The 42,063-nt window shown below is 65.2% G+C and carries 41 protein-coding genes and 1 riboswitch; of the genes, 33 read left to right on the top strand and 8 right to left on the bottom strand.

Annotated features, from left to right (window positions below; genetic code table 11):
* Positions 1 to 1,611 (bottom strand): NACHT domain-containing NTPase (locus EGK63_RS15440; protein WP_207896404.1); only part of this gene is annotated, 1,611 nt, incomplete at its 3' end.
* A gap of 208 nt (positions 1,612 to 1,819) precedes the next feature.
* Here EGK63_RS15440 and EGK63_RS15435 point away from each other — a divergent pair.
* From EGK63_RS15435 to EGK63_RS15415, 5 genes are read left to right on the top strand one after another with little or no spacing between them, the layout of a single operon-like run.
* Positions 1,820 to 2,080, top strand: a complete 261-nt coding sequence (locus EGK63_RS15435; RefSeq protein WP_125902209.1) for a MoaD/ThiS family protein — start codon at positions 1,820 to 1,822, stop codon at positions 2,078 to 2,080.
* 2 nt (positions 2,081 to 2,082) lie between these two features.
* Positions 2,083 to 2,541 (top strand): molybdenum cofactor biosynthesis protein MoaE, encoded by a 459-nt coding sequence (locus EGK63_RS15430; RefSeq protein WP_088409839.1) that lies wholly within the window; start codon positions 2,083 to 2,085, stop codon positions 2,539 to 2,541.
* Position 2,542: 1 nt separating this feature from the next.
* Complete coding sequence (gene moaB / locus EGK63_RS15425; protein WP_125902208.1) at positions 2,543 to 3,079, top strand: molybdenum cofactor biosynthesis protein B; 537 nt, start codon at positions 2,543 to 2,545, stop codon at positions 3,077 to 3,079.
* A complete protein-coding gene (gene moaC, locus EGK63_RS15420; protein ID WP_125902207.1) occupies positions 3,076 to 3,558 on the top strand; it encodes a cyclic pyranopterin monophosphate synthase MoaC in 483 nt (160 codons plus the stop codon). Before moaB ends, moaC begins: the two co-directional genes overlap by 4 nt.
* Positions 3,555 to 4,721: a molybdopterin molybdotransferase MoeA gene (locus EGK63_RS15415; RefSeq protein ID WP_125902206.1), complete on the top strand. Its 1,167-nt coding sequence runs from the start codon at positions 3,555 to 3,557 to the stop codon at positions 4,719 to 4,721. The genes moaC and EGK63_RS15415 overlap by 4 nt, the downstream gene beginning before the upstream one ends.
* An 18-nt stretch (positions 4,722 to 4,739) precedes the next feature.
* Here EGK63_RS15415 and EGK63_RS15410 read toward each other — a convergent pair whose 3' ends face one another.
* Together EGK63_RS15410 and EGK63_RS15405 are read right to left on the bottom strand one after the other, a co-directional pair.
* Positions 4,740 to 5,180, bottom strand: a complete 441-nt coding sequence (locus EGK63_RS15410; RefSeq protein WP_207896403.1) for a hemerythrin domain-containing protein — start codon at positions 5,178 to 5,180, stop codon at positions 4,740 to 4,742.
* A gap of 65 nt (positions 5,181 to 5,245) precedes the next feature.
* Entirely contained in the window at positions 5,246 to 6,073 is an 828-nt protein-coding gene (locus EGK63_RS15405; RefSeq protein ID WP_371413037.1) for a ThiF family adenylyltransferase, read from the bottom strand.
* 39 nt (positions 6,074 to 6,112) lie between these two features.
* Here EGK63_RS15405 and EGK63_RS15400 point away from each other — a divergent pair, with 39 nt between their 5' ends.
* Together EGK63_RS15400 and moaA are read left to right on the top strand one after the other, a co-directional pair.
* The gene (locus tag EGK63_RS15400) at positions 6,113 to 7,288 is read left to right on the top strand and encodes an NnrS family protein (protein ID WP_125902204.1); all 1,176 of its coding nucleotides are present in this window, start codon (positions 6,113 to 6,115) and stop codon (positions 7,286 to 7,288) included.
* A 48-nt stretch (positions 7,289 to 7,336) separates the two neighbouring features.
* Positions 7,337 to 7,471: riboswitch (molybdenum cofactor riboswitch) on the top strand.
* Positions 7,464 to 8,456, top strand: a complete 993-nt coding sequence (moaA, locus tag EGK63_RS15395; RefSeq protein WP_125902203.1) for a GTP 3',8-cyclase MoaA — start codon at positions 7,464 to 7,466, stop codon at positions 8,454 to 8,456. Its footprint overlaps the riboswitch before it by 8 nt.
* On the opposite strand, the gene EGK63_RS15390 is transcribed toward moaA, so the two are convergent.
* Entirely contained in the window at positions 8,408 to 9,280 is an 873-nt protein-coding gene (locus EGK63_RS15390) for a cyclic nucleotide-binding domain-containing protein (RefSeq protein ID WP_243637726.1), read from the bottom strand. The genes moaA and EGK63_RS15390 overlap by 49 nt on opposite strands.
* Positions 9,281 to 9,487: 207 nt before the next feature.
* Here EGK63_RS15390 and EGK63_RS16645 point away from each other — a divergent pair, with 207 nt between their 5' ends.
* From EGK63_RS16645 to EGK63_RS15340, 11 genes are all read left to right on the top strand, one after another.
* The gene (locus EGK63_RS16645; RefSeq protein WP_207896402.1) at positions 9,488 to 10,807 is read left to right on the top strand and encodes a nitrate/nitrite transporter; all 1,320 of its coding nucleotides are present in this window, start codon (positions 9,488 to 9,490) and stop codon (positions 10,805 to 10,807) included.
* 12 nt (positions 10,808 to 10,819) lie between these two features.
* The gene (locus EGK63_RS16640) at positions 10,820 to 12,217 is read left to right on the top strand and encodes an MFS transporter (RefSeq protein WP_167493305.1); all 1,398 of its coding nucleotides are present in this window, start codon (positions 10,820 to 10,822) and stop codon (positions 12,215 to 12,217) included.
* A gap of 2 nt (positions 12,218 to 12,219) precedes the next feature.
* Positions 12,220 to 15,948 carry a nitrate reductase subunit alpha gene (locus tag EGK63_RS15380; RefSeq protein ID WP_125902201.1) on the top strand — a complete coding sequence of 1,243 codons (3,729 nt, stop codon included), beginning with the start codon at positions 12,220 to 12,222 and terminating at the stop codon, positions 15,946 to 15,948.
* Positions 15,948 to 17,471, top strand: a complete 1,524-nt coding sequence (narH, locus tag EGK63_RS15375) for a nitrate reductase subunit beta (protein WP_088409831.1) — start codon at positions 15,948 to 15,950, stop codon at positions 17,469 to 17,471. Before EGK63_RS15380 ends, narH begins: the two co-directional genes overlap by 1 nt.
* Entirely contained in the window at positions 17,471 to 18,163 is a 693-nt protein-coding gene (narJ, locus tag EGK63_RS15370) for a nitrate reductase molybdenum cofactor assembly chaperone (protein WP_125902200.1), read from the top strand. The genes narH and narJ overlap by 1 nt, the downstream gene beginning before the upstream one ends.
* A 22-nt stretch (positions 18,164 to 18,185) precedes the next feature.
* Complete coding sequence (gene narI, locus EGK63_RS15365) at positions 18,186 to 18,926, top strand: respiratory nitrate reductase subunit gamma (RefSeq protein WP_232464000.1); 741 nt, start codon at positions 18,186 to 18,188, stop codon at positions 18,924 to 18,926.
* Positions 18,923 to 20,035 carry a peptidylprolyl isomerase gene (locus EGK63_RS15360; protein WP_125902199.1) on the top strand — a complete coding sequence of 371 codons (1,113 nt, stop codon included), beginning with the start codon at positions 18,923 to 18,925 and terminating at the stop codon, positions 20,033 to 20,035. The genes narI and EGK63_RS15360 overlap by 4 nt, the downstream gene beginning before the upstream one ends.
* A 13-nt stretch (positions 20,036 to 20,048) precedes the next feature.
* On the top strand, positions 20,049 to 20,606 hold the full coding sequence (locus EGK63_RS15355) for a hemerythrin domain-containing protein (protein WP_232463999.1): 558 nt from the start codon (positions 20,049 to 20,051) through the stop codon (positions 20,604 to 20,606).
* 15 nt (positions 20,607 to 20,621) lie between these two features.
* Complete coding sequence (locus EGK63_RS15350) at positions 20,622 to 21,239, top strand: carbonic anhydrase (RefSeq protein ID WP_088409827.1); 618 nt, start codon at positions 20,622 to 20,624, stop codon at positions 21,237 to 21,239.
* The gene (locus EGK63_RS15345) at positions 21,239 to 21,838 is read left to right on the top strand and encodes a molybdenum cofactor guanylyltransferase (protein WP_125902198.1); all 600 of its coding nucleotides are present in this window, start codon (positions 21,239 to 21,241) and stop codon (positions 21,836 to 21,838) included. The genes EGK63_RS15350 and EGK63_RS15345 overlap by 1 nt, the downstream gene beginning before the upstream one ends.
* A 111-nt stretch (positions 21,839 to 21,949) precedes the next feature.
* The gene (locus EGK63_RS15340; protein ID WP_157677947.1) at positions 21,950 to 22,333 is read left to right on the top strand and encodes a hemerythrin domain-containing protein; all 384 of its coding nucleotides are present in this window, start codon (positions 21,950 to 21,952) and stop codon (positions 22,331 to 22,333) included.
* A 38-nt stretch (positions 22,334 to 22,371) separates the two neighbouring features.
* On the opposite strand, the gene fixJ is transcribed toward EGK63_RS15340, so the two are convergent.
* Both fixJ and EGK63_RS15330 read right to left on the bottom strand, forming a co-directional pair.
* Complete coding sequence (gene fixJ, locus EGK63_RS15335; RefSeq protein ID WP_088409824.1) at positions 22,372 to 22,983, bottom strand: response regulator FixJ; 612 nt, start codon at positions 22,981 to 22,983, stop codon at positions 22,372 to 22,374.
* On the bottom strand, positions 22,967 to 24,412 hold the full coding sequence (locus EGK63_RS15330; protein WP_198398672.1) for a PAS domain-containing sensor histidine kinase: 1,446 nt from the start codon (positions 24,410 to 24,412) through the stop codon (positions 22,967 to 22,969). Before EGK63_RS15330 ends, fixJ begins: the two co-directional genes overlap by 17 nt.
* 232 nt (positions 24,413 to 24,644) lie before the next feature.
* Here EGK63_RS15330 and EGK63_RS15325 point away from each other — a divergent pair, with 232 nt between their 5' ends.
* From EGK63_RS15325 to EGK63_RS15255, 15 genes are all read left to right on the top strand, one after another.
* Positions 24,645 to 26,720 carry a TonB-dependent siderophore receptor gene (locus EGK63_RS15325; protein ID WP_125902197.1) on the top strand — a complete coding sequence of 692 codons (2,076 nt, stop codon included), beginning with the start codon at positions 24,645 to 24,647 and terminating at the stop codon, positions 26,718 to 26,720.
* A complete protein-coding gene (locus tag EGK63_RS15320) occupies positions 26,720 to 27,520 on the top strand; it encodes a TOBE domain-containing protein (protein WP_125902196.1) in 801 nt (266 codons plus the stop codon). The genes EGK63_RS15325 and EGK63_RS15320 overlap by 1 nt, the downstream gene beginning before the upstream one ends.
* Position 27,521: 1 nt before the next feature.
* On the top strand, positions 27,522 to 28,025 hold the full coding sequence (locus EGK63_RS15315; RefSeq protein WP_125902195.1) for a hypothetical protein: 504 nt from the start codon (positions 27,522 to 27,524) through the stop codon (positions 28,023 to 28,025).
* Positions 28,022 to 28,828, top strand: a complete 807-nt coding sequence (gene modA, locus EGK63_RS15310) for a molybdate ABC transporter substrate-binding protein (protein WP_207896401.1) — start codon at positions 28,022 to 28,024, stop codon at positions 28,826 to 28,828. The genes EGK63_RS15315 and modA overlap by 4 nt, the downstream gene beginning before the upstream one ends.
* The gene (gene modB / locus EGK63_RS15305) at positions 28,825 to 29,508 is read left to right on the top strand and encodes a molybdate ABC transporter permease subunit (RefSeq protein WP_243637725.1); all 684 of its coding nucleotides are present in this window, start codon (positions 28,825 to 28,827) and stop codon (positions 29,506 to 29,508) included. Before modA ends, modB begins: the two co-directional genes overlap by 4 nt.
* Positions 29,498 to 30,211: an ATP-binding cassette domain-containing protein gene (locus EGK63_RS15300; protein WP_125902193.1), complete on the top strand. Its 714-nt coding sequence runs from the start codon at positions 29,498 to 29,500 to the stop codon at positions 30,209 to 30,211. The genes modB and EGK63_RS15300 overlap by 11 nt, the downstream gene beginning before the upstream one ends.
* Positions 30,212 to 30,226: 15 nt before the next feature.
* Entirely contained in the window at positions 30,227 to 30,670 is a 444-nt protein-coding gene (locus tag EGK63_RS15295) for a pseudoazurin (protein WP_125902192.1), read from the top strand.
* 96 nt (positions 30,671 to 30,766) lie between these two features.
* Positions 30,767 to 31,453, top strand: coding sequence for a helix-turn-helix domain-containing protein (locus tag EGK63_RS15290; RefSeq protein ID WP_125902191.1), 687 nt, complete (start codon positions 30,767 to 30,769; stop codon positions 31,451 to 31,453).
* Positions 31,450 to 32,133 carry an alternative oxidase gene (locus tag EGK63_RS15285; protein ID WP_125902190.1) on the top strand — a complete coding sequence of 228 codons (684 nt, stop codon included), beginning with the start codon at positions 31,450 to 31,452 and terminating at the stop codon, positions 32,131 to 32,133. Before EGK63_RS15290 ends, EGK63_RS15285 begins: the two co-directional genes overlap by 4 nt.
* Positions 32,134 to 32,174: 41 nt before the next feature.
* Entirely contained in the window at positions 32,175 to 33,530 is a 1,356-nt protein-coding gene (gene hemN, locus EGK63_RS15280) for an oxygen-independent coproporphyrinogen III oxidase (RefSeq protein WP_125902189.1), read from the top strand.
* A gap of 122 nt (positions 33,531 to 33,652) precedes the next feature.
* Entirely contained in the window at positions 33,653 to 34,165 is a 513-nt protein-coding gene (locus EGK63_RS15275; RefSeq protein ID WP_125902188.1) for a 6-carboxytetrahydropterin synthase, read from the top strand.
* Between the two features lie 93 nt (positions 34,166 to 34,258).
* The gene (locus EGK63_RS15270; RefSeq protein WP_125902187.1) at positions 34,259 to 34,876 is read left to right on the top strand and encodes an SCP2 domain-containing protein; all 618 of its coding nucleotides are present in this window, start codon (positions 34,259 to 34,261) and stop codon (positions 34,874 to 34,876) included.
* Between the two features lie 41 nt (positions 34,877 to 34,917).
* The gene (locus EGK63_RS15265; protein WP_243637724.1) at positions 34,918 to 35,868 is read left to right on the top strand and encodes a peptidase U32 family protein; all 951 of its coding nucleotides are present in this window, start codon (positions 34,918 to 34,920) and stop codon (positions 35,866 to 35,868) included.
* 11 nt (positions 35,869 to 35,879) lie between these two features.
* Complete coding sequence (locus EGK63_RS15260; RefSeq protein WP_243637723.1) at positions 35,880 to 36,767, top strand: U32 family peptidase; 888 nt, start codon at positions 35,880 to 35,882, stop codon at positions 36,765 to 36,767.
* The gene (locus tag EGK63_RS15255) at positions 36,767 to 37,048 is read left to right on the top strand and encodes a chorismate mutase (RefSeq protein WP_125902184.1); all 282 of its coding nucleotides are present in this window, start codon (positions 36,767 to 36,769) and stop codon (positions 37,046 to 37,048) included. Before EGK63_RS15260 ends, EGK63_RS15255 begins: the two co-directional genes overlap by 1 nt.
* Before the next feature lie 31 nt (positions 37,049 to 37,079).
* On the opposite strand, the gene EGK63_RS15250 is transcribed toward EGK63_RS15255, so the two are convergent.
* Both EGK63_RS15250 and EGK63_RS15245 read right to left on the bottom strand, forming a co-directional pair.
* Positions 37,080 to 38,810: a pyridoxal-dependent decarboxylase gene (locus tag EGK63_RS15250; RefSeq protein ID WP_165906632.1), complete on the bottom strand. Its 1,731-nt coding sequence runs from the start codon at positions 38,808 to 38,810 to the stop codon at positions 37,080 to 37,082.
* Between the two features lie 83 nt (positions 38,811 to 38,893).
* Positions 38,894 to 41,128: an adenosylcobalamin-dependent ribonucleoside-diphosphate reductase gene (locus tag EGK63_RS15245; protein WP_125902182.1), complete on the bottom strand. Its 2,235-nt coding sequence runs from the start codon at positions 41,126 to 41,128 to the stop codon at positions 38,894 to 38,896.
* Between the last annotated feature and the right edge of the window lie 935 nt (positions 41,129 to 42,063).

The following is a 42,063-nucleotide window of genomic DNA, read 5'->3' as shown; positions in this document are numbered from 1 at the left end:
CCAACGCGCGAGATCGGACACTGCGGAAAGATTGTAAAGGGATCGTCCCGGACGAGCTCTGTCGCTGGGCTCGAGGGCAAGGCTAGGCGACGCCAGCGATGACTGAGCGGCGCCGAGATCGTAGTGAACTCGTCCGGCTTCCACGACCAGGGTCCACCCGGCCAGTCGCGACCATGGATGCCCAGCATTCAGCAGGTCCGTTGCGAGCGGCACGACACGGTCAGCTAGGACGTCCGCCAGAGGCAGCATTCTGACAGCAACACTGCAGGCAAGGTCGACATCGTCCGACGCCATATCTGACCGCGCGGCGTGGAACAGCCGCTCGACGAGCTCGTCGGCCAGAGGCACCCGGGCCGTCGCGACGATGTCCAGAGCGCGCAAAAGGGTGTCTTCACCGTTTCGGCCGTCGACGCCGGCCGCGATGAGACCTCTAACGACCTTGTCTCCGGCCCCTTCCGCAGCCGCGAACCAGAGACCCTCGGTCCATCGGTCGTTCGCAGCGCGAACGGCGACCGCGGCGTCGAGATCCGTCGGAGGCAAACCTGCGATGAAGCGTCCTGCCGCGAATTCCGCGAAGCTCTGATGGACCATGGTGAGAAGAACGGTCGTACCGTGGCTAACCGTCTCCACCAGGCCTATCGCCTCCCAGTAGTGGAGACAGGCGCGCGCCGTGCTTCGTCCCTGAAGAGGAGGAACGGCCAAGGCCGGCGCCAGCTGTTCGCCGATCAGCTTGACCAGGGCGTCCTTGGGCTGAATCGGATCGTCGAGGATCAGCGCACAGAGATGGTCGATCACCTGGTCGAGAACGTCGGTTGTGGCGGGAGCCGGGCCCGCGCGCTCGGGCGGCTCCGCCTGGATCATGGCGAAGATGGCCCGGAAGAGATCGACACGCGAATGGCCGATTGAATGCCCACGACTGATAAGAGCCGCCGCGATACCCAGCATCAACGGGCTGTGCCCGAGCGCCTCACGAATGTGACGGTCCCTGATCAGCTGATCGGGGTCGTCTAGATTGTGAATGACGGTTTCGCCCCCGATCTGGCGAAGGAGGCGTTGAAGGTCGCGACCGCTGTCGCCGCCGGGTGCGCGAACGATTTCATAGTGACGCCAGTTCTCGAGCGGGGCCGGGTCATAGCCGATCGGGCGGCTGCTGGTGATGATGCGCGCACCGGGTCGCCCATGTTGAAACTTGCGCAGCGCCCGCAGGACAGAAGGCTGTGACGAGCCAGCCTCGTCCAGGCCGTCGCATATCAGCACCCAGTCGTCGATTGGTGCGGTCCTCAGGAATTCGGCCGACAAGTGCGACCCGTCCAGCGCCAGCTCGAAGGCGGCCGTCTCGAATGATGATCCGTTCTTCATCGCCGCCGCGATGCGTTTGGCGTCCACGAGAAGTACGGGATAGCCGTCGAGCGCGTAGTTGCGGGCCAGGCGACGAAGAAGCGTGCTCTTTCCCATGCCGGGGCCGGCGATGATGACCGCCTGTCGAAAGAAGCGTCCAACGGAGTCCGCATCGCAGGTCTCACCCTTGGCTCCGGGCCGGGCCGACCAGCCATGGTAGGCGTCGAGGGCAGTCTGAGTGTCTGTGGTGGCAGGAATGGTCTCCGTGGTCATGCGTCATCAAATCTCGAACCAACGCCGCTCTCCTCAAAGAACAGCCTTGAATCACTCAGCACGCGATTTGGGAATCCACTTTGTCCACACCGGCTAGGATGCCCTTCCGACGGGCTTCGCTTTGTCCTGCTGTTGGATCCTGTCGATTGATTACGATCAAACGGCTTGATCCCATGACGGGCTAAGGCCGGGGCATGAGGATTTTCCCATGACACAGGCTGCTACCATCAAAATCGTCTTCTTCGGGCGGCCGGCGGATCGGTTCGGCGGCGAGCGGATGATCGACGGCCCCCAGGGCGGGCTGAGGATGAGCGATCTTCGTCGGCGCATCGCCATAACTGCGGACGGAGGCGATATTCTGCTTGACCCCGCAATCCGGGGCGCGGTCGACGGCGTCGAATGCGATGACGACGCCTGGGTGAGCCCGGGTCAGGAGGCCGCCTTCTTTTCTATCTTTTCTGGAGGCTGAAGGTGCCGCTCGACGTCGAACTGGCGCTCGCTCCCTTCAGTCCAGCCGAGCTTCTGGAGGTCTTTGTCAGAGATCGCCCAGCGGACGGCGCCGTGGTCTCCTTCATCGGTTTGGCGCGAGGGCAGGGGAGGGACGGCGATACCGTGTCTCGACTACAATTGGACTGGTATCCAGGCATGACTGAAAGATCGATGCTCGTGATCGCCCGAGCGGCGCAGGAACGTTTTGAGGTGAGCGATATCCTGGTGCGCCATCGTTGCGGCGAACTGTCGCCTGAGGAACCCATCGTCCTGGTGGCGGTCGCTTCGCCGCATCGTCGGCAAGCCTTTCTCGCTGCGGACTACCTCATGGACCGGCTCAAAACCGAGGCGGCCTTCTGGAAACGAGAACACAAGGCTGGGGGGGCGGCCTGGGTCGAGCCTTCCGCCGCAGACCGGGCCGATCTGGCCCGTTGGAGCTGACATGGCCGGACTAGATCACAATCTTCCCTTCTACGGGCTCAATATCGCCGTGCTGACGGTTTCCGATACGCGAACGCTTGATACCGACACCTCAGGCGGCACTCTGGTGCAGAGATTGACGTCAGCAGGGCATAGACTGGCGGCACGGGCGATCGTCCGGGATGAGGTGACCGACATCCAAGCGGTGATGCGGGCTTGGATCGCCGATCCCGACGTCGACGTTATCCTCAGCACGGGCGGAACCGGGTTCGCTCCTCGCGATGTGACGCCGGAAGCGGTTCGGCCTCTGCTCGATCGCGTGATGGACGGGTTTTCCGTCGTGTTTCACCAGGCCAGTCAGACCACGGTCGGGGTCTCGACCCTACAGTCGCGCGCCTTGGCGGGGCAGGCTGGCGAGACCTTTGTCTTCTGCGTGCCCGGATCAACCGGCGCCTGCAAGGATGCTTGGGATCTCGTTCTCGCCGAGGAGTTGGACAGCCGGTTCCGACCTTGTTCTCTGGTAGGGCAGATACCCCGCTACCGGGGAATATGCCCATGAGCCTCCTGACCCATCTTGATGCGGAAGGGCGCGCGCGCATGGTCGATGTGTCCCACAAGGCGCTGACGCGCCGGAGGGCCGTCGCCACGGGTCTTCTGAGATGCGCTCCCGAAACGCTGACCCTGGTGCGCGAAGGACGCGCGCCCAAGGGGGCGGTGGTGTCCACGGCGGAGATCGCGGGGGTTATGGGGGCGAAGCGGACCGCCGATCTCCTGCCTCTTTGTCATCCCCTTTCGCTTGCTCGGGTCGCCGTGACCATCACGCTCGACGACTCCCTGCCGGGTTTCCGCATTGAGGCCGAAACAGTCACGGTCGGTCAGACAGGCGTGGAGATGGAAGCCCTGACCGCCGTGTCGGTCTCAGCCCTGACCCTCTACGACATGCTCAAGGCGGTTGATCGCGCGATGCTGATCGAGGGGGTGGGGCTTGTGGCCAAGACCGGCGGTGCAAGCGGCGACTGGATCAGGAACGAAGAATGATGCTGGAGTTCGAGACCGCGCTGAAACTGCTCTTGAGCCAGGCCCAGCCGCTGGAAGCGGAAAGGGTTCCGCTTGAGGAGGCTTGCGAGCGAATCCTTGCGTCCGACCTGAAAGCTCTGCGAGCTTCTCCTGCCGCCTCTGTCTCCGCCATGGATGGTTACGCCATTCTGGATCAAGATCTCGGGGCGACCTTGTCTGTGGCGGGCGAGAGCTTCGCAGGGTCGTCGATCCCACCGATGTTAACGGCCGGCACGTGCATGCGAGTGTTCACGGGCGCGCCAGTGCCTCCCAATGCTGACCGCGTGGTGGTTCAGGAGATGGTCGTAAAACGCCCCGAAGGGGCAGCCATGCCGCTGGCCCGCCCGCGGGGCGATCATATCAGGCGAGCGGGCTCGGACTTCACGCCAGGAGAGATTTTGCTGGCTCGAGGCGCTGCGCTCACCCCCCAAGCCATGGTTGCGGCTGCAGCGGCGGATCATGATCGCGTGGAGGTGGTCCGTCGACCTCGAGTGGCCATTCTAGGAACCGGAGACGAGCTGCGTCCGCCCGGCGCGCCGGGCGGCGCTTTATCGGTGCCGGACAGCGTGACCTATGGCGTGATGGGGCTGGTCCAGCGCTACGGCGGCGATGTCTGCATGCGATCGCGCCTTCCGGATCGCCCCGACATCCTGCGTCAGGCCGCCATGGAGGCCGCGGCGATGAGCGACGTCATCGTGGTGACCGGCGGGGCCTCGGTCGGGGAGCGGGATTTCGCGAAGTCGATGTTTGATGACCTCGGCATGGAAATCCTCTTCTCCAAGGTGGCGATCAAGCCGGGCAAGCCGGTGTGGCTGGGTCGAGTTCGCAACGCTCTTGTGGTGGGGCTGCCTGGCAATCCCACCTCCGCCATGGTCACTGCTCGCCTCTTCCTGGCCCCCCTCATTGCGGGCCTGGCCGGGCGTGATCCGCGGTACGCTCTCGACTGGCAGGCGGCGGTGCTGGATGGCGAGACGCCGGAAAGGGGCGAGCGGGATCTGTTTCTGCGAGCTACACGGCGTAACGGTCGGCTGCAGCTGGCGGGAAACCAGGATTCGGGCGCGCAGAAGACCCTGGGACAGTCGGAGGTTCTGGTCTGGCTGCCGCGCGAGGGGACGCGGCACGGTTGCCGGAGCCTGAGGCTGTAACCTTAGAGGGGGCGCCGATCAGGGCGAAGGCAGGAAACGAGGAAACAGGATCTCATTCTCGATGCGCATGTGATCGAGGAGATCCTGATGAAAGACCAGAGCTTCCTCATACAGGCGACGCCAGGTTCCGCAGGCAGAGGCGGGAGGCGTGAACCCTCCCGTCAGCAGTCGTAACGACGCCAACTGTTCTTCCACCTCGGCATGTTCCGCCAACATCCGGGTGATGGGGCCGCCGATCATCGGTGCTCCTCCCGCCAGCATCATCGGAAAGAGAATGCGCTCTTCCTTCTGTTGATGGGTTTCCAGATCCTCGGCGATGACCATGAGCAGTTCGGATAGACCGGTCGGCGCATCTGTCTGTCCTGCGTGCGTCCGTTCCACTCTTTCGGCTAGGGCGATGAGCACTGGCAGTTGGCGGCGATGGGTCTGATGAAAGCGCTCGAGAATATGCTCGATCAATCGGGAGCTCTCCAGAACCCGGAGGCTTTCGTCTGACGGATCATGAGTGACGAAGGGCGAAACGCTCACGAGGGGCTTCCTTTTGCTTTTCGAGAAGGGCCGCAGGCAGGGCAGTCGGGGCGGGCGCTCACCGTGACAGGGACGGTCCGCCAGGACAGGAGGTCGAGCATAAGAAGACATCCCGCTCGGTTTTCGCCAGCTTCGGCCAGGGCTTTGACCGCCGCCGCCGCCGCCAGGGCGCCTGCCACGCCGGTCAGGGCGCCCAGAACGCCTTGGGAGGCGCAGGCGAAGGCTTCGGGGTCGGGTTCAGGATTGAGGCATCTCCAGCACGGGCGCGACCTGAAAAGTCCGACCTGTAAGACCCAAGGGCCTACGGCGGCCGATACGAGGCTCTTGTCCTGGGTCACGCATGCGTCGGAAACCGCCAGGCGCGTGGCGAGATTGTCGGAACCGTCGATCACCATGTCCCAGGCGCCGAGAATGTCTGCGGCGTTGTTCTCGTCGATACGACGATGGATCGGCATGAGCTCAATGTCGCTGTTCAGCCGGCCGAGCCGTTCGGCGGCGGCTGGCGCCTTGTCGTGTCCGATATCGTCCTCCGTGAAGAGGACTTGCCGTTGGAGGTTGGAAAGGCTCACCTGGTCGAAGTCCAGCAGGCCGAGACGGCCGACGCCGGCCGCGGCGAGATAGAGGGCGGCGGGCGCGCCGACCCCGCCGACACCGACGATCAGCACACGCGCCTTCTTGAGCGCCTGTTGGCCGGCGCCTCCTACGTCACGCAGCATGAGGTGGCGGGCGTAACGTTCGACTTCCTGGTCTGAGAATGAGGGCGCCATGTCGGCACCATAGTCGTGCAGCGGTTCGGCGAGATTGATCGAAGACAAACGACGCATGGGCGCGGCGGGATAGGGAAGGCTCAGGAGAATTGCCTTATGTCCACCGCCAGCGCCATGCGCGCCTACAAGGGTCCGGCCCTTTTCAGCTTCGGTTTTCGTCCCTTCTTCCTGTTCGGGTCTTTGTGGGGCGCCCTGGCCGCGCCTCTCTGGGTCTATGTGCTGGCCCACGGCGGCGATCTCTCCGACCGCATTGGTCTGGATTGGCATATTCACGAAATGCTGTTCGGCTATGTGGCCGCGATCGTCGGCGGCTTCCTGTTGACGGCCGTGCCGAACTGGACCGGGCGCTATCCGGTGATCGGCGCCCGACTTGCTGGACTGTTCGCGCTGTGGGCGGCGGGACGGGCGGCCATGCTGCTGCCTGGATTGGATCGCTTGTTGGTTGCGACCATCGACGGCGCCTATCTCCTCGCGCTTTCGGCTGTGATCTGGCGCGAGGTCGTCGCAGGCCGGAACTGGCGGAACCTAGTGGTCGCCCTTGCGATCACCGGATTGGCTGCGAGCAACATCGCCTTCCACCTGCGTCCGGAAGCAATAGGGCTGGACGTCGCCGTCAGAACGGGCTTCGCCGCTGTTGTTTTGTTGCTCGTTCTCATCGGGGGACGGGTGACGCCGAGTTTCACCCGCAACTGGCTTGCCCGGCAAAAACCAGGACGTCTGCCCGCCGCCGCCTCCAGATTCGACGCACTGGTGATCGGCGTCACTAGCCTCGCCCTCGCAGGATGGATCGTGAAGCCTGATCTGGCAGGCGTCGGCCTCGCCCTGGCGGCCGCCGGAGCGCTGAATCTCCTGCGTCTGGCGCGATGGGCGGGATGGAGAACCGCGACCCAGCCGTTGGTTTGGATTCTTCATCTCGGTTATGCGTGGCTGGGCGTGGGACTTGTCTTGCTGGGCCTTGCGGTGATGGGGGCGCCCTTCGCCCCGTCCGCCGGTCTGCATGCGCTGACGGTCGGCGCCATGGGGGTGATGATCCTGGCGGTGACGACCCGCGCGGCTCGCGGCCATACAGGACACGAATTGTCGGCGGGCGCGGGAACCCTGCTTCTCTATGTTCTTATTAACGCTGCGGCGCTCGTGCGTGTCGCGGGCGGATTGTGGTCCGATACCTATGGGCTGGCTCTCATCCTCTCAAGCGGGCTCTGGGCGGCCGCACTGCTCGGTTTCGTGGCTCTATACGGCCCCATGCTTTCGCAGCCACGCCTCAGGAATTGAGCGTCGCTTGCTTTTGATCAAGGCGGCCGGCGCGTTTTGCTTTTAGCCTGCCGACTACCGCTCCGAGCCGCGTGACCTAAAGCCCTTCCATGGTTGCGCGGCCGGGCTCCGAAAGGGGCCGAGGGCGGCCGGGGAAACCCGCCCGCCTCCCATGTTCTGGAAAGGAGCTTCTCCAATGGCCGCTTCCGGGCCTCAAGCTATCGACGGTTTCGGCCGCCGCTTCCGATATCTTCGTCTGTCGGTCACCGAGGTCTGCAACTTCCGGTGCGACTACTGCCTGCCCAACGGTTATCGGAAAACCCCCGGGGCTTCCTTCCTGACGCTTATGGAGGTGAGGCGGCTGACCCAGGCTTTCGCGCGTCTGGGCCTGACCAAGATCCGCCTGACGGGCGGTGAGCCGACGGTGCGACGGGATTTTACCGAAATCGTCGCCGCCATCGCCGCCCAGGAGGAAATCCGCAAGGTTGCGGTCACGACCAACGGCTGGAATCTCGAGAAGTGCGTGCAGGACTGGCGCGACGCAGGCTTAACCCACGTGAATGTCAGCGTGGATTCGCTGGATCGGGATGTCTTTCAGCGCATCACCGGACATGACCGGCTCCCCGCCGTGCTTCGGGGCCTGGACCTGGCCATGGAGGCGGGGTTCCAGTCGGTGAAGGTAAATGCTGTTCTACTGCGGGGGTCCATCGAGCAGGAGCTCGAGCGGTGGGCGGACCACGTCGCTGATCGTGCCCTTTCAGTGCGTTTCATCGAACTCATGCGTACGGGAGACAACGCCGACTATTTCGCCCGCAATCACATCGGCGGCCAGGTGGTGCGGGACTGGCTGGCGCAGCACGGATGGACGCCGCGCATCCGGGAGGCCGACGCCGGTCCCGCCACCGAATACGTCAGTCCGGATCATCGCGGCTTGATCGGCCTGATCGCGCCCTACGACGCCGGCTTCTGCGACGGATGCAACCGACTGCGGGTGACAGCCCGGGGAAAGCTGCGTCTGTGTCTCTTCGGAGAGGGGGGAGTGGATCTGCGGCCCTATCTTTCGGAGGAGGTCGAAATGGACGCGCTTGTCGAGCAGGTCGCTTCAGCCCTCGGCGCCAAACCGCGCGCTCACGCGCTGCATCAGGGAAATTTCGGCGATACGCCGAACCTGGCCGCCTTCGGCGGCTGAGCGCCGCCTCCTTCTTCTTCAGTGTCGGTCGACCAGGTTTCGGACGCCGCCTTGCCAGCAGGATGCAAGGCGGCAGGCGCATGATTGTCGATAAGGGCTGACGGGCGCGCAAGGCGTTTCAGCGCCCGCGGACGTTCAAAGGAGATCTGGGCGCCCCGGACGTGCACGCCGTAATCGGACAGTTGTGCGAAGGCGCGTGAGAGATTTTCGGGCGTCATCCCCAATAGAGAGGCGAGCACGCGCTTTTCGTGAGGAAGGATGATCCGCGCCTCATTCTGCTGGCGCGCGCACTGAGCCAGAAGATAGTTGGCGAGCCGTTCAACCCCGCCGCGCAGCTTCTGGGCCTTCACCGTGCGGACCACGCCGCGATAGCAGCCGGCAAGTTCCTGAATGACTGCGAAACCGAAATCGGCGTCTTGGCGCGCGGTGCGCCTCAAAGCTTCTCCCGACAGCATCAGGATCTGGGAAGGTTCCAGAGTCCGCGCCGACATCAGGGCCTGGGCCTCAAGCATGACGGCCGCGAGGATGAAGGTCGAAACAGGCCGCAGCACGGCCAGGGTTGATTCCTTCTCCTTCCAACTGCCCTGCAGTTCTACTGAACCGCTGAGCAGGACATAGAGAAAGTCGACGGGGTCGCCTTCCATGAGGAGTGTGGTTCCGGCCGGGAAGCGCTGCAGAAAGGCGCCCGCCGTGGCGTCTCTAAAGACGGCGGGCGACGCTCCCATAAACAGGGGCAGTGCGCGAATACGGTCTAGGTCGGCCGGACGGATAGGCATGGCGCAAGAAGACCATGACGCACGCCGGGTCGGATTGATCAGAATCAAACGCGGCGTCGCCTAGGCGCGTGCATTGCGCGTAATGATTGTCAGTCGCGATTGCCCACGACGCCGATGTGGTTTTTTGCGCTGAATCGACACGCGTCTAGGTCCGACTTGATCAAAAGCAAGTCGAGGCCGCCGCTCCTGGCGCACATCACCTGCACGGAGTCCTGCTCCGGTTTCGCAGAGGGCGTGATGGCTCGACCAGTGCAAATGACGAAGTCGGCCGGGGGCGAGGCGCCCGGAGCATGGCGCACTCTGTGGCTTAGCACCCTGGGATTCACTACCTGTTTCGCTGTCTGGACGATCTTTTCCATCATCGGCATCCAGATAAAGGCGGACCTGGGCCTGTCCGAGACCCAGTTCGGCCTGCTGGTCGGCGCGCCGATCCTGACCGGATCCCTGAGCCGGGTTCTGCTGGGGGTTTGGGCCGAGCAGTTCGGCGGGCGCAAGGTCAATCTGATCGTCGGCGTCCTGGCGGCGGGGGCGACCTTTCTCCTGGCTCAGGCGAGCACCTATCCGCAGTTCCTGGCTGCGGCCTTGGCGCTGGGCCTCGCGGGGGGCGCCTTCTCGGTCGGCGTGACCTATGTCTCGAAATTCTTCGGACCGTCGCGCCAGGGCATGGCCCTGGGCGTGTTCGGGGCGGGCAATGTAGGCTCGGCCGTCACCAAGTTCGCCGCGCCCTTCGTCATGGTGGCTTTCGGTTGGCAGGCCGTGGCCCAGATTTGGGCTGCTGCCCTGCTGATCATCAGCCTGATCGTATTTCTTCTGACTCGCGACGACCCTGTTACGGTTGCCCGTCGCGCTTCGGGAGAGAAGGCGCCAGCGACCTGGCTGCAGCTTTCGCCGCTCAAGAGCCCGAGAGTCTGGCGCTTCTCACTCTATTACTTCTTCGTTTTTGGCGGCTTCGTCGCCCTGGCCTTGTGGCTGCCGCGCTATCTGACCGGCGCCTACGGTCTGGATATCAAGACCGCCGGCATGGTCGCGGCGGCCTATTCGATCCCAGGATCGCTATTCCGAATCTTCGGCGGATGGCTGTCGGATCGCGTGGGCGCCCGCAAGGTCATGTATCTGACCTTCGTCATCAGCGTGGTCTGCACCTTCATCCTGTCCTACCCGCCGACCCAGTATGAGGTGGCTGGCCTGAACGGGCCGATCCGTTTCAGCCTGGCGCTGAGCCTTCCAGGCTTCATCGCCCTGGTCTTCCTGTTGGGCTTCGCCATGAGCCTCGGCAAGGCTGCGGTCTACAAGCACATCCCCGTCTACTATCCAGACCACATCGGTTCGGTCGGCGGCCTGGTGGGGATGATCGGCGGCCTGGGCGGCTTCGTCCTGCCGATCGCCTTCGGCGCCCTGAACGATTGGACCGCCATCGGCTCAAGCTGCTTCATGCTGCTCTTCCTGCTCGTCGCCGTAGCCCTGGCCTGGATGCATCTGGCGGTGCGGCGAATGGAACACGCCCACAATCCTCAGCTGGCCGGCTTGCCGGCTTTCCCCGAGCTGGACGGCCTCGATGGCCGCTCGGCGCGATAGGAGCATTCCCTCATGTCCCGACGACATGTTCTGACCGACTGGCGCCCGGAAGATCCGGCTTTCTGGGCCGAAAAGGGCAAGCGCATCGCCCGGCGCAACCTCTGGATCTCGATTCCCAACCTCCTGATCGGCTTCGCCGTCTGGATGCTCTGGTCCACTGCCGTGACAAGGCTGCCCCAGGCCGGGTTCGAGTTCTCGACCGAGCAACGTTTCTGGCTGACCGCCTTGCCAGCCCTGTCGGGAGCTACCCTGCGCATCTTCTACAGCTTCATGGTGCCGATTTTCGGCGGGCGGCTGTGGACCACTCTGACGACCTTGAGCTTGCTCGTCCCCGTGGTGGGAATGGGCGTGGCGGTGCAGCACGTCGAAACGCCTTATTGGGTCTTCGTGGCTCTGTCGTTGTCGTGCGGCCTGGGCGGGGCGGTTTTCGCCTCGTCCATGTCCAACATCGCCTTCTTCTTCCCCAAGGCGGAAAAGGGCAACGCCCTGGCGCTGAACGCGGGGCTCGGAAACCTCGGGGTCAGCGCTCTGCAGTTGCTGGCGCCTATCGTGGTCGGCGTGGCCTTTTTCGGTCCGCTCGGCGGCCCGCCCCAGGTCTTCGTCGAGAATGGCGTGGAGCACCGGATCTGGCTGCAGCACGCGCCGCTGATGTGGGCGCCCCTGATCGTGATCGGCGCGGCCCTGGCCTGGTTCGGCATGAACGACGTGGCCTCTGCGCGCGCCTCCTTTCGCGAACAGTCGGTGGTGTTCAAGCGCAAGCACAACTGGTTGATGTGCTACCTCTACATCGGCACCTTCGGCTCCTTCATCGGCTTTTCGGCGGCCTTCCCTCTGCTGGGCAAGACCCTGTTTCCCGATGTGAACATCCTGCAGATCGCCTTCCTGGGGCCGCTGGTCGGCGCCGCGTCCCGCGCCCTGACCGGCTGGATCTCGGATCGCTGGGGCGGCCAGCACGTGACGCAGTGGGTTTTCCTGTCGCTGATCTTGGGGGTCATCGGCTTACTGCACAGCCTTGGAACCTGGGGCGGCGCGCCTAGCTTCCCCGCCTTCTTCGCCAGCTTCCTGTGGCTCTTCTTCTGGACGGGGGTGGGCAACGCCTCGACCTTCCAGATGATCCCAGGCCTCATGCGGCTTGAGATGGCGCGTCTGATGCCGACCGCCGCCGCCAGTGAGCGTTTGAAGGCCGCTGAGCTGGAATCCGCCGCCATCATCGGCTTCGCCTCGGCCATCGGCGCCTATGGCGGATTCTTCATTCCGCTGGGTTTCGCCACCTCCATGGGCGTCTTCGGCGGGCCCACGGTGGCGCTCTATATCTTCATGACCTTCTACGCGACCTGCCTGGTCGTGAACTGGGCCTTCTATGCGAGGCCGAGGTCGATCCTGAACAATCTTGAAAAGAAGGTGGCCTGAGCATGAGCCATACCCTCGATCGTCTCGCTTTCTTCAAGAGAAAGACTGAGCTCTTCTCAGGTCGGCACGGCGTCATGACCGATGACGACCGCAAGTGGGAGGAATCCTATCGGAACCGCTGGCGTCACGACAAGATCGTGCGGTCGACCCATGGCGTGAACTGTACGGGCTCCTGTTCGTGGAAGATTCACGTCAAGAGCGGCATCGTCACATGGGAGACTCAACAAACCGATTATCCCCGCACCCGCGCCGGCCTGCCCAACCATGAGCCGCGGGGCTGCGCGCGGGGCGCTAGCTACAGCTGGTATCTGTATTCAGCCAACCGCGTGAAATATCCGCTGGTCCGTGGTCGCCTGCTGCGCCAATGGCGTGAGGCGCGCCGCACCCTGGCGCCGGTGGCCGCCTGGGCCTCGATCCAAAACGATCCGGCCAAGCGCGCCGACTATGTGAAGATGCGCGGCGCCGGCGGCTTCGTCCGCGCGACCTGGGACGAGGTCAACGAGCTGATCGCGGCGGCCAACGCCCACACCGTCAAGGCCTGGGGCCCTGACCGCGTGTTCGGCTTCTCGCCCATCCCGGCCATGTCCATGCTCTCCTACGCCGCCGGCGCGCGCTATCTGCAGCTTCTGGGCGGAGTCTGCGGCTCCTTCTACGACTGGTATTGCGACCTGCCGCCAGCCTCGCCCCAGACCTGGGGCGAGCAGACTGACGTGCCGGAATCGGCGGACTGGTACAACTCCAGCTTCATGCTGCTGTGGGGCTCCAACGTTCCGCAGACCCGCACGCCCGACGCCCACTTCTACACCGAGGCCCGCTATCGCGGCGCCAAGTCGGTGGTCATCTGCCCCGATTATTCCGAGGCGTCCAAATTCGCCGACCTGTGGCTGGCGGTGAAGCAGGGGACGGACGCGGCCCTGGGCATGGCGTTCGGCCATGTCATCCTCAAGGAGTTCTATGTCGAGCGCGAGACCTCCTACTTCAAGGATTATGTCCGTCAGTATTCGGACCTGCCCATGCTGGTGCGGCTGGTCCCGCAGGACGGCGGCTATGTGGCCGAGCGCATGCTGCGAGCCTCCGACTTCGTCGACGATCTGGGCCAGGCCAACAACCCCGACTGGAAGACGGTGGCTCTCGACGAGATCAGCGGAGACGTGGTCGCGCCGAACGGCTCCATCGGCTTCCGTTGGGGAGAGGATGGGCGCTGGAATCTGGAGGAGCGCGAGGCCGAGGGGCGTGAGACGCGCCTGCGCCTGGGGCTGAAAGGGGTTCATGATGAGGTGGTGGGCGTACGCTTCCCCTATTTCGCCAACACCGCCTCCAACGGCTTCGCCTCGAGCGATCACCCCGACGTCCTGACCCGCAACGTCCCGGTGCGGAAGATGGCGCTGAAGGAGGGGGAGACGCTGGTGGCCAGCGTCTATGACCTGTTCCTCGCCAACTACGGCGTCGATCAGGGCTTCGGCGGCGAGCACATGCCGCGCGACCATGATGATCCGGAACCGTATTCCCCAGCCTGGGCGGAACAGATGACCTCTGTGCCGCGCGACCAGATCCTGGCCGTGGCGAGAGGCTTCGCCGGCAACGCCGAAAAGACCAACGGCAAGTCCATGGTGATCATCGGCGCGGCCATGAACCACTGGTTCCACATGGACATGAACTATCGCGCCGTCATCAACATGCTGGTGATGTGCGGCTGCGTCGGTCAGTCGGGCGGGGGCTGGGCCCACTACGTCGGCCAGGAGAAGCTGCGTCCGCAGAGCGGCTGGGCGCCGGTCGCCTTCGCCCTCGACTGGATCCGGCCGCCGCGCCAGCAGAACGCGACCTCCTTCTTCTACGCCCACACCGGCCAGTACCGCTATGAGACGGTGTCGCCGCAGGAGATTCTGTCGCCCACCGCGCCGGCCGGCGACTGGTCCGGTTCGTTGATCGACTTCAACGTGCGCGCTGAGCGCATGGGCTGGCTGCCATCTACGCCGGCCTTGAAGACCAATTCTCTGGATGTGGTCCGCGCAGCCGAAAGCGAGGGCGTCGATCCGGTCGCCTATGCGGTTCGGACGCTCAAGGACCGCTCGCTTGAGATGTCCTGCATGGACCCTGAGGATCCGGCCAACTGGCCGCGCAACATGTTCATCTGGCGCTCCAACCTGCTGGGATCGTCAGGCAAGGGCCACGAGTACTTCCTCAAGCACCTGCTGGGCGCCGACCACGGGGTCCAGGGCAAGGACCTGGGCGAGGACGGCAAGGTCAAGCCGCAGGATGTGCGCTGGCGCGACGCCACGACGGAAGGCAAGCTGGATCTGCTGGTGACGCTGGACTTCCGCATGTCCACCACCGCCGTCTATTCCGACATCGTCCTGCCGACCGCTACCTGGTACGAGAAGCACGATCTCAACACCTCGGACATGCACCCCTTCATCCACCCCCTGACGGCGGCGGTGGACCCGGCCTGGGAGGCGCGGTCCGACTGGGACATTTTCCGAGGCCTGGCCAAGACCTTCTCCGAGGTCTGCCCTGAGGTGCTCGGCGTCGAGAAGGATCTGGTCCTCACCCCGATCCAGCACGACAGCCCCGGCGAGCTGGCCCAGGCCTTCGAGGTCAAGGACTGGTGGAAGGGCGAATGTGAGCCCGTGCCCGGCCGGACCATGCCCGTCATGACCGTGGTCGAGAGGGACTACCCCAACCTCTACAAGCAGTTCACCTCGGTCGGGCCGCTGATGAATACGGTCGGCAACGGCGGCAAGGGGCTGAAGTGGAACACCGATCATGAGGTGGCGGCGCTCAAGGCCCTGAACGGCGAGGTGCGGGAAGAGGGGGTGTCGCATGGCCTGGCCCGCATGGAGACCGCTATCGAGGCGGCCGAGGCGGTGCTGATGATGGCGCCCGAAACCAACGGCGAGGTGGCGGTGAAGTCGTGGGCGGCGCTCTCGCGCTTCACGGGCCGCGACCACACCCACCTGGCTCTGCCCAAGGAAGATGAGAAGATCCGCTTCCACGACATCGTGGCCCAGCCGCGCAAGATCATCTCTTCGCCCATCTGGTCAGGGCTGGAGTCCGAACACGTCTGCTACACCGCCAACTACACCAATGTGCACGAGCGCGTGCCGTGGCGAACTCTGTCGGGGCGTCAGCAGCTGTATCAGGACCACCCCTGGATGCGCGCCTTTGGCGAGGCCCTGTGCGTCTATCGTCCGCCGCTGGACCTGAAGACCACTTGGGTCAAGGGCATGAAGCCCAACGGCGAGAATGAGGTCGTGCTGAACTTCATTACGCCGCACCAGAAATGGGGCATCCACTCGACCTATTCCGACAACCTGCTGATGCTGACGCTGAACCGCGGCGGGCCGGTGATCTGGATCTCGGAGATCGACGCTCAAAAGGCGGGAATCGTCGACAATGACTGGGTCGAGCTGTTCAACGCCAACGGCGCCATCTCGGCGCGGGCGGTGGTGTCTCAGCGCATCCGTGAAGGCACGACCTTCATGTATCACGCTCAGGAAAAGATCGTGAACACGCCGGGGTCTGAGATCACGGGCCGGCGCGGGGGCATCCACAATTCTGTGACGCGGATCGTGCCCAAGCCGACGCACATGATCGGCGGATACGCCCAGCTTGCCTATGGCTTCAACTATTACGGCACGGTCGGTTCGAACCGCGATGAGTTCGTCGTCCTGCGCAAGATGAGAACGGTGGACTGGCTCGAAGAGCCCCGTTCGGACAAGGAGAACGTCTGATGAAGGTCCGCGCCCAGATCGGCATGGTGCTGAACCTCGACAAATGTATCGGGTGTCACACCTGTTCGGTGACCTGCAAGAACGTCTGGACCAGCCGCGACGGTGTCGAATACGCCTGGTTCAATAACGTCGAGACCAAGCCCGGCGTCGGCTATCCTAAGGACTGGGAGAACCAGGGCCGCTGGAACGGGGGATGGGAGCGCGCCCGCAACGGTCGCATCCGCCCCCGCATGGGCCCCAAGTGGCGGATCCTGGCCAACATCTTCGCCAACCCAGACCTGCCCGAGATCGACGACTACTACGAACCGTTCGACATGGACTACGCCCATCTTCAGGAAGCTCCTGAGATGAAGCACTTCCCCACGGCGCGCCCGCGTTCGAAGATTTCCGGCGAGCGGATGGAGAAGATCGAGTGGGGACCGAACTGGGAAGAAATACTGGGCGGCGAGTTCTCCAAGCGGTCCAAGGACTACAACTTCGCGGGCGTTGAGAAGGAGATCTACGGAGCCTTCGAAAACACCTTCATGATGTATCTGCCCCGGCTGTGCGAGCACTGTCTGAACCCCACCTGCGTGGCCGCCTGTCCCTCGGGCGCCATCTACAAGCGTGAGGAGGACGGGGTCGTCCTGATCGATCAGGAGAAGTGCCGCGGCTGGCGCATGTGCGTCTCGGCCTGCCCCTACAAGAAGATCTATTACAACTGGGAATCCGGAAAGTCGGAGAAGTGCACCTTCTGCTACCCCCGGATCGAGGCGGGCATGCCCACGGTCTGTTCCGAGACCTGCGTGGGGCGCATCCGCTATCTGGGCGTGATGCTGTATGACGCCGACCGTATCGAGGCGGCGGCCAGCGTCGATGAGAAGGACCTCTACCAGGCTCAGCTCGATGTCTTCCTGGACCCGAACGACCCGGCGGTGATCGCCCAAGCACGGGCCGACGGCGTTCCTGACGCCTGGCTGGCGGCGGCGCAGCGCAGTCCGGTCTGGAAGATGGCGATGGACTGGAAGGTCGCCTTCCCGCTGCACCCCGAATACCGGACGCTGCCCATGGTCTGGTACGTGCCGCCGCTGTCCCCGATCCAGTCAGCGGCTTCAGCCGGCGCGCTGGAAATCGACCAGGAGATGCCTGACGTCAGATCCTTGAGGATTCCGGTGCGGTATTTGGCGAACATGCTGACCGCCGGCGTCGAGGAACCCGTCGTAACCGCTCTGGAGCGCATGCTGGCGATGCGCGCCTTCATGCGCGGCAAGACCGTCGACGGCCGGATCGACCACGCCCTGGCCGAACGGGTGGGGCTGAGCGCCGCCCAGATCGACGACATGTACCGCATCATGGCCATCGCCGATTACGAGGATCGCTTCGTCATCCCGACCAATCATCGCGAGACGGGCGAGGACGCTTTCGACCTGCGCGGCTCCTGCGGCTTCACCTTCGGCAACGGCTGTTCCGGCGGGACGACGGAATACGGCCTGTTCGGCCGGGTCAAGAAAACACGTCCCCGCAATCCGATGGAGGTGGAATGATGTCCGCGACCTATAGCGCGCTGGGGCGGCTGCTGACCTATCCCGGCGCGGAACTGCAGGCGTCCGCCGATGAGCTGGCGGCCGTGATCCGCGCCGAGGGCCGGGTTCCGGTCCGCATCCAGAAGGCCCTGAACCGTCTCGTCGAGGATCTGAAAGGCGGGGACATCTACAGTCTGCAGGAGCAGTACGTTGATCTGTTCGATCGGTCTCGCTCCCTGTCCCTGAACCTCTATGAGCATGTTCACGGCGAGAGCCGGGACCGGGGCGAGGCGATGGCGGGATTGCTGGAGCTCTATCGCAGCGAAGGGCTGGAACTGGCGACGTCGGAACTGCCGGATCACCTGCCGGTCTTCCTGGAGTTTCTCTCGCTTCTGCCTGCGGATCGTGCGGCTTCCCTCCTGGGTGAAGCGGCCCATGTGCTGGAGGCGATCGGCGAGAGGCTGCACAGGCGCGGCAGCTCCTATCGCTCGGTGTTCGGCGCCCTGGCCGCGCTGGCCGGCGCGGCGGATGCGGCGGCCGTCGCCGCCCTGCTCAGCGAGCCCGATCCCGATCCCGATGATCTCACGGCTCTCGATGAGGCCTGGGAGGACACGCCTGTCACCTTCGGCCCGGACGATGTCGGCTGCCCCAAGGCCGACGCCTTGGTTGCGGCGATGAACACGCCATCCGCCCAACGGCCCAGCGCGGCTTGAAGGAGGCCACGTCATGAATGTGATGAACCAGTTTTTCTTCGGCGTTTATCCCTATATCGCTCTCGCGGTCCTTGCGATCGGGTCGGTCATTCGCTTTGACCGCGAACCCTACACCTGGCGCACCGGCTCCTCGCAGTTGCTGCGCCGCCGGCAACTGGTCGCGGGATCCATCCTGTTCCACCTCGGCGTCCTGATGATCTTCGGCGGGCACCTGGTCGGCCTCCTGACGCCGGTGGCCGTCTGGGACGCCCTCGGCGTGGCCCATTCCGCGAAGCAGTTGCTCGCCATGGTTGCGGGCGGCGTCGCTGGCGTCATGATGCTGATCGGGGGTCTGCTGCTGCTTCACCGACGGCTGTTCGACCCTCGCATCCGCCGGACCTCCAGCTTTGGAGACACGGCGATCCTGATCATCCTCCTGATCCAGCTGTGTCTGGGCCTGTCGACCATCTTCATCTCGGCCCGCCACATGGACGGCGAGGAGATGGTGAAGTTCATGAACTGGGCCCAGGGCGTCTTCACCTTCCGGGCAGGGACGGCCGACTACATCGCGGACGTTCACTGGTTGTTCAAGGCGCATATCGTCTTAGGATTGACCATCTTCCTGGTCTTCCCCTTCACCCGCCTGGTCCACATGTTGTCTGCGCCGGTGTGGTATCTCAATCGCCGGGGCTGGCAACTGGTCCGTAGTCGTCGCCAGATGCCGGTCAGCCGCATCGCTTCGGCGCCCGCTTCGATTCGCGGTCGCAAGGGAGATGGACGATGAGCCGCGAAGCCGCAATCGTCATCGGCGGCGTGGAGGTGCCCGAGGCTCTGATCGCCCAGGAAATTTCGAACCATCCGGCGCCCAGCATCGAACAGGCTCGCAAGCTGGCGGCCCACGCCCTGGCCATTCGGGCGCTGTTGCTGAACCGCGCCTCGGAGCTTGAGATAGAGGCGACGCCCCTCTTTGACGACGAAGGACGTGAAGAGACGGTCGATGAGGCCAGGATTCGCGTCCTTCTCGAGCAGGAGGTGAGGGCGGATCCGCCCTCGGAGGCCGAATGCCGAAGGGTTTATGATGCGCGGCCGGATGACTTTCGCTCCTCCGCTATGACCGAGGCCTCTCATATTCTTGTGGCGGTGACAGGCGAGGACGAGGCGCTCTGGGAAGCGGCGCGTCTGACCGCCGAGGCGCATCTGACGCTGGCGCGCGCGCGGCCCCAGGCCTTCGCTGAACTGTCCGGTCGCGTTTCGGACTGTCCGTCCAGCAAATCGGGCGGCGCTCTGGGGCAGTTGGTCGAGGGCGATCTTGCGCCCGAGGTGGAGCAGGCGCTCGACAGGCTGGAGCCGGGCGAGATCAGCGAGGCGCCGGTGAGGTCGCGGTTCGGTTGGCATGTGCTGAAGGTTGATCGCCGGGTCGAAGGCGCGCGTCTTCCTTTCGAACATGTGCGACCTTGGATCGAACGCGCCTTGCAGGAAAGAGCTTGGCGCGCCGGGGCTGCGCGCTATGTGGCGGCCTTGGGGGAAGCGGCGCGGGAAGAAGGGGTAGCGATCAGCCTGACGACGACAGGCCAGGTGAGCGAAGGGCCGCTGTCGCTTGGCGTCTTGCTTGGCGTGGACAGTGAACGTTTCCGCACTTGGCTTGCGGCGTCGGACCCGGACTTGGCCGACCTCGCCTACGCCGCCTGCGAGGCCTCGGGCGAGGATCCGGGAGCCTGGGTCCAGAGCCTGCTGCGCGATCACCTCTCGGCGGCCGACGACGAGGAGTGGACGCGGTTGCTGTCGGCGGCGAAGGACGCCGATGATCCCGCGCTCGCCTGCGCCTGCGCCGTGCTGCGGCAAAAACTGCAACCGGCGGCCCGCACCTTCACCCTGCTGAAGCGGCGACGCTAGGACGGCCTGCGTCATGACGCCGAAAGCCAGTTCGCCGGGTATGACGCAGGGCGTGCCGATCGAGCCCATGCCCATGGAACTGATCGCCTCGCCGCTCGACTGGCTGTTCGCCGAACACTATCGGCAGCGCCAGCTTTGCCGAACGATCGACGCGGCGGCCGTCATGCCCGAACGGCCGTCGAGGCTGCTGGCTGTGATCATTGACTATCTCAGACATGATCTGCCCTTGCATGTGCTGGACGAGGAGGAAGACCTCTTTCCCCTATTGCGGCGACGTTGCCCGCCCGAGGATGACATCCATGGAGTCCTCGGCATGCTTTCCAGCGATCACCATGCTGAAGCTGCGAGCGCGGCCCGACTCGCCGATCGTCTGGAGGAAGTGCTCAGGGCGTCCGAGGACCGACCGATGACGCCTGATTTGGTGCGGTCCATGGGCAACTTCACCCAGAGGGAAAGGCGACACATCGCCCTAGAGAATGCGGTCGTGCTGCCGATCGCCCGTCTGAGGCTGACGCCGCGCGACCTGTCCGGTCTGTCGCGACGTCTGGCCGCGCGGCGCGGGCGTGGCTGAAATGGAAAAAACCTCATGATCGACAACCTTCTGGACGCGAATCTACGGTGGGCGGCGACGAAGACCCGCATGGACGCCGACTACTTCCGTCGACTGGCACGCCAGCAGGAGCCTGAGTATCTCTGGGTCGGCTGTTCGGACAGCCGTGTGCCCGCGAACGAGATTGTGGGACTGGATCCCGGCGAACTGTTCGTGCATCGCAACATCGCCAATCTGGCCTCGCCGCAGGACATCAACTTCCTGTCGGTGCTGCAGTACGCCGTCGAAGTGCTGAAGGTTCGCCATATCATCGTTTGCGGCCATTACGGCTGCGGCGGAGTGCGCGCGGCCCTGACGCGGCGCCGCCAGGGCTTGATCGACCATTGGCTTCAACCTGTGCGGCGGCTGGCCCACGAACGGGCGGGCGAGTTGCGCCTGATTGAAGATCCGGAGATGAGGGCCAACCGTCTTTGCGAGTGCAATGTCGTGGCCCAGGTCGAGGCGGTCGCGGCCAATCCTTTCGTGCGCGACGCCTGGCGCAAGGGTCAGTCGCTGACGGTTCACGGCTGGGTCTATTCCATTCAGGACGGGCTTCTGCGCGATCTTGAGGTCAGCGTCTCGGCGCCGTCTCGCGCGCCCCGCCGAACGCCGTGATGACGCCGGTCGTCATCCTGGCGGGAGGGGAGGGCCGACGCATGGGCGGGCGAAAGCCGGAGCGGCTTCTGGCGGGACGTCCCTTGATCGCCCACGCGGTGGATCAGGCGCGGAAATGGGGCGATCCCGTCGCCGTCGCGTTGCGCAGCGAGGGCCAATGGCCGAACCCTGAACCGGACGTGCGCCTGATCCAAGACGACCCAGCCCTGGAGGGGCCGTTGGCCGGATTGGCGGCGGCGCTGGAGTGGGCCCTGTCGCTGGGGCGGGATCGCGTTCTGGTCGCAGCCTGCGACACGCCTTTCCTGCCGAACGACCTGGCGCGACGCCTGGAGGAAGAACTGCGGCCGGATGCGGGCGCGGCCCTGGCCGCGACTCCGGGGCGGCTGCATCCCGCCTGCGCCCTCTGGCGTGTGGAAAGCCTGGCCGCGGTCCGGTCCGAGGCTGCGGCGGGGAGGGGTTCTCTTCGCGGCGTCGCCGCGCGAGCAGCGGCCACGATTGTCGAATGGCCGGCTCAGGCGGCGGACGCATTCGCCAATATCAATACGCCGCAAGACCTGTTGCTGGCGCAGGCGCGGCTGAAGGAAATTTCTTCCTGCTGATTTGCCAGAGCGCAAAAGAGACGCACCGACCGAAGCGCATGGTTGCGGGGCAGGAGGTAGAGCGTCATGCCGACCCTTGGGAAGCCAAGCATCCACGTCCGCCGAGAGGCGATGACGGGCGAGATGCGACGTGTGCTGACCGACGCGGTGGGGCTGGCCGACCGGCTCGAACCTAGCCTGGCTTGCCACGAAGCCTGGCCACATGGCCTCGGCGACATACTGGCGGATCTTCTCGACCTGTTTGAGGATCACATGGGCCGTGAAGCGAGATGGTTCGCCGCTCAGGAAGGGAGTGTCGTGCCGGTGCTGACGGCGGATCATCAGGCGCTTGGCGAGGGCTTGCAGGCGGTTCAGAAGGCGACTCGACGTCTCACCGCGCCGCAAGGAGCCTGTGCGGAATGGGAACGGCTCTATGTCCTATGCGGCCGTCTTCACCAATCGCTTCTGACCAGGATTCAGCAAGAAGACGAAGTCCTGGAAAGCCTGCGCGCCTGAAGAAACTGCTTTCCGGGCCTGAGGCGAAAGGCGTCGTTTCAGATTCCGTGGCTCAGGACCGTCACGCGAACGAGCTCTGAAAGGCTTCTGACCTGCATCTTGGTCATGACATTGGCGCGATAGACCTCGACCGTTCGCGGACTGATGCCCAGATCATACGCAATGACCTTGTTCGCATGGCCGGCGACCAGGCCGTCCAGCACCTGTTTCTCACGCGCTGACAGGGTCTCCAGTCTTTCGAGAACGAGCCGGTCCGCCGCTGAGGCGGGCGTGGAGCCGTCGAGGGCTCGGCCCAGGGCGTCCAGCAGCAATTCGTCCGTGAAGGGCTTCTCGATAAAATCCTGCACGCCGGCGCGGATAGCCTCGATGGCGAGCGGCACGTCGGCGTGCCCGGTCATGACCACGACCGGCAGCGTCACGCCCTGAGCACGAAGCTGACGGACTAGTTCTATACCGTTCATGTCCGGCATGCGGACATCGGTCAGTACGCATCCCTCCAGCGTCGTCTTCGATGCTGCGTCCAGCAAATCTCCGCCGCCGGCGTAGAGACGGGTGGCGATGTCGTTCGTCTCCAGCATGAACGCGAGAGAGTCTCGCAGTGCGGAGTCGTCATCGACCACATGCACCATGGCGTCAGGCGTCGTCGTCATTCAACCTCTCCTGGTCGGCCGCTTTCAGGGTAAAGGCGAACCGGGTGCCGCCGCGCGGGTTGGGTTCTGCCCAGATTCGCCCGCCGTGCGCCTCGATGATGGTGCGGCAGATCGAAAGGCCGATGCCCATTCCGCTACGCTTGGTCGTCATGAAGGGCTGGAACAGCACTCCCGACATGAAGGGGTCCAGGCCTGAGCCGGTGTCCGAAACCGTCACGCGCGCCTCTCCCTGCTCCCTTTGAAGCGAGATGGTCAGATGCCGAACCGGCTGGTCCTCCATCGCCTCCATGGCGTTCCGGATCAGGTTGAGAATTACCTGCTGGATCTGGACACGGTCGGCCAGGACGAGGTCCACCCCCGGATCGAAGACGAAGTCCACGTGGACACCGTGTTCCTTGGCGCCGACGAGAGCGAGGGCTCCGGCCTCCTCGATCAGCTTGGGGAGGCTTTCGACCTGTCGCTCGACCTCGCCGCGCGCCACGAAATCACGTAGGCGGCGAATGATCTCTCCAGCGCGGAGCGCCTGATCTCGCGCCTTGCCGAGCGCATCATCCAAGCGGTCGCGCGGCAGGTCCGGCTTGTCTAGCAGGCGGATTGAGCCGTTCAGATAGTTGGTCAGGGCGCTCAAGGGCTGATTGAGTTCGTGGGCCAGGGCCGAGGCCATCTCCCCCATGGCGGTCAGCCGCCCGATATGTATCAGCTCGGTCTGAAGATCTTGAAGTCGCGCTTCTGTTGCTTGGCGCTCCGTCAAGTCGCGGATGAACCCTGTGAAGAAGCGCTGATCTCCCGAACGCATTTCGCCGACTGCGAGCTCCATCGGAAAGGTCGATCCGTCCTTGCGTTGTCCCACCACGACGCGGCCCAAGCCTATGATGCGCTTCTCGCCCGTTCGCATGTAGCGTTCGAGATAGCTGTCGTGGGCCGCCTTGTAGGGTTCGGGCATGAGTCGCTTGACGTTTTCGCCCACGACCTCCTCGAGAGACCAACCGAACATGCGTTCCGCTGTGGGGCTGAAGGATCTTATGATCCCGTTCTCGGTAATGACCACCATAGCGTCGGGGACCGTGTCGAGAATGGACTGCAGATGAGCCTCGCGCGCCCGCAGGTGGGCGTTCACCGCCGTAGCCTGCGCGCGCATGCGATGCAGTAGCTCGCCGCCGAAACTGATGAGCCCGCCCAGGACAAGAAAGACCACGGCGGCCAGGAAGTCGCCTTCGGTCTGTTCCCCTCCCTGCCAGGTGACAAGCAGACCGCCGCCCACGCCTAGAAGCGTAGCCAGCAGGCCGGGACCGACCCCGCCGACGGCCGCCGCGGCCGCCACCACAGGCACGAAGAACAGGAAGGCGATGCGATCGCCCAGTTCCGGTTCCATCGCCGTTCGGGCGGCGTAGGCCGCCGCGACGCCCGCCACGGACACGAGGAAGCCCATGACGTATCGTCGCGAAGCTCTGCCTGACGACGGAGCGGCAGAGGGTGCGAGGGGGTGCTTCATCATGTCGACCGTCGCGCCGTCGGCGCCGAGGGACGATCAGTCTGGCGGATTCCGCACCGCAAGACCATGCGATGGAACGGACAATCATCAATGCGCCGTTTGATCAGCGTCAAACAGGGAGCCTTGGGCGGCGATTATATGAAGCGGGACTTCATAACGGATCGTCTTCATGAAACGTCTCCTGCTCGCCACCACCGCTGTCGCCCTTCTATCCGGCGGCGTGGCTCACGCCAGGGTCCAGTCACAAGGCGAGGAGTTTGGCGGTTGTCCGGGTGAAAATCTGGGCGAGGCCTATAGACTGGGAGAAGTGGTCGTCACAGCTCGGGATCGGATGGGGCGTCCGGCCGGCGGCGCCGTGATCCGAGCCGACGACATCGAGCGTTTCGGCCGGACCAGCGTGGATCAGGCGCTTGACCTCCTGCCTGGGATCAGCGCCGTTTCGACGGGCGGATCACGCAATGAGCGCTACGCCTCGATCCGGGGCTTTGATCGGTTTCAGACGACCCTCTCGATCGACGGGGTCAGGGTATTCCTGCCGGCCGACAATCGTGTCGACCTGGCCCGTTTCCTGACCGCGGACCTGTCGCAGGTGCAGGTCGCCAAGGGCTATGTCTCGGTGCTGGACGGACCGGGCGCGATGGGCGGGGCGATCAATCTGGTGACGCGCCGACCGACCCAGGCCTTCGAGGGAGAGGTCGGCGTCGGCGTGGAATTCGACAATCGGCTGCAGGCCGCCCGACATGCCGTGACCGCCCGGGTCGGAGGCGCCTCGCAGCGCGGCTACGCCCAGATCAGCGGCGTCTACGCCGAGCGCGGCCACTGGTCCCTTCCGCGCGGCTTCGAGGCCACGACGCTGGAGGACGGCGGGCGGCGCGATTTTTCGGATACGGTGGACTGGCGCATCAATCTGAAGGCGGGACTGACGCCGAACCAGACCGACGAATACTCCTTGACCTATACGCGTCAGGAAGGATCGAAGAACGCGCCCTATCATGTCGGCGACGGCGCCAATACCCGCTACTGGAACTGGCCCGAATGGAACGTGGACAGCCTTGCCCTGATCACGCGGACTCAGGTGACGGAGCGGGCGACGCTGGAGGGGCGTCTCTATCGCAACACCTTCTACAACGCCCTGTTCGCCTATGACGACGCCAGCCAGACCAGTCAGACCCAGCGTCGCGCCTTCCAGTCCTATTATGAGGATGAGGCGATCGGCGGTGATCTAAGGCTCGCCCTCGCCCTGACGCCCGTCGACACCCTTCGCGTCGCGATGTTCCTGCGCGAGGACGAGCACGTCGAATGGCAGACCAGTTTCGCGCCCTCGCTTTCGGTCGAGCCGCGTCAGACGACCCTTGAGCGGACGGCTTCGATCGCGCTGGAGCACACCCGCAGCTTCGGTCCCGCCCTGGATCTGGTTCTAGGCGTCTCGCGTGACAGCCGCGATTTGCGCAAGGCGCAGGACTACAACGCGGGGGTCATGCTGGATCACCCCCTGACCGACGACGCAGCGACCAACGCCCAGGCCATGGTGATCTATCGCGCCGGGCCGGGCTTGAAGCTTCACGCCGGTGTGTCGTCACGGAGCCGGTTCCCGACCCTGTTCGAGCGATTCAGCTCGCGGTTCGGCGCATCGGTGCTCAATCCGTCCGTTCGAAGCGAACGCGCGATCAACTATGAGCTCGGCGTCCGCCGCGAAATCGAGGAACGGGTTCAGATCGAGGGCGCCGTCTTCTACAGCGACCTGAAGGACATGCTGGTCCAGGTTCCTGTGGATCTGGGGCCGCCCTTCGGCGTCACCAAGCAGACGCGTAACGCTGGGGATGGACGTCTCTACGGCGTCGAGGCTTCGGTTCGCGTCGCGGTATCGCCCAGGGTCAGCGCAGGCGGAAACTACACCTACGTCAGGCGGGAATTGGAAACGCCGAGCGAGCCTGACTTTCGTCCAACCGGAACGCCGTCCCACAAGGGGTTCGCCTGGCTGCGATGGACGCCTGCGGAGCGACTGGCCGTCACGCCGAGCCTGGAGGCCTGGAGCGGCCTTTGGACCTACGCCGTGGTTCCGCCGCAAGGCTATTACGAAACCGATTCCGTCATCCTGACCCATCTCACGGCCGAGGTCGCGCTCACGCCCGCCGTGGATCTGGTCTTCGGCGCCAGAAATCTCTTCGACGCGACCTACATGCTGACGGATGGTTATCCGGAGGCTGGCCGAAGCGTCCGTCTCGACCTGAAGGCGCGGTTCTGATGCGCGAGGTCGCGGCGGGACTGGAGGCGAGCGTCTCTCTTTTCAGAGAGGGCCGCTCTCCGGTCAGTACGGACCGGACGGCGCTGCTGCGCGCGGTCGAGGAGACCGGATCGATCAGCGGCGCCGCACGGCGTCTGGGGCTCAGCTATCGGGGCGCCTGGGATCAGGTGCAGGCGCTGAACAACCTGTTCGAAAGCCCCCTGATCGTCGCGGAGCGTGGCCGATTGGGTAAGGGCAATGCGGTCCTCACGCCGCGCGGTCGGGCCATGATTGACGTGCTGGAGCGGGTGCGGGCGGAACTGACTGCGGCCGTGGCCCGGGTCGGCGACCTCTTCGACGGCGATATCGCCGCGGACCTTTTCTGGAGTTTGGGCATGAAGACCAGCGTGCGCAACGCCCTGCGGGGGCGGGTGACGGAAATCACGCGCGGGGCGGTGAACGGCGAGGTCGTCGTCGCCCTGAGCGACGAGGCGCAAATCGTCTCCATCCTGGCTCATCGCGATATCGACGGACTGGGCCTGACGCCCGGCGCCGCCGTCGTCGTCCTGATCCAGGCCGGCGACATCGTCCTCGTTCAGGGCGACGGGCTGCGAACCTCGGCGCGCAACCGGATTCCGGGGCGCGTGAGCGGCCGCGAGGACGGCGCGGTCAACAGCGAAATCAGCCTAAACATCGGCGGCGCGAAGACCCTGGTCGCCACCGTGACTCTGGAGAGCGCGCGGGCGCTCGACCTGACCCCCGGCGCCGCCGTGACCGCCCTGGTCAAGGCGCCCCACGTAATCCTCGCGACGGAGACTTGAGATGCGCATCGCCCTTATCCTGACAGCAGTGCTGGCCCTCGCGCCCGGCCCGGCCCTGGCGCAATCGCTGGTCCTGCAGGGCGCCGGCGGCGAGACGGTCGCGCTTGAGGCGGTCGATCTTCTTGCCTTCCCCCAGGAGACGGTCGACTTAAACAGCCACGGAGCCGTCGTGACCTATGCCGGTCCCCTCCTGTTCGAGCTTTTGGGTCTGGCAGGCGCGCCGGAGAGCGCGGAGATGCACGGCGCCGCGCTGGCCCAAGCGGTCCGGATCACCGCCTCCGACGGCTATCAGGTCGTTCTGAGTCTTGGCGAGACCGATCCCGGCCTGCGCGCGGCTCGGACGATCATCGCCGCGCCGTCGGCGACGGTCGATGCGGACCGTCCGGCCGGGTTCCGGGTGATCGTCGAGGATGAGATTCGACCTGCCCGGTCGGTCTATGGCGTGACGCGGATCGAGATCCTGAATATAAGTCTGGGTTTGCCGCACTCGGGATCGCACCATTGACCTGGGCGGATAGGCCCTTTGCGATCGGCCGTCGCGGATTCGTCGGCCTGTTTCTGGCGGCCTCGCTGCTGGCGGGCTGCGGTTCGTCTACTGGCGAGGCTGAAACGGCGCCCGTGGTCTTCGCCGCGGCGAGCTTGCAGGAGGCCATCGGTGACGTGTCGGAGGCCTGGGTGCGACGTGGTCATCGCGCTCCGGTGGTCTCCTTCGCAGGGTCTTCGGCCCTGGCTCGCCAGATCGGCGCGGGGGCGCGCGCCGATCTTTTCATCTCGGCGGACGAGGCCTGGATGGACGCGCTGCAGGATCAGGGGCGCGTGGTCGTCGCCTCGCGCGCCGTCCTGACCCGGAATCGCCTGGTGCTGGTGGCGCCCGCGCCGGCGGCGCCGCTGGACCTGCGCGATCAGGGGGCCTTCGATGCGGCCCTGGGCGAGGGAAGGCTGGCCATCGCCCATCCCGAGGCGGTCCCGGCCGGACGCTACGGCAAGGCCGCCCTCACGGCCTTGGAGCTCTGGCCGCGGGTCGAGGGGCGCTTGGCTCCTGCAGAGAACGTGCGCGCCGCTCTGGCCCTGGTCGAGCGCGGCGCTGCGCCTCTGGGCGTGGTCTATGCGACCGACGCCCGTGCGTCGGAAAAAGCGACCGTGGTCACGGTCTTCCCCGCTACGACGCATCCGCCGATCGTTTATCCCATCGCCCGGTTGACGAGGTCCGACAACCGGGAGGCCGAGGCCTTCCGGCGCTTCCTGCTCTCGGACGAGGCCGCCGCCATCTTCCGGGCGCGCGGCTTCGCGGCGGGAGCGGAATCATGATCCAGGCCGCCGACTGGAGCATCGTGGCCCTGTCGCTCAAGGTCGCCGTGGTCGCTGTCCTGGGCGCCTTGCCCCCGGCGTGCGCCCTGGCCTGGCTGCTGTCGCGCGTCCGGTTTCCGGGCAAGGTGTTGCTGGACGGCCTGGTTCACCTGCCATTGGTGACGCCGCCCGTGGTGGTCGGCTGGCTCCTGCTCAGCCTGTTCGGGCCCGCCGCGCCGATCGGGCGATGGCTGGAAGAGGTCTTGGGGCTGGAGCTGATGTTCCGCTGGACCGGCGCGGCCCTGGCCGCAGGCGTCATGGCTCTTCCGCTCATGGTGCGGTCTATGCGGCTTTCGTTCGACGGCGTGGACCGGCGGCTGGAGTACGCGGCGCGAAGCCTGGGCGCCGGTCCGGTTCGCGTCTTTTGGAGCGTAAGCGCGCCGCTCGCCGCGCCTGGCGTCCTCGCCGCCCTGGTCCTGGGCTTCGCTCGCGCGCTGGGCGAGTTCGGGGCCACGATCGCCTTCGTCTCCAATATTCCCGGCGAGACCCGGACTCTTTCTTTGGCCATCTACAGCGCCCTGCAGACGCCGGGCGGAGAAGGAACGGCGACCCGCCTGGCGGTTCTGTCCATCCTCGTCTCCCTCGCTGCCCTGGTCGCGTCCGAAGCCATGATCCGAAAGGGGCGGCGACATGCGGCTTGAGGCAGACGTCAGCCTGAGAAACGGGGAGGGCGCCCTGACCGCCCGGTTCCGGATCGACGAGCCCCTGTGCGTCGTGACCGGCGCCTCCGGCGCGGGCAAGACGACGCTGCTGCACGTGATCGCCGGTCTGCGGCGGCCGGACAGGGGGATCATCCGTCTGAACGGGCAGACGCTGTTCGACTCGGCCGCAGGGGTGGACCTGGCGCCCGAACGTCGGGCGATCGCCTGCGTCTTTCAGGACGATCGGCTGCTGCCCCACATGGACGTAAGGGCCAATCTCCTGTTCGGCCGCGCGGATCACAGGCGCGAGCGCGGAATGGAGGAGTTCGATCAGGTCGTGGATGCGTTGGGGCTGCGCGGCCTGCTGCGTCGCAAGCCGGCGAGCCTGTCGGGCGGCGAGAAGCGGCGGACGGCCCTGGCGCGAGCCCTACTGCAGCGTCCGGCTCGACTTCTGTTGCTGGACGAGCCCTTGACGGGACTGGACCTAGCTCGCCGCGAGGCGGCCCTGGAATTGATCGAACGCCGACGGGACCGGACCGGAACGGGCGTCCTCTATGTGACGCATCAGGCGACCGAGGCGCGGCGGCTGGGCGGGACGCATCTTGGGGTCTGCGTGAACGATCTCGGCGTTGCGCGAGCGCAAGTCCGGCTGACCCCGGGCGTCGTAGAGGCATTCCCGTCGCCGTTTTTCGCGACGTCCTGATCCGAAGGAAGGCAGATGATCACCAGACGCATGGCCATGGGGGGGGCGGGCTTGGTCATGCTGGGCGCAGCGGCCAAGCCGGTCGTCCACGAGGTTCGTATGCTTAATCGCGGGGCGGCCGGCTCCATGGTTTTCGAGCCCGGCCTGATACGGGCCCGCGTCGGCGACGTCGTTCGTTTTCTTCCTACGGATCCTGGTCACAACGCTGAACTGATCCGCGGAATGACGCCGGACGGTGTTCCTCTAGCCCGGGGGGTGATGAACCGAACCCTTGATCTGCCGATCCGACGCCCCGGTCTCTACGGCGTGAAATGCGCGCCGCACCTGGGAATGGGAATGGTGGCCCTGATCGCCGTCGGAAATGTGAGGGCGGAGGTCGCGGCGTTCCAGACGGCCGCGGCGCGCCTGCCGACCCTGTCCCGTCGCAGGATGACGGCCATGCTGCAACAGGTGGTCTGACGGGACGCAACTCCGGTGTTTCCCCTAGGCGGGATACCCGAATACCTGCGGGTGAAGACCCCGACTAGCTTCGCGGCATCGAATGATGAGGTTGTCATGAACGCCACCTTCACCCTACCGCCAGCGGCCGCAACGGCTGGATCGGCTGTCGCGGCGTCCGACGCCTCTTGCCGCCTTTGCAAGGCTTTCGCTGAAACCCAGACGGCGGCGACGCGGGTCGGCGCAGGCGAGGAAGTCTTCCTCGAGGGCGAGGAAGCCGATTTCGTCTATCGTGTGGAGGAGGGCGTGCTGATGAGTTATCGCATGCTTGGCGACGGCCGACGTCAGGTCGTCGACTTTCACCTTCCGGGCGAGTTCCTGGGCTTGGAGGCTGGGGTGGAGTATTCCCTCACCGCCCAGGCCGTCACGCCGGCCAAGGTGGTCGCCCTGGGACGGCGTCGGCTGGCGACGCTCGCTGCCGACGATGTCCGTCTGACCCGTGACCTGTGGTTGGCGACGGTGGGCGCCTATCAGCGCAGCCAGGATCACGCCGCCATCCTGGCGCGACAGAGCGCCACGGAGCGCGTGGCCGCCTTCCTTCTCAGCTACGCCCGGCGCATCGGCGCAGTCAGGGACATGACCTTGCCCATGAGCCGTCAGGATATGGCGGATTTTCTCGGCCTCGCCATCCACACTGTCTCGCGAACGCTTACTCACCTGGAGGCGGACGGTCTGATCGCGGCGCGTTCCAGCCGTCAGGTCCGACTGATGCGCAGAGACCGGCTGATGGCGCTGTGCCCATGACGCCTCTCGAAGAAAAACGAGCGCAGGGGGATCTGGCCGGCCGTCATGTTCCGCGTACCTTTTCCGACCGGTTGGCGCGGGTTGCGGTCAGGGGGTTGCGCACCTGTGCGGGCGGCGTCTTCGCCAGACGATACGGGCATCGCGCTGTAGTGTTGGAAACCATAGCGGCCGTGCCGGCCATGGTCGCGGCGACTCTGACTCATCTCCGTGCGCTGCGGACCACGACGGATGATCGGGGTCGGGTGCGGATGCTGATGAATGAGGCGGAGAACGAACGGATGCATCTGATGACCTTTGTCGAGCTTCATCGTCCGGGTCTGATCGAACGCCTCGCGATCATGATGGCGCAAGGAGGAGCCTATCTGATCTTCTGCGTATTGTATCTCTGCTCCGCGCCCACTGCGCACCGGTTGGCCGCCTATCTCGAGGAGGAGGCGGTGGCCAGCTACACCCATTATCTGGCCGAGATCGACGAAGGACGCAGCCCGAACCCGGAAGCGCCGCAGATGGCCCGCGACTATTGGGGGTTGCCGGAAGATGCGACCCTCTGGGACGTGATCTTTATGGTGCGGGCCGACGAGATGGGGCATCGCGACGTCAACCACGCCATCGCAGACGAATTGGCTCGGGCGCGTGAGCGCAAGCCAGTCCCGATCAAGCCACACTGGACGGCTTCCTGATCGCGCGTCCGGCGCTCGTCCCCTATGTCCCGAGCCGTTTCATGATCGATCCGCTTCCTTCAGCCTGGCTTCCCTTCGCGTCCAGATCGCTGCCCCGTTACACCAGCTATCCCACGGCGATCGCTTTCCGGCCGGTGAGAACGGGCGATGTCCCTTGGTCGGAAGACGGATCAGACAACAATCTTTCGCTCTATGTCCATGTGCCCTTCTGCGAGCGGCTGTGCTGGTATTGCGGATGCAACACCACCATCGTCTCCTCCTATGAACGCATCGCCGCTTTCCATGAGGTGCTCCTGAAGGAGATCAATCTCTGGCGGACGCGGGCCGCGTCCTGGAAGGGGCAAGTCCGTCATCTTCACTTCGGAGGCGGCAGCCCGAACGCCTTGCGGCCGGAGGATTTTGGGGCGGTGGTGCGGGCGCTGCAGGATGTCTTCATCTTTGCGCCCGACGCCGAGATCGCCGTCGAACTGGACCCAGCCTTGCTCAATCCCGCCTTTGTGGACGGTTTGGGACAGGCCGGCGTTACGCGCGCCAGCCTGGGAGTCCAGACATTCGACGCCGGCGTGCAGGCTCTGATCAACAGGCCGCAGCCCTTTGCACAGGTGGCGGAGGCGGTGAGGCGGCTTCGGCAGGCCGGGATCAGGGGCGTCAACTTCGACCTGATGTACGGTCTGCCGGCCCAGACGCCCGACAATGTGGCCGCTACGGCTCGCTTGGCGGCCTCGTTGGAGCCGGATCGCCTGGCGGTCTTCGGCTACGCCCATGTGCCGTGGATGAAGAAACACCAGAAGTTGATCGAGGAGGGTGCCCTGGCGGACGTCGCGGGTCGATGGGAGCAGGCCGGCGCGGCAGACGCCGTCCTGACGGAGGAAGGGTATCGCAGGATCGGTCTCGATCACTACGCTCGTCCCTGTGATCCCTTGTCTCGAGCTTTGGACGACCGGCGTCTGCGGCGGAACTTTCAAGGCTATACCGACGACCCTGCCTCAATCCTCATCCCCTTCGGCCCCTCGGCGATCGGTCAGCAGCCTTCGGCAATGGTCCAGAACGCTGTCGATGCGCGAACATGGCGCGAGGCTGTGGGCGCCGGGCGCCTGCCGGTCGCTCGCTTTCTCGTCGTGACGGACGAGGATCGGTTGCGTAGCGAGGTGATCGAAAGGCTGATGACCTATCTGGACGTAGATCTGGAAGAGGTATGCCTACGTCACGGCGTCGAGGCGGGGCGGCTGGACGCCTGTCTCGAGACGCTCCGTCCGCTTGAAGAAGCCGGCCTGTGCGAGGTGATGGGGCGTCGCGTGCGCATTCCCGAAGCCGCTCGTCGGCTGGCGCGGGTGACGGCGGCGGCCTTCGACGCCCGCTTGCCGGAGGCTGAGGGACGCCACGCTCGGGCGATCTGAATCGGCGCCTTGAAAACCGTCAAGCCCGTGCTTGACGGTTTTGGCGTGTGCATTTGACGGCGGGGTCGGGCCGCGCCCCTTCGCGCGGATTAGGCCGGGAGCGTGCTCAAGGAGAAGCGGGTATGCCCTTTCATTCGATCAAGACCTATGGCGCCGAGCGGGGCCTGTCGTGCGTGTTTCGTCAGTGGGATGCCCGCACAGACTGTCAGCTCATGCACGGCTATTCTCTCGGATTTCGCTTCACCTTCGCGGCAGAAACCCTGGATCGCCGCGGCTGGGTGCTCGATTTCGGCGAGGGCGGCTTCGGCGCCGTCCGACGCTGGCTCCACGCGACCTTCGATCACACCCTTCTGGTCGCTGCGGACGACCCGGCGCGCGAGAAGTTTGAGGAGCTGGCGCGATGCGGATTGGCCGACATCCGCATGGTGCCGGGAACAAGCTGCGAACGGCTGGCCCAACATGTGTTCGCGATGGTTCAGCCCATGGTCCATGACGCAACACAGGGTCGATGCCGACTGCGTGCGGTCGAGTGCTTCGAGCACGGAGCCAATAGCGCCGTCTATGAGCAACCGGACGCCCAGCTTCAGCAGACCGTCGACGACGTCATGCGGGCGGTGCTCGAGAGGCTTGAATAGGAGGCTCTCTCTTGATGCCGGTCAATCGTGTCGTCCGGCGGCCTTTTGCCGGTCGGCAAGGCGAGCGCCGAGCCGGACGCTAGGGTGACGGTCATGCCGACGCTCCGTTCTTATCCCGATCCCGTCCTGAAGCCTGCTGTGGGGGGCCTTGAGGAGGCGCTTGCGTCACCAGATTCGTCTTCGACGCATCGGCGAAGTCGGCGGCGCGAACGCCTCCGCGACGTAGCCATTGAAAAGACGCTGATCGCGTTTCGCGGCGTGCCGGAGCGACTGTTGGCCAAGGGAGTTCGAGATTTACGCCGTCGCCGCCCGGAAGTGTTTGAACGTCTGGGCCCTGTCGCGGATACCTCCATTCACATCGTCCCATCCAACCTGCCGATCAGGTTTCGATTGCGGCTGACCGACACTTGCCGTCCGGTCGCGGTGGTCGGCCGCGATGTCGAGGGGCCGTGTGCAGCCAGCATCGCCGGACCCTTGCCGCTCCTGTTGGAGGTGCTCGACGGTCGGTCTGACGCCGACGCCGCCTTCTTTTCTCGCCGTCTGGTCGTGACCGGAGACACCCAGACTGTCGTCGGTCTGCACAATACGCTCGAAGCCGCCGAACTCGCTCCTGCGGATCTCGTCGGCGCGCCCCCCGCCTTGCGCGGCGCGGCTAACGCCTTGGCGCGGCGCGGACTGGACTGGCTCAACAGGCGAGGCGCGGGCGCATGAGAGGGTCGATCGAACTGGTTTGTCCAGCCGGGTCGCCGGCCATGCTTCGGGCCGCCGTCGAGGCTGGCGCGGACAGTGTCTACTGCGGCCTCAGGGATGAAACGAACGCCCGGAACTTCCCTGGGCTGAACTTTTCTCCGGACGAACTGGCCCAGGCGTGCGTGTGGGCGCACGTGCGAGGTCGGCGGGTGCTGGTCGCGGTCAACACCTTCGCCCGGCCGGGCGAAACTGCGCGGTGGCAGGCCTCGATCGACGCCGCCGCCGTTTCCGGGGCGGATGCGGTGATTGTGGCCGATCTCGGCCTGCTGGCCTATGCCCGGGAGCGATGGCCCGAACTGAGGCTGCACCTTTCCGTCCAGGCGGCGGCCGGCTCGCCGGACGCCATACGCTTTTACGCCAGCGCCTATAATGTCCGGCGCGTCGTCCTGCCGCGCGTGCTCAGCGTGCAAGAGATCGCGTCGCTCATGCGGGAGGTGGAGGTCGAGACTGAAGCCTTTGTTTTCGGCGGACTCTGCGTCATGGCCGAAGGGCGATGCGCCCTATCTTCCTACGCTGCGAAGCGATCTCCCAATCTCTGCGGCGTATGCTCGCCCCCTGAAGCCGTGACCTATACGGAGGAGGATGAAGCGCTTGTCTCGCGCCTCGCCGGGTTTGCGCTTGATCGCTATCCGCTGGGCGAGAAAGCAGGCTATCCGACCCTCTGCAAAGGGCGCTTCGAAACACGGGGCCGGCTGTCTTATCTTTTTGAGGATCCTGTCAGTCTGAACGCCATGGGCCTTCTGTCCGGATTGCGGGCTGCGGGCGTCACGGCGGTGAAGGTCGAGGGACGCCAGCGCGGCAAGGCCTATGTGGCGCGCGTCGCCGGCGCCTTTCGTCAGGCCATAGACGCCCTAGACGCTGGCCGTGATCCGCAGCCGTTCGAAGGCCTGCTCAGCGACCTTGCCGAGGGGGGACGCGAGACGGCCGGCGCCTACAGAAAGACCTGGCGATGAAAGAGACGTCCATGGAGATCGCCCTCGGCCCCGTGTTCTACCACTGGTCATCGGAACGGCTCGCCGCCTTCTATGAGTCGATCGCCGCAGAGCCGGCGATCGACCGCGTCTATCTGGGAGAGGTGGTGTGCGGAAAGCGTTCGCCGCTGACAGAACATGCGCTGGCGGCGGCGGCCGAGCGGCTCATTGAGGCTGGAAAGACCGTGGTCTGGTCAGGTCTGGCGCTTCCTGCGACCGTCCGGGACCGCAAGGCGATAGCGGCCTTGAGCCAGGTTCCGGATCTGATCGAGGTCAACGACGTATCGGCCTTGCTGGTGCGCGAGGGGCCGTTTGTCGCCGGGCCGCTGCTGAACGTTTATAATGAAGGGGCGGTCGAGGAGTTGGCTCGTCTGGGCTGTGTCCGGCTCTGTCCGAACGTCGAGTTGTCTCTCGAGGCGATAGGCGAGATCGCGGCGCGCCGGCCGGGCATGGAGATCGAGTTATTCGCCTTCGGCCGTCTGCCGCTCGCCCTGTCGGGCCGCTGCTATCACGCGCGCAGCCATAGTCTTCACAAGGACGCCTGTCAGTTCGTCTGCGATCAAGACCCCGACGGCATGACGTTGCGGACCCTTGAGGGCGAGCCGTTTCTTGCGGTGAACGGCGTCCAGACCCAGTCCTATGGAATCCAGATGCCGGATTTCTCCGTGACCGAATTGCGGGCAGCCGGGGTGAACGCCCTTCGCCTATCGCCTCACACCGGGGATATGGCAGCCGTCGCGCGGGCCTTTCGCGCCTACGCCGACAATAGTCTGACCGCTCGCGAACTGGCGGAGAACGTGCGAGCGGTCGTTTCATCGACGCCGTTCGTCGGCGGCTATCTGCACGGACAGGCCGGAGTCGCGCCCGCGCGTTTCGCGTGATGGAGATGGAGCGCGCCTTGCTGCGAAACCGGATCGATGTGATCGATGAGCGGATCATCTGGCTCCTGGCCGCCCGGCAGCGGCTGACCGATGCTATGGCGGCCTTCAAGACGGCCGATGCGGTTCGAGATGATCAGCGTATCGCCGCTGTCCTGTCTCACATGCGGAGCCAGGCAGACGTCCTCGGTCTGTGCCCTGAAGCGGTCGAAAGAATCTGGGGCCTGCTTATGGAGGTCAGCGCGGGTCGGCAGGAGCGCCGCCTACAGGCAGGAGAGGGTTAGGCGCCTTGTTGATGACCAGCGACGGAAAACCTCAAGCCGCGACCTGAATGCTGTCCTTCACCAGTACCGCGAACTCTTCAAAGAGCGCGGTCCGGGTTTGGGCGTCGCTCCAGTAGGGATTGGTGAAAACGCATCGGATCACGGTCATCGTCGGGGCGTCCACCACGCCTCGCCAGCGTTTAACGTGGCTGTCGATGACCGCGGCGCTGGCTGGGCCGAGCTCAGTCTTTGACACCGAGAAGCCGGGAGCCTGGCTGATGACCTCAAACAGGGCGTGGGTCCGGCGATTGGCCGATGAGAGCCGTTCGCCGGCTGCGGCGATGGAGCAACAGGCGATGTTGGTGTCGGCCGGCTCGAGAAAACGCGCTTCCGGGACCAGGTCCACCATCTTCGCCTGGAACTGACGTCGGGCGCGGATCGTCTCGGCGAGCACCTCGCCGAGACCTGTCGGATCGAAACCGAGTGTGCGTCCGGTCAGCCACACGGCAGCGGCGCCGGCGCCCGAACGCGATCCCTCGAGGGTTGAGGCCCATTTAGCGTCGCCCAGTTCCGGCCGCGCCAGATAGGGGGCGTCGAAGGTCGATACGGCGTAGCTTTCCTTGTCGCGGGCGAGAAAGGCGCCGCAGGCGTAGGGCGTGTAGCCGAGTTTATGGGGGTCGATGGTGACGGAATCGGCCGCGCCCAGGGCGCCCAGAGCCGCGGCGGCTCTGGTGTCGAACACCTTCTTCGCTATGCGGAAGAAACCGCCGTAGGCGGCGTCCACATGACTCCAGACATGAAATCCGCCTTCTTGGCGGAGACCGTCCAGACGCTGTCGCCAGACGTGCAGGGAGTCGATCTGTCCGGTTTCCGTAGCGCCGGCGACGCCCACTGTCAGCAGGATCGGGCGGCCTTCGTCGCGAGCGCGCGCGACCAGGCCGTCGAAAGCTTTCATGTCCATTCGGCCATCGGCGTCGAGGGCGACGCTCCACAGGGCGTTCTCGCCCAGACCGAATACGCTGGCGGCCTTGCGCCAGGAATAGTGCGCCGTGGCCGGAGCCAGCAGCACCGGACCACGCCAACTGCCGCCCGAGGCGCGATCCAGTCGGCGCCAGATATCGACCGGGTCGCCCGCCGCGGCGCTGCAAAGGCGTAGCGCCTCTTCGGTCGGCTCGTGCGTTTCTCGCAGGCTTCGGTAGCGGTTCCATCCCATATGGGCGTCGGCGAAGACGTCAAGCGGACGCCCTGTCTGCTCGGCGAGCCACAGGGCCAGGCTGAGCCAGTGATCCATCCGGCAGCGCGCGCGCCAGACGGCTTCCATGTTGGCGACGGTGCCGCCGGAGGTGAAATGCCCCTGGGCCGTCTGAGGGTCATAGCCCAGCATGGTCGCCAGCATCTCGATGGCTTCCGTTTCCAGCACGCTTCCGACGCGACTGGCGTCCCGCGAGGTGTTGTTCGGATTGTGCAGCATGGCGGCGATCCAGCCGAGCAGGGCGGGCGTCGATATGTCCGACTTCATGTGCGCGATGTAGCGCGGGGTGCAGGTCGGGGTTTCGGCGCTCAAGGCCTGACAAAGCCGGCGGAGTTGGTCCGTCAGGATCTCATGGTCCTCATCCTGCGAGCAGGCGTTGGCGGAAGCGTCCTGTGGGAAAAGGGCCCGTCGCCACTCGAACCAGTGATCGAGCACGCCGGCCAGGGCTGTCTGAATCCGGACGGCGTTCTCGCCGCGGGCGCCCGGAAAATGGCTGGCGACAAGACTGTTGGCGAGGGAAACGGGCGCCATGATTGATGCTCGCGAATTCTGGAGGATGCGACGCCGCTTGTCGGAGACGGGCGGCGCCTGGATGTGGGCGTGGGGCGCGCGGCCTAGCCGCATTTCGAGTAACCGCAGTCCTCGCAGCTGTCGCAGCCCTCTTTGCGTATGAGGGAGCCGCCGCCGCAGCGCGGGCAGGAGGGGCCATGGCGAGGGCCTTCCTGGTGCGCGGAGACGGCCGAGATGTGGTCATTCCCGGGCGTTTCGGAGCGCGCTAGGTGCCGCTCGATCACCCCGCCGATCGCGGCCAGGAGGGAAGGGACGTAACGTCCGTGCAGCCAACCCCCGCCGCGAGGATCGAAGACAGCCTTGAGTTCTTCGGCGACGAAGCCGACGTCCCCGCCGCGTCGGAACACGGCCGAGATCATGCGGGTGAGGCCGAGGGTCCAAGCGTAGTGCTCCATGTTCTTGGAGTTGATGAAGATCTCGAACGGCAAGGGGCCGTCCGGACCTTCGATGTCGTTGATGGTGACGTAGACGGCGTGGGGGCTGTCTGGCCATTTGACCTTGTAGGTCTTTCCATCAAGCGACTCGGATCGGGGAAGCAGGACCAGCTCCGGGGTTGTGCGCGGCCTGTCGTCGGGAGCTGAGGGAGGGTCTACCGTCAGGACCGAGCCGGTCACCGCATTGGGGCGGTAGGTCGTCAGACCCTTGCACCCCATGCGCCACCCCTGGACATAGACCTCCGAGAAGTCTTCGAAAGAGATGTCTTCGGGGCAGTTGACGGTCTTCGAGATCGAGCTGTCGATGAAGGCCTGAGCCGCCGACTGCATCCGAAGATGGTGAAGCGGCGTAAGGGTCTGAGCGGTGACGAATACGTCCTGCGGGGGCGGAGTCTCTCCGTGCAGACGCTTCCAGACCGTTAGGGCGTAGTCCTCGACCGCCTCTTCGCGCCGTGTCCCGTCGGGTTGCAGCACCTTTCGCGTATAGGAGAAGGCGAAGACGGGCTCGACGCCGGACGAGACGTTGCCGGCCAGCAGCGAGGTCGTGCCCGTGGGGGCCACAGAGGTCAGGCAGCCGTTGCGCAGGCCGTGGCGGGCGATCAGGTCTCGCGTCTCCTCGTCCAAAGCCTTGAGGTTCGGCGTGTCCAGAATGGCGGCATCATAAAGCGGAAAGGCGCCTTTCTCGGCGGCCAGTTCGGCCGAGGCGCGATAGGCTTCGCGCTTGATCACGCCGAGCCACTGCTGGGTCAGGGCCTCGGCATTCGCTTCGCCGTAGCGGGCGCCGCAGAAGACCAGGGCGTCGGCCAGTCCCGTGACCCCGAGGCCGATCCGACGCTTGGCTCGCGCTTCCGCCGCCTGGGCTTCCAGAGGGTAGCGGGAGACGTCGATGACATTGTCGAGAAAACGGACGGCCGTCCGGGTCAGTTGGCCCAGCCGTTCTTCATCCAGCACGGCGCCCTTGTCGAACGGCGTGGAGACAAGTCGCGCCAGGTTGATCGATCCCAGAAGACAGGCGCCGTATGGCGGCAGCATCTGCTCGCCGCAGGGATTGCTGGCGGAAATGGTTTCGCACCAGGCCAGATTGTTTCGGTCGTTGACCTGGTCGATGAAGATGACGCCGGGCTCGGCGACGTCATACGTGGCTTGCATCAGCCGCCGCCAAAGTTCGCGCGCCTGAACCGTGCGATAGGTCTCGCCCGCGAACGTCAGGGGCCATTCCCCATCGCTTTCGAGCACTTGCATGAAGCTGTCCGGCACCAGGACGGAAACATTGAAATTTCTCAGCCGTCCAGGATCGCGCTTAGCGTCGATGAAGGCCTCGATGTCCGGGTGGTCGATCCTGAGGCAGCCCATCATAGCCCCGCGCCTCTGGCCGGCCGACAGGATGGTGCGGCACATGGCGTCCCAGACATCCATGAAACTCAACGGACCGGAGGCGTCTGCGCCCACGCCTTTAACGGCTGCGCCCGACGGCCGAATGGTCGAGAAGTCCATGCCCACGCCGCCGCCCTGCTGCATGGTCACCGCAGCCTCGCGGACAGCGGCGAATATGCCGGGAAGATCGTCGGGCACCTCGCCCATGACGAAGCAGTTGAACAGCGTCACCGATCGCGCTGTCCCGGCCCCCGCCAGGATGCGTCCGGCGGGCAGGAACTGGAAATCCGACAGGGCGTCCGCGAACCTGTCACGCCAGATGCGGCGCGCTTTCGGAGCTTCAGCGTTCGCGACGGCTGCGGCGACCCGCGACCAGGTCTGCTCGACGGTTTCGTCTCCGCCGCCGTCTGATGCATTGAAGCGATATTTGCTGCGCCAGATTTCAGCGGCGAGAGGGTTGTCGAACGCCATGCGATCCTCCTTCGAGAGGCGGTCAGGCTGACTGATTCAGACGCGCGGGAGTTTGCGTTCAGACAAAGACACGGATGCGGCCGAACTTGATATTTGGCAGGTTCGCATCGCCCCGCCCTTGGGGCGCGGGAATATGAGCTGATTGGGCCGGCCCCCCCCTGTGGGTCGGATCGCCTCCAGCACCGCTAGGTGCGCCGGCTGACAGGGGCTGGCGAAAGGCCCGCTCCTTCTGCGGCTCTTGTCGAGCTCCCAGACATCGTCCCGGATCTCGCCCCAAGTCGCCTTGAGCGTCATGGATTCCCGCGACGCCGTGAGGATAGTGAACTCCAGCGCTCGCGCCGACATTCCCTGGCTGTCGGCCAGACGCTTCATGAAGGCCGGTATCTGGAGATAGGGCATGGCCGGCATATGGCCGCGCTGAAGCCGGGGGCGCGGCGGCGAGATGGTTCAGGTTGCCCTGCTTCGAGCGCGGATCGCGCGGGCTGTGGGATGTTTGCCCTAGGCGGAAATGTCGATTGTGGGGTTGGTGCTAAGGTAGGTGGAGCGGGCTCCCGCACCCAAGCTTACAAAGCCCCGACGGCATACGCCACGGGGCTTTCTGCTGTCTGGGACACCGCGGGCCGGCTCCAATGCTCCGTCTCAAATGAAGCGCATGCGGCGTCCCTGGAGTCGTAATGCCGAAATCGGATGCCGAAGCAGTCGTCCTCGAGCAGCATACGGATCAGCAGTTCCGGATCAATCGAAGGTCGGTCGATGGCGCTGTAGAACGGCGCCAAATGCCCCCGCAGTCCGTCGAACTCCACGAACCAGTCACAATCGCACGCAGCCGGTGCCCCAGTCCCGCCGCTAGCGGTTGGAAGGGCTCTGGGAGGTTGACTGTCCCAGCGTTGAAAGCTCCATGACCTTGCGGAGGTTATTCACGGAGCTGGTCCGAT

The sequence above is a fragment of the Brevundimonas sp. 357 genome (genome assembly GCF_003938605.1).
Taxonomy (GTDB): Bacteria; Pseudomonadota; Alphaproteobacteria; order Caulobacterales; family Caulobacteraceae; genus Brevundimonas.
The sequence above is the reverse complement of the archived record's forward strand: the minus strand, read 5'-3'. Positions and strand labels throughout refer to the sequence as shown.

Excerpts from the sequence above, each read along its gene's own strand:
- EGK63_RS15435 (WP_125902209.1), top strand. The coding sequence starts at position 1,820 with ATGACACAGGCTGCTACCATCAAAATCGTCTTCTTCGGGCGGCCGGCG.
- moaB (WP_125902208.1), top strand. The coding sequence starts at position 2,543 with ATGGCCGGACTAGATCACAATCTTCCCTTCTACGGGCTCAATATCGCC.
- moaC (WP_125902207.1), top strand. The coding sequence starts at position 3,076 with ATGAGCCTCCTGACCCATCTTGATGCGGAAGGGCGCGCGCGCATGGTC.
- EGK63_RS15415 (WP_125902206.1), top strand. The coding sequence starts at position 3,555 with ATGATGCTGGAGTTCGAGACCGCGCTGAAACTGCTCTTGAGCCAGGCC.
- EGK63_RS15405 (WP_371413037.1), bottom strand. The coding sequence starts at position 6,073 with ATGCGTCGTTTGTCTTCGATCAATCTCGCCGAACCGCTGCACGACTAT.
- EGK63_RS15400 (WP_125902204.1), top strand. The coding sequence starts at position 6,113 with ATGTCCACCGCCAGCGCCATGCGCGCCTACAAGGGTCCGGCCCTTTTC.
- moaA (WP_125902203.1), top strand. The coding sequence starts at position 7,464 with ATGGCCGCTTCCGGGCCTCAAGCTATCGACGGTTTCGGCCGCCGCTTC.
- EGK63_RS16645 (WP_207896402.1), top strand. The coding sequence starts at position 9,488 with ATGACGAAGTCGGCCGGGGGCGAGGCGCCCGGAGCATGGCGCACTCTG.
- EGK63_RS16640 (WP_167493305.1), top strand. The coding sequence starts at position 10,820 with ATGTCCCGACGACATGTTCTGACCGACTGGCGCCCGGAAGATCCGGCT.
- EGK63_RS15380 (WP_125902201.1), top strand. The coding sequence starts at position 12,220 with ATGAGCCATACCCTCGATCGTCTCGCTTTCTTCAAGAGAAAGACTGAG.
- narH (WP_088409831.1), top strand. The coding sequence starts at position 15,948 with ATGAAGGTCCGCGCCCAGATCGGCATGGTGCTGAACCTCGACAAATGT.
- narJ (WP_125902200.1), top strand. The coding sequence starts at position 17,471 with ATGTCCGCGACCTATAGCGCGCTGGGGCGGCTGCTGACCTATCCCGGC.
- narI (WP_232464000.1), top strand. The coding sequence starts at position 18,186 with ATGAACCAGTTTTTCTTCGGCGTTTATCCCTATATCGCTCTCGCGGTC.
- EGK63_RS15360 (WP_125902199.1), top strand. The coding sequence starts at position 18,923 with ATGAGCCGCGAAGCCGCAATCGTCATCGGCGGCGTGGAGGTGCCCGAG.
- EGK63_RS15355 (WP_232463999.1), top strand. The coding sequence starts at position 20,049 with ATGACGCCGAAAGCCAGTTCGCCGGGTATGACGCAGGGCGTGCCGATC.
- EGK63_RS15350 (WP_088409827.1), top strand. The coding sequence starts at position 20,622 with ATGATCGACAACCTTCTGGACGCGAATCTACGGTGGGCGGCGACGAAG.
- EGK63_RS15345 (WP_125902198.1), top strand. The coding sequence starts at position 21,239 with ATGACGCCGGTCGTCATCCTGGCGGGAGGGGAGGGCCGACGCATGGGC.
- EGK63_RS15340 (WP_157677947.1), top strand. The coding sequence starts at position 21,950 with ATGACGGGCGAGATGCGACGTGTGCTGACCGACGCGGTGGGGCTGGCC.
- fixJ (WP_088409824.1), bottom strand. The coding sequence starts at position 22,983 with ATGACGACGACGCCTGACGCCATGGTGCATGTGGTCGATGACGACTCC.
- EGK63_RS15330 (WP_198398672.1), bottom strand. The coding sequence starts at position 24,412 with ATGGGCTTCCTCGTGTCCGTGGCGGGCGTCGCGGCGGCCTACGCCGCC.
- EGK63_RS15325 (WP_125902197.1), top strand. The coding sequence starts at position 24,645 with ATGAAACGTCTCCTGCTCGCCACCACCGCTGTCGCCCTTCTATCCGGC.
- EGK63_RS15320 (WP_125902196.1), top strand. The coding sequence starts at position 26,720 with ATGCGCGAGGTCGCGGCGGGACTGGAGGCGAGCGTCTCTCTTTTCAGA.
- EGK63_RS15315 (WP_125902195.1), top strand. The coding sequence starts at position 27,522 with ATGCGCATCGCCCTTATCCTGACAGCAGTGCTGGCCCTCGCGCCCGGC.
- modB (WP_243637725.1), top strand. The coding sequence starts at position 28,825 with ATGATCCAGGCCGCCGACTGGAGCATCGTGGCCCTGTCGCTCAAGGTC.
- EGK63_RS15300 (WP_125902193.1), top strand. The coding sequence starts at position 29,498 with ATGCGGCTTGAGGCAGACGTCAGCCTGAGAAACGGGGAGGGCGCCCTG.
- EGK63_RS15295 (WP_125902192.1), top strand. The coding sequence starts at position 30,227 with ATGATCACCAGACGCATGGCCATGGGGGGGGCGGGCTTGGTCATGCTG.
- EGK63_RS15290 (WP_125902191.1), top strand. The coding sequence starts at position 30,767 with ATGAACGCCACCTTCACCCTACCGCCAGCGGCCGCAACGGCTGGATCG.
- EGK63_RS15285 (WP_125902190.1), top strand. The coding sequence starts at position 31,450 with ATGACGCCTCTCGAAGAAAAACGAGCGCAGGGGGATCTGGCCGGCCGT.
- hemN (WP_125902189.1), top strand. The coding sequence starts at position 32,175 with ATGATCGATCCGCTTCCTTCAGCCTGGCTTCCCTTCGCGTCCAGATCG.
- EGK63_RS15275 (WP_125902188.1), top strand. The coding sequence starts at position 33,653 with ATGCCCTTTCATTCGATCAAGACCTATGGCGCCGAGCGGGGCCTGTCG.
- EGK63_RS15270 (WP_125902187.1), top strand. The coding sequence starts at position 34,259 with ATGCCGACGCTCCGTTCTTATCCCGATCCCGTCCTGAAGCCTGCTGTG.
- EGK63_RS15265 (WP_243637724.1), top strand. The coding sequence starts at position 34,918 with ATGCTTCGGGCCGCCGTCGAGGCTGGCGCGGACAGTGTCTACTGCGGC.
- EGK63_RS15260 (WP_243637723.1), top strand. The coding sequence starts at position 35,880 with ATGGAGATCGCCCTCGGCCCCGTGTTCTACCACTGGTCATCGGAACGG.
- EGK63_RS15255 (WP_125902184.1), top strand. The coding sequence starts at position 36,767 with ATGGAGATGGAGCGCGCCTTGCTGCGAAACCGGATCGATGTGATCGAT.
- EGK63_RS15250 (WP_165906632.1), bottom strand. The coding sequence starts at position 38,810 with ATGGCGCCCGTTTCCCTCGCCAACAGTCTTGTCGCCAGCCATTTTCCG.
- EGK63_RS15245 (WP_125902182.1), bottom strand. The coding sequence starts at position 41,128 with ATGGCGTTCGACAACCCTCTCGCCGCTGAAATCTGGCGCAGCAAATAT.